The following is a 57,671-nucleotide window of genomic DNA, read 5'->3' as shown; positions in this document are numbered from 1 at the left end:
TTTTAGGATGTTCCGATTCTCGAGTGCCAGCGGAGATGGTTTTTGATCAAGGCTTAGGTGATTTATTCGTTATTCGTGTAGCAGGAAATATTGTTGCACCTTCTCAAGTAGGTAGCGTTGAATTTGCTGCTGAACGTTATGATTGTGCTGTTGTTGTGGTATTAGGTCATAGTCACTGTGGCGCAATTCAAGCAACGATCGATACTTTAAAGCATCCTGATCAAGCACCTTCTTCGAACTTAATGTCGATCGTAAACCGTGTACGCCCATCTGTTGAAATCTTAATGCAAACAGAATTGAAAGATGATTTGAAAAAGTTATCGGCACATGCTGTACGCTCTAATGTATTTGCTTCAGTAAATCAGTTGCGTCATGGTTCCGCTGTACTTGAAAGCTTAATCGAGAAAGGCAAAATGATCGTGGTTGGAGCTGAATACTCACTAGAGACAGGTGAAGTGACTTTTTTTGATTTCTAAATAAAGTTATAGATTGTTAAATTATAAAAGGTGCCTACAAGGCACCTTTTATATATGGATAAGCTAAATTTAACATGATCGGTTGCGCCTTAGCATTTGGATGAATTTGATCTTTTTGAATAAGATTTTTATTACCCGCTACACCCTCCAAAAAGAAAGGTAAAAGCTTAACTTTGTATTGCTGACTTACAACTTTATAATTTTTTTCAAACGCTGTGCTATACGCCGTTCCATAATTTGGTGGTATCTTCATACCAAACAGTAAAACTGTTGCCTTTTGTCTTTGACTGAGTTGTACCAACTGAGCAAGATTACGTTGGATCATTTGAGGGGGTTGTCCTCGAAGTCCATCATTACCACCTAGCTCAATCACCACAATTTCAGGCTTATAGGTTTGTAATAGCTTAGGCATTCTTGCAAGTGCACCGCTTGTTGTTTCACCGCTTACACTTGCATTGACCACTTTGTGTTTTTTCGGATACTGTTGGTCAAGCCGTTGTTGTAATAAGTTAACCCAGCCTTGTTTGACATCTATTCCATAGCCTGCACTCAGACTATCTCCCACAATCAATATGGTCTTAGCTGAAACGATTGTCGGGAATACACATATTGCAAGCGCTCCCAGTGTTTTAGAAACGAACAAGATAACTTTAGATATTTGCATAGCACTTAAAATTTGTTCTAAAGGATACGTGACATCATGCCACAACCGATTATTTCTGCTCGAAAAGTTACACAAACCATTCAAATTAATCAGCAAAATTTAACGATTTTAAAAGAAATTGATTTGGAAATTTATCAGGGTGAGCAGATTGCAATTACGGGACGTTCAGGTTCAGGAAAGTCAACATTGTTGGGGATTTTAGCGACTTTGGATCGTCCTAGTAGTGGTGAATTGACGGTTTGTGGTCAAGATGTACATCAGCTAACAGAGGAGCAGCGAGCACAAGTTCGTTTAGAAAATATTGGGTTTGTATTTCAGTCATTTCAACTTCTTCCACAGTTGAGTGCTTTAGAAAATGTCATGCTGCCGATGCGTTTACAGCCAGACTTCCAATTTAAAGATGCTGAGAAAAAAGCGTTGGCATGGTTAGAGCGTGTTGGTTTGATTCGACAGGCTCATCAAACACCCAAAGTTTTATCTGGTGGTGAGCAACAGCGTGTCGCTATTGCACGTGCCTTGATTGCTGAACCTAAATTAATTTTTGCAGATGAACCCACAGGTAATTTAGATGGGCAAACTGCAGAAGAGATTGAACAATTACTTTTTGATTTAAACAAAGAGTTGGGAACAACATTGGTTGTAGTCACGCATGATCAAAACTTAGCTGAACTTTGTCAACGTCATGTCAAACTCATCGATGGTCAGATTCAGGAGATTGTTCGATCAGGAGGGGCAATATGAGTTCTATTTTAAAGCCCTTACTGATACAAAGTTTTCGAACGGGTGGTTTGTATTTACTGATTATTGCACTTTCATTGGCGATCAGTGCGACAACGGCTTTGAAATTTAGCAACACTCAAGTACAAAATGCTGTGACCTTACAAGCAGCTGAAATGCTTGGAGCTGATCTGGTGTTGTCGGATAGTCATCCGATTCAATCCAGTTGGGTGGAGCAAGCGGATAAGTTGAACTTGAAGCATTCTCCAGTCACTGTATTTGGTTCTATGGCACATACCCAAGATCAATTTGTCATGGTTAATGTCAAAGCGGTCAATGATCAATTTCCTCTACGAGGCAAGTTAGAAATTGAACCCCAAGCCAAATCAATACAACCAAATCAAGTCTGGTTAAGCCCACGGGCAGTTGATTTACTCAAAGTTAAATTAGGTGAACAAGTTGCAATTGCAGATGGAACATTTACTTTCACAGGCGTGATCGAACATGATTCAAATCAAGAGTTAGGTTTCTCTGGATTTTCACCAACAGTTATTATTCATCAGGCGGATATTGCGAAGACAAATGCCATACAAGTAGGGAGTCGGATTGAATATCGTTTATTGATGGCGGGTCAGCTAGAACTAGTAAATGCATTCAAAACGATTTATAAGCAGCAAACGCATCAAGAGGATGAAACCTCTCCGAATGCAAATTCATCTGTAGAAAATTCGGAGCAAACTTCACTTCGATTGCGTGATGCTAGTCAGTCCAATACACGATTAATGAAACCAATCGAGAATTTGGATACATTCCTACAGCTCGCCAATTTACTTACTATTTTGCTTTGTGGGATTGCGATTGCTCTAACTAGTCAACGTTATGTACAACAAAACCAAGATCATATTGCTTTGATGCGGTGTTTGGGTTCAAGTAAGAAACAGATATTGATTGCTTATTTAGGCTTGTTAGCCTTGGTAAGTGCTATTTCCATCGTATTAGGAAGCCTGATTGGCATCGCATTAGGCTATGGATTATTGCAATTGATGTTGCAGCTCATTCCGCAACTACAAGTTAGTTTTGCTGTATTTGATATCCTGATGGCATTACCGATAGCTATTTTCACCAGTGTAATGGTTTTGATTGGTTTTATACTGCCGAGTATTTGGGAGTTATTAAATACGCCGCCAATACGGGTAATTCGTCAACAAGAACGTTCACGCAAATCCTATATAGCCATGTTTGCTATTGGCACGATCAGTTTAATGATTTTTAGTTTAGTTCTTAGTGATAATTTACAACTAAGCCTAATGGTTCTCGCTGCCATTCTTGTGCTATGTGGAATCTTATATGCTGGTATTTGGTTGCTTCTCAAATTGATCAAACAATTAAAGCACCCATTATCTGCCTATGTTCGGATACCGCATCAAACTGCATTGCAAATTACGGCACTTGCACTGGGATTAAGTTTAATTACGGTACTTAGTGTATTGAGAACAGACTTACTTGAGCGCTGGCAACAACAACTTCCTGAGGGAACACCTAATCAATTTGTGTATGGTCTGCCTCCATTTGACATGCCTTTGTTGAAACAATCGTTGGAACAGAATCATTGGAGTTCAACGCCGTTGTATCCAAATATTCGAGGTCGATTGATTTCAAAAAATGGTGAAGCTTTCTCTCCAGAATTGATCAAAGAAAATAACTCATTACGTCGTGAATTAAATCTTACGCAGTCCTCTGTGTACCCTAAAGATAATGTGATTATTCAAGGACGTTCAACATTTACTCAAACTGGGCAAGTTTCTGTTGAAGAAAAATTGGCGAGTGAACTTGGAATCAAAATTGGCGATCAACTGAGCTTTAGTCTGCCTGAAGGAAGCTTGAATGCAACCGTGATTAATTTACGCTCCGTAGAATGGGAAAGTTTTAGCCCCAATTTCTTTTTCATTTTTTCACCTAAAACGATGGATGAAAATGCTGGAAGTTATTTAGGTAGTTTTTATGTTCCGCCAACTGATCAGGCAAAAATGGTTGAGTTGATTCAGCAATTTTCAAATACTGTTTTTATTGATGTTGGACGTGTTCTAGATGAAGTGAAACGTTTGATGACTGTGTTGGTTCAGATCGTGACAGTACTTGCAATGTTGGTTGGTTTGTCAGGCATTTTAGTCTTGATTGCGTGCTTAAATGTATTGATGGATGAACGTCGTCGAGAAGTGGCACTGTTAAGATCATTTGGGATCGCTAAGAATCGATTAAAACGCATGTTGAGTTTAGAAATCGGTTTTATTGGATTAGTCTCAGGTGTTGTGGCATGTCTTTTTGCTGAGGTGATCAGTGCTATCGCTAGCTACAAAATGCAAATGTCTATTCAATGGCATCCAGAAATCTGGATTATTCTTCCTTTGACTATGATGGTGGTATGTACATTGATAGGTCGTTATCGCTTAAGCTATCTCTGTGATATACCACCTTTGCAAAGTTTAAGAGAAATTAATCAGTCTTAAAAACTGATCTGATTTTGGCGCAGAATCTCAGTCCATAAAGGAGTGAGTTTTGTGCTGAGTCGGGTGCAATACCAATAAAAGATGCTTAAAGTCGAGACTGCAACAAGCAGTGCTATAAATTGGAATACACCAGTTCGTTGTGTTTTTTGAGACAGATACCATAAGCCCGCTAACAAACCACCCATCAACATGCCACCGATATGTGCGGCATTGTTGATGCCAGATACGGTGAAACCAAACACAAGGTTGATTGCCATAATCATGAGTAATGATTTTTTATCTAGAATAAAACGTTGATTTGCGAGTTGGGGCAATAATGAGATTATGGTCAATGCTGCACCGAGTCCCATAACCGCACCTGATGCGCCTGCGCTAATACGCGGCAATAATGCAGCATCAAAGTTTTGTAGCAATTCATATGCATCTCGAATCGAGAGATAACTCGATAATACACTTCCCATTAAACCAGCAAGAAAATACATACCTATATAATAGGAACGACCAAATAGTTGTTCAGCTACACTGCCAAAAATATAAAGCGCCCACATATTTAGCATCAGATGGATGAGTCCAAAATGGAAAAACATGCTAGTGAATAGGCGCTCAGGCTGAGATAAGAATGTAAGTGGCGTAAAATCTGCACCCCAAGCAATTGCATCAAGAGGGGAAGGGTCGGTAATATTCACACCTGAAAGAATTTGCCAACCAAATAAACTGACATTGACGGCAATAAGTAATGCGGTAAACCACCATGTATGGATTCTCAACTTTTGATTGATTTGTGGTGGTGTCATGTCAGTCATATGTGTTTAAGCTAGTCATCAATATAAAAACAGCTTAGCATGAATTCGTTGTCCTAGGAGTGATGCACTTTAATGAAAGCCTTTTTAGCACGTGCAGTAATGTTGATTATTGGAGTGATACTCCTCATCCAACTTTGGATCTTTGCAAGTTTAGTTTGGTGGAGAACCAATCCAGTTGAAACCACAATGTTTATGCGGTTGGACTATTGGTCTGATATGAAGCCAATTCAGCAAGATTGGCGAGATTATGATGAGATTAGTGACAACTTTAAGCACGCGATTCTTGCAGCCGAAGATGCGAAGTTTGTCCATCATCATGGATTCGATTGGGCCGGTATCCAGCATGCTTTAGAACGTAATAATGAGAAGGGTGAAGTGGTTGCAGGTGGATCAACAATTTCGCAACAATTGGCAAAAAACCTATTTTTATACAACCAACGTTCGTTTATTCGCAAAGGACAGGAAGCAGTTGCAACTTGGATGATGGAGCGGATGTGGTCAAAGCGTCGAATTTTAGAGGTATATATGAACTCTGTAGAATTTGGTGAAAATATTTATGGGGTTGAAGCTGCAACACAATATTATTATGGGAAAAGTTCAAAAAGCTTAACACGTGAACAAGCCGCATTTTTAGCAGCGTTGTTACCAAATCCTAAGTATTATCAAGATCATCGTAATGACCGTAAGTTGCAATATCGCAAACGCGTCATATTGAGATATATGAACGGAACACAGCTTCCAGAATAATCCGATCGATTAAAAAAGCTCAATATTTTTGGGCTTTTTTACCAAATTGACATAAATTTGCAGCATACTTAAATTATCAGTAGATGAATGCATAAATAACAAGGTTCAGTATGAATACGGCAGTGACGACAACAACGCCAATAGAATATAGTTACAACGATCGTTATATTAATCGCGAATTATCCATCCTCGATTTCCATTTACGTGTCTTGGAACAGGCTGTCGACCCACTTCATCCGTTATTGGAACGTATGAATTTCTTACTGATCTTTTCCCGCAATTTAGATGAGTTTTTTGAAATTCGTGTTGCAGGCATGATGGAGCAGTTAACTCTGGGCAATGAAAGTCGCACACCAGATGGCTTAACTCCAAAGCAAGTTTTAGATCAAATCTCTGTGACTGCTCATGCTGCAATTGAACGACAATATCGAATTCTAAACGAGCAAATCTTGCCTAAGTTGCGTGAAGAAGACATTTGTTTCCTACGCCGTGGTGAGTTGACACCTGCACAGTCAGCATGGATTAAAAAGTATTTTCAAGAGCAAGTCGCTCCTGTGTTAACGCCAATTAGTCTTGATCCAGCGCATCCATTTCCTCGTTTAGTGAATAAAAGTCTAAACTTTATCGTGACCTTAGAAGGTAAAGATGCTTTTGGTCGTCAAATTGATCTAGCTGTAGTCCCTGCACCGCGCTCATTACCGCGTGTGGTTCGTTTACCTGATGAACTGACAGGTGGAAAAGAACATCATGTCATGCTATCTGCGATTATTCATGAGCATGTATCTGATTTATTCCCTGGTATGACAGCGACGGGTTGTTATCAGTTTCGTGTAACACGTAATGCCGATTTAGCTCTTAACGAAGATGTTGAAGACTTAGCGAAAGCCTTAAAAGGTGAGTTAAGTTCTCGTCGTTTTGGTCGTGCTGTACGTTTAGAAGTAACTCATAATTGTCCAAAACACATCTATGAATATTTGTTAGATGAATTTGATCTAAATGAAGAACAACTTTATCGTGTAGATGGGCCTGTAAATTTGGCGCGTTTGTTGTCTAATTTTAAACGTCCGCATTTACGATATGATTCCCACACACCAATTATTCCAAAAGCATTCAAGAAATCCGAAAGTGTGTTTTCTGCGATGCAAAAGCAAGATATTTTGCTGCATCATCCATTCGAATCTTTTGCACCTGTAATTCAATTATTACGTGAAGCAGCACGTGATCCACAAGTGCTTGCAATTAAGCAGACTTTATATCGAAGTGGTGCTGATTCTGAAATTGTTCAGGTACTTGCTGAAGCTGCGCGGAATGGTAAAGAAGTCACAGCAGTAATTGAATTGCGTGCTCGTTTTGATGAGGAGTCAAACATCGAGGTTGCAAACGTTTTGCAAGAAGCGGGTGCGGTCGTTGTATACGGCATCGTAGGCTACAAAACACATGCCAAAATGATCTTAGTTGTGCGTCGTGAGAATAATAAACTAGTCCGTTATGTTCATTTGGGTACAGGTAATTATCATGCAACCAATGCCCGTATCTATACGGACTATGGTTTGATGACGACAGACAAAGATTTATGTGAAGACGTACATCGCATATTCCAAGAGTTAACTGGCATGGGCAAAATGGCGAAGCCGAAGAAGCTTTTGCATGCGCCATTTACTTTACATGCTCAATTGATTAACTATATTGATGATGAAATTGCTAATGCAAAAGCAGGTAAGCCAGCTCAAATCATTGTCAAAGTAAATGCTTTAACTGAAGTTCAATTGATCAATAAATTGTATGAGGCATCTCAAGCGGGTGTTCAGATTGATTTAATTATTCGTTCAATTTGCTGTTTACGTCCAGGTTTACCGAACCTGTCAGAAAATATTCGTGTCCGTTCGATCGTTGGGCGTTTCTTAGAACATACCCGTGTTTATTACTTTAGCAATAATGGAAATCCACGTATTTATTGTTCGAGTGCAGACTGGATGGATCGTAATTTATTCAACCGTGTTGAAGCTTGTTTCCCAATTGAAGACCCTGCATTGAAAAAACGTATTTATCAACAAGGTCTGCTTAACTATCTGAAAGATAACCAGCAAGCATGGTTATTGCAAGGTGATGGTGTTTGGGAGCGCGCTAAACCTGCGGAAGGTGAGGAGCTACATAATGCTCAACACACCTTGTTAGACTTGATTAAATAAGCACTAAAAAACCGATCTTCAATAGATCGGTTTTTTAATTCTGCCTTGATCAGTGCTTAATATGATTTCATTTCTAAAACCAATTGGTTAATGAGATCAGCTGCTTCAAGTTCACGAATTTGTGCAACATTACTACCTGCCCAAAATGCATTGTAGCCAAATTCTTGTTGTTTGTTGGCAATAGCCATCAGTTGTTTGGTTAGATCATAAGTGTATGGGTAGGCTGGAACTTTTGGTCGCTGTGGTGAGTCAATTTCTGTATGCCATGTGCCCAATAAGCCACGTGCAGGGCGACCAGATAAACTCGCACTGATCTGGGTGATTTTTTGACTAAACAATGCTTTTCGATAAGCCGTATTTGCACTTGAACTTTTACATTGAACAAATGCTGTTCCAAGTTGAACAGCTACAGCTCCCGCTTTCATCATCTGTTTAGCTTGATCGCCATTCATAATACCACCAGCAGCAATCACAGGTATTTTGCAATTTTTTGAAATTAAGCTCACCAAATCAAAAGTTTTAATAGCTGCATCAAATTCTTGATTAAAAATACCGCGATGTCCTCCAGCTTCTATACCTTGAGCGATGATCAAATCTATACCAGCAGCTTCAATGGCTTGGGCTTCAATTAAATTTGTTGCAGAAACCATGGTGATAATTCCTGCTTGTTTTAGTGCAGAAATTTGATGAGCTTTGGGAATGCCGAAATGGAAACTGACAGCCTTGGGTTGGGTTTGTAAAACAATATCCAAATAATCATCGCTGTCTAAAAAGCTAGGATATATACAATTCAGTTGTTGGGGTGGTTGTGCATCAAATTTTTCAAAATGAGGGCGTAGGTAGTTGATCCATTGTTGTGCTACATCTTGATCAAGCTGTTCAGATTGATGACAAAAGAAGTTCACCTGAAAAGGTTTATCAGTTAATGATTGTGTTTTAATGATCTGTTCTTTAGCTGCTTCAGGTGTGTTTGCACCTAACCCAAGTGCACCAAGAGCGCCTTGGTTAGACACCTCCGCTGCAAGTTCAGGTGTGGAAACACCTGCCATTGGTGAAATAAAAATGGGATGTTTAATTTCTAATAATTCTAAAATAGTCATATTCTTTACCTACATCATTTTTATTCAACATAGCTTAAATGCTTAAAAAATGGCAAATAATAATGGCTATTTCTTTAAAGAATGATCAAAACTTATGTTATTTAAATAGATATAAAGATGCTTGGCTAACTGTGTAGCCAAACATCAAAACATTGGATTAAGAATAAGCCAGCATGAGCAAAGCCTTAAATATGCCTGCGATCAAAGCTAGACCTAAAAAGCCAACAAACCAAAGTCCAATAAACCATTTTACTTGTGATGATTTCATTTGATTTAACCTTAATGATAGCCTTGGTCACCAACACGAACTTTATCTCTAAAAATCCAGTAACCCCAAAAGGTGTATGCCAAAATGATCGGAATCATCACGACAGCACCAATTAATGCAAACATTTGACTATTTCGTGGCGCAGCAGCTTCCCAAATGGTAACTGATGGAGGAATGATGTTGGGCCATAAAGTAATCACAAAGCCTGAGTAGGCGAGGAACATCAGCACTAGTGTGTAGAGAAAAGGCTTATGTTCATTTCGGTTTAGGCAAGCCCGCCAAGTTAATACGGTAAAAATAATCACCAAGATTGGAACAGGGCTAAAATAAATAAGTTGTGGCACAGTAAACCATTTTGCTGCAATTGCTGGTTGGCTATAAGGTGTATATAAACTGACAGCAGCAAAAATAATGAATAAAGCAATAATTAATTTTGGCATCAGCTCATACATTTTCGCTTGTAGACCATCATCAGTTTTCAAAATTAACCAACCACAACCTAATGCAGCATACATCACCACCACACCTATGCCTGTAAACATAGAAAATGGGGTAAACCAGTCAAAACTACCACCAACGTAGATTCCATTTTCAGTTTTTAAGCCCTGAATATATGCACCTAAAATCATTCCTTGGAGAAAACTAGCAATCGTGGAGCCGCCGATGAATGCAAAGTCCCAGAGTGCTTTGGTCCGATTGGCTTTAAATCTAAACTCAAAAGCGACACCTCTAAAAATAAGGGCAATCACCATGAGCGTAATCGGCATATATAAGGCAGAAAGCACAGTGGCATAAACGATTGGGAAGGCAGCAAAAAGACCTGCTCCTCCTAATACCATCCATGTTTCATTGCCATCCCAAACAGGCGCAACCGTATTCATCATGACATCACGTTCTTGTTGATCCTGAATAAAGGGGAACAAAATACCGATCCCAAGATCAAAACCATCTAGAACAACATATATCAAAACACCTAATGCAATAATCATTGCCCAGATCAGTGAAATATCCATGTTTATTCTCCTTTCTCATGATCATTGGATTCAAGACGTTCATCTACAGCACTGAGTGGGCGCATTGGTGTTTTAAAATGACCAACACCACCTTGTTCCTCTATCGGTGTATGAATAAATTGTGGTCCTTTGTGCATGAGTTTGAAGATGTAATAGATGCCTGTACCAAATACAACAGTATAAACAATGACAAAAATAATCAGGGTAATACCGACTTGATCAGCTGATACGCTAGACAGCGCATCTTTAGTTCGTAACACACCATAAACAACCCATGGTTGGCGACCTAGCTCGGTCGTAAACCATCCTGCTAACAATGCGATATAGCCTGTAGGTCCCATGATTAATGCAAATTTATGGAACCACTTTTTCTCGAATAACTGTTGCTTCTTGCGAAGTAAAAGACCAATCAAAGCGAGTAGAACCATGAGTGTGCCGAGACCCACCATGATACGGAAACTCCAAAATACCAAAGTCGAATTTGGACGATCTTCTGGTGCAAACTCTTTAAGACCTTTAACTTGACCATCTAGACTGTGAGTTAAAATGAGGCTACCTAGATAAGGAATCCCAACTGCATATTTGGTCGTTTCAGCTTGCATATCAGGGATACCAAATAAATACAGAGGCATCGCTTTATCTACATTGGTTTCCCAATGTCCTTCCATTGCAGCTAATTTCGCTGGTTGATGCTTTAAAGTATTTAAACCGTGATGATCTCCAATCAAAACTTGTGCAGGTGCAGCAAATAGAATCATCCACATAGCCATAGAAAATGATTTTTTAACTAAAGCATCCCGACGACCACGTAATAGATGCCAAGCAGCAGTGGCCGCAACAACCAAAGCTGAAACTAAAAAGGCTGCAACAGCCATATGTGCAAATCGGTAAGGGAAGGAAGGATTGAATACGATGGCAAACCAATCAGTCGGCACAATAATGCCATTTTCTATTGCGAAACCTTGAGGTGTTTGCATCCAACTATTTGAAGATAAGATCCAAAACATTGAAATACATGTACCTACAGCAACCATAAATGTAGCAAAAAAGTGTGCCTTTTCACTGACACGCCCCCAGCCAAATAGCATGACGCCGAGAAAGCCTGCCTCTAGGAAAAAGGCAGAAAGCACCTCATAGGTTAACAGTGGGCCAGTTACACTGCCCGCAATCCGAGAAAATTCACTCCAGTTAGTGCCAAACTGATAGCTCATGACTACCCCAGAAACGACACCCATACCAAACGTGACAGCGAAAATTTTTAACCAATATTTATATAAATCTTGATAAATCGGATTGTGACTTCTAAGCCATTTCCACTCTAGTACAGCAAGAAAACAAGCGAGACCAATCGAGGTTGCAGGAAAAATAATATGAAAGGAAACCGTAAAAGCGAACTGGATTCGTGCCAGTTCTAATGCTGTTAAGCCTAAATCCATGATGAATCCTCCATTTCGCTGATCAAAATATTTTGATTAACAGAGTGAAAGAGTGCTTTTTTAAGGGTGTGTGTAACACGCTCTTGCTGAAGATCAGCAAAAGAAAAATGATTAAGCATAGATAAACTCACATTCTCAATAATTGATTAAATAAATGAATACATTGAGAACGTAGAGGGCGGGGCTCGACCTTGAGGGATGAGAAATAGACGTTGTAGTGAAAAGAAGAAACCAATAAATACTTGATACAAATGCAAGTATCGGACTTGTACACGCACGAATACTTCTTTAATCCCAAGTGTGGGGGGTGCAACTAAGTGTCCATAAAAGAAACAAAAAGGACATTGGTGATTAAGATCGTGATGGTGCTGATCAGAATGAGAATCTGCTTGAGGCTGATCTAGATGCAAACTGTGGTGATCAGTATGTAAAACTTGTTCCGAATGTAGATGTAATTTTTGTTTTATTTGGGTAGACAGAAGCAAAACAGTCTCACATGCAGGGGAAATTTGATATTCCTCTGGCAATAAAGGCTGTAAAAAAACAGCGATCTGTAATGCAATTGTTGCAAAAGCCAACAATATCCCAAGTCGATGTATCAAGACACTTCTCTACATTGGACATTTCAAACCAGAAAGTTAGCTTTTGGTTAATTCAGACCATCAAACTAGGCTTTCTGTTATATGTCATCATACACCTAATTTTGAAAAAAATCTTAATGATGCTTGGGATATATTATTAATTTGTAGTTTGATTGATTGGTCAAAATAAAATGGTTATCTTACAAGGGCTGCACATTAAATAATGAGCCTACCCAACTTGAAAATGCCATTGCGATCACGCCCCAAATCACTATTCTTAGGATTCCTTTAAGCATCGATGTGCGTGCAAAATAACTAGATAAAGCACCTAGAACTGCCAAAGACAGAACACCCGTAATTAAAACAGTTTTTGATACCCATTCATTTGAACTTAATAAAATAGCGAGCATGGGGAGTGCTGCACCACATGAAAATGATGCGGCGGAAGATAATGCTGCTTGAATGGGATTTGCTGCTGTATTTTCGTGAATTCCAATTTCATCGCGAGCATGTGCGCCAAGTGCATCATGTGCAGTTAATTGAGTTGCAACCTCATGTGCAAGTTCAGGATTTAAACCCCGTGAGATATAGATTTCAGTCAGTTCTTTTAATTCAGCATGAGGGTTTTTCTCAAGTTCTTTAGCTTCTCTTCGAAGATCAGATGTTTCTATATCTTCTTGTGACTTAACCGAAATATATTCTCCTGCAGCCATAGATGTAGCACCTGAGATTAATCCTGCGATACAGGTAATCAATAAAGTATGAGAACTAACACCGCTTGCAGCTACCCCCATAACTAAACTCGTGACGGAGATGATTCCATCATTCGCCCCAAGAACTGCGGCACGGAGCCACCCTGAACGTTGCATAACATGAAGTTCTGAATGATGTGAATGTGACATACGCTTACTCTTAATTAATCAATATTGTTCAAAATATTAAAGTCATTTATCTGTGATTATTGCTAAATTTTTCAATGATTCATCAACTTATCATACTTATAAAATAACTTATTTTAACGATACCGTGATGTTCTCTTGGTTATAATATGTGAATAATTTGACATTTTAATGCTTTGATTCTTCTTTGAAGTTTTCGTTGTGAACCATAATTATTTGAAAATAAACCTTCATACACACATTATTTAACTTTAGTGTAAGAAGGCTATTGTGCTGGTTTATGATAATGCTTGGAAAGCTTGAATTGCACGTTCTCTACTGGTTTTTAAGTCAACAATTGGATGGGGATAATCTAATTTCAATGCGGTATTTTGGGCATAAGGCTCATGAATCCGTTTAGCGTCTAGTTGAGTCAGTTCTGGGACCCAACGTCGAATATACACGCCATTTTCATCAAACTTTTGGGATTGGCTAATTGGATTAAAAATTCTGAAATAGGGAGCAGCATCAGTTCCTGTCGATGCACACCATTGCCAACCGCCATTATTTGCAGCTAGATCGCCATCAATCAGGTTTTGCATGAACCATTGTTCACCTTTACGCCAATCAATTAATAGATTTTTAGTTAGGAACATGGCACAAATCATGCGAACTCGGTTGTGCATCCAACCTGTAGAAAGAAGTTGACGCATACCCGCATCAACAATTGGAATACCTGTTTGTCCTCGTTTCCATTTTTCAAAACCTTCGCTATCATCACGCCATTGAACATTCTGTGTTGCAGCTTTAAAAGGCAAGTGCTTAGAAACTTGTGGAAAATCGAATAATATATGTTGATAAAATTCACGCCATAATAATTCATTTAACCACGTTTGTTGTCCTTCGGACTGGATAACAAAATCACCTTGTTGATGTCTAAATGCTGCTTGAATGCACTGACGAATTGAAATAATTCCAATATTTAAATAAGCAGAAAGTTGACTAGTTCCTTTAACCGAAGGGTAGTCCCGTAAAGCGTTATATTGAATAATTCGTTTTTCAACAAACTGATTCAGTAGGTTTCTCGCATGTTTTTCACCCACTCGCCATTCACTCGCATTTTTGTCTTTAATTTTGTCAGCATAGTGATTTTGGATGTTCTGTAAATCTGTTTGGTGTAGTTGACAAAAATCAAACTCTAAGGTTGCTTGGGTTTCTGGGATTGGATAACACTGAGGTAAACCGAGTTCTAAGCGCTGATAGCAACTTTTTTTGAAAGCACCAAAAACTTGATAGGGTAGATTCGATTGAGTTCGAATACTTGCAACTGGAAACAGCGTTCGATCTTGAAACAGTATCAGTTGTTTTTTTTGACGATTTAAACTTTGTTGTACTTCATTATCGCGTTTGAGTTCATTGAAGCCAAATTCAATATTGGCATATACATTTTCAAATGGTAATTTTTCTGCGAGATCAACAAAAAACTCCGCAATGTCATCCCAAAGAGGTACAGTAAATATGAGTAAAGGGATCTGTAGTTTGGAAAGTTCTGTTTTTAGCTCTAAAAGTTGGCGCAAATAAAAATCAATTTTAATATCCGCATCGTCATGACGTTGCCATTGTTCAGGTGACAGAATACAAATCGCTATACATGGACCATTCTGACGGGCATGCCATAAAGCAGCCTGATCACGGACGCGGAGTTCTTGGCGGAACCAGATTAATTGATAAGTATTTGACATAGCAATTCTATAAATTTCTTTAAAAATTATTATTTATATTTTATAAGTGCTTATGTGAAGAAAAAGCAAAGCCGAGGCTTTGCTTTTTGAGATGTTCTAATTCACAGAGGAATTAGTGGTGGTGACCACCTACACCGTGTACGTGACCGTGATCTAACTCTTCTTGAGTCGCATCACGAATTTCAACGATTTCAACTTCGAAAGTAAGATCTTGACCAGCTAATGGGAAGTTCGCATCAACGATAATGTTGTCACCTTCAACAGCTTTAACAGTTACGATTTGAACGCCATCATCAGTTTGAGCTTGGAACTGCATGCCCGCTTGGATGTTATCCACGCCTTGGAACATTTGAGCTGGAACTTCTTGAACTAGATCAGGGTTATATTCACCGTAGCCTTCAGCAGCAGGTACGTTTACAGTGAATTTTTCACCAACAGTTTTACCTGTAAGAGCATTTTCTAGACCAGGGATGATGTTGCCTGCGCCGTGCAAATATGCAAGTGGTTCACCTTGAGATTGATCAAGTGTTTCACCCTCAGCGTTTGTTAAAGTGTAGTGGAATGAAACCACGTGGTTATTTGCAATAGCAGTCATGTTGTTTGATCCATTCAATCAATTTAGATGTATATCATAAAGTGAAAAATAGATTTTGTTGACTATTTTCCACTTTTTGAAACTATTTCGTTATAAATGGGAACGAAATTTAAGATTTCAACTCAATAAAGCTTAATTTTTGGACGTACACGACGAGTTAGAAAATCTTTCATCGTCAGCATGCCTGCTTGTGTGTAGCCGTGAATGTTGGCTTGATGTAGTCGATAAAGGGAAACGTACATGGTTTTTGCAATAAACCCTTGTACGCTAACATCGCCGAGTAGTTCACCCACAGCCTGATTACGACTTAAGGAAACCAATGAACCTTTGTCATTAAAGCTGAACATCGGTTGTGGTGTGCTTGCAATACGCGCTGCCATAGCGTCAACTAAAAAAGTTGCTTGTTGACTAGCGACTTGAGCACGAGGTCCGAGTGGTGGTTGACGAGCATCTAGCTGACAGTTTGCACAATCACCAAAAGCGAATACATTTGGATCAGTCTGCGTTTGTAGTGTTGCATAAACCATCAAACGATTAATCTTGTCACGCTTAAAGTCATGAAGTGTTTCTAAGATTTTAGGTGCTTTAACCCCAGCAGCCCAAACGGTAATGTCTGAATGTAAAACTTCACCATTACTAAAATAAACGTTTGACTCATCTACTTTTTGAACTTTATGTTCAGTCAAAACATCAATACCCATTTTCTTGAGTTGCTTGGCGCTGTGTGCAGCCGTCTTCTCATTCAATGCGGGTAAGATGCGATCTGAGGCTTCGATTAAAGTGATCTTGACTTGTTTAGGGTCGATTTTTTTCAAGCCGTAACGATAAAAGTTTTTAGTTGTTTCAATCAATTCGGCAGCAAGTTCAACACCTGTAGCGCCAGCACCAACAATACCGATATTTAAAGCACGTTCAGTTGACTGATTTTGAGCTTCGATATAAAGGTGGAATAAATCTTGTTGGAATACATCTGCTTGTTGTCGGCTATCCAAGAAGTGACAATATTCACGTACACCTTCAGTTCCAAAGTCATTCGACACAGATCCCACGGCGAGAACTAAGGTGTCATAATTGAGATCTTGAATGACAGGGGTGTGTTCTTTAGAAAGTTGAGGAGGGGAAAGCGTGATTTGTTTTTGATCTTTATCAACTGCGACAAGGCTACCGAGTACAAACTCAAAGTGATGTTTTTCTGCATGTGCAAAATAATTGGTTTGTTCTTCGTGGGGGTTAAGCGAGCCAGCGGCAATTTCGTGTAGTAGAGGTTTCCAAATATGGGTGAGGTTTTGGTCAACTAGGGTAATTTTAGCTTTCTTTCGTCTGCCAAAACGTTCACCTAACTGTGTTGCAAGTTCTAAACCACCTGCGCCACCACCCACAATCACGATATGATGTAAGGTTTTGCTCATGATCAACCTAATTATTCTTGTGAAAGGATGGTCCGATTATGCCATCCTTTTCACTGGATTCTATGGTTAATCTTGAGAAAAATAGTCGAGTTTCTACCCTTGATTTAATGGGTAGAGTTTGGCACTCTGAGTGTCATTTGTTGAAAAAAATGAAAATAAATTAGAAAACCAGATCATAATTTTTTGAAAAATATTAGCTTCTTCAATTTGTACATCATTTTCAATCTGGAGACTTCGGATCAATTGATTATTCTGATAAACCGAAACTGTCGCTAAGTTCATGACTTGCATCAGCGGCGCTGTCAAATGCTGTTCATTCAATTCAATATTGATATGTGTATTGGTACTTTGGAGCGGTTCAACTGTAGTGACCAATTGATTTGCGTCAACTAGGTGGATGCGCTGAGTTAAAAGATTAAATGTATTCAGATCAATAGGCATCGGTCGGTCATAAAGAGAAGTTGTCACAATAGTAGGTTGTTGTGTTTCTACTCTGAACATTTTTAGCGTTGAACGAATTACAGGAAGTTCTGCAATTAATCGGTGCTTAGGGATTACAACTTCATCCCGTGTATAAGTAAATGCGAGATTCATTAATTTGTGTGCGACTTCAGCACGTTTTACAGCGCTAGGTGTCCCTAAAACTATGACGATTAAACGGCGTTTCTCGACATCAGGATTGAATGTTGGACGCTCTGCTGTTAGTGCCAAATTATAACCAGCAGCTTTGGTATAACCTGTTTTGAGACCATCTGCAGTCGGATCCATTTTGAGTGCGAGGTTGGTTGCATGATGGACTCTTTGGTTATAACTGAAGCTAGGCATTTTTGAATAATATAAATATTCAGGCGTATCTTGAACGATGGCTTTGGCTAATAAACCTAAATCTGCTGCTGTCGAATAGTGATCAGGCATTGTAATTCCAGCAGGATTACTAAAATGTGTATCTTTCATCCCAAGAGCTTGTGCTTCTTGATTCATACGAGCAACAAATTGAGGGACGCTACCTGAGATTTTCTCGGCTAGTGTAACAGCTGCATCATTTGCAGACATGACAATGAGTCCTGCCAGTAGTTGGTCAACTGAAATTTTTTCGCCCGTTTTTAAATACATTTGGGATTCATCCCACATGACCGTATTTACAACAGGTGTAGCCGTTAGGATATCTTCTTTACGTAATTTTCCTGCCTCAATTTCTTTTAATGCGATATAAGCAACCATCATCTTAGTGAGTGAAGCAGGGGCGCGTTGAACGTGGCTATTGTGCTCGGCAATAATTTGTCCAGACTGCGCATCGACAATAGACCATGCTTGTGCTTCGACCGTTTCAGGCGCTATTTTGAGTAAGTTTGCATGTGCAAGATTTACACACAATAGACTAAAGAACGTAAAGAGGGAGAGGATGAATTTCACGAGTACACCTTGAGCAGCCGATCCATGGGCATGGAATGCGAAAAAAGCATCCTATGACTTTTTTAGTGGAGAATCCAGCCACTTTTGCTGACAATTACGACATCTACGCATGACTTTGTAAAAAAATGCTAAGCTGTGTGAAACCGTTCTTATTTTTATGATCTTAAATTATGTTGCACTATCAAATTGAGTTCGACGATTATCGCCAACATCTGATTCACGTCACCCTTCGTTTTCTGGCTAACCCTAATCAAGAATTATGGTTACCGACTTGGATTCCTGGTAGTTATTTGATTCGTGAGTTTTCTAAGCATATCGAATCGGTAAAAGCTTCTGACGAAGCTGGGCGCTTATTAAAAATTAAAAAAACAGAGAAAAATCGCTGGCGTTTGTTTAATACCGATCATGAGCTTATTACTGTTGAATATGATGTCTACGCATATGATTTATCCGTACGTGGTGCTTATGTTGATCAAACACGACTATACGTAAACCCAGCGTGTGTTTGTCTAGGTCTCCAAGATCAGGAACATGCGCCATGTGAAGTAGAACTATTTCTACCAAGCGAATTAAAGCATTTCCAACTGGCAACAGGACTAGTTTCAAAGAGTCTTGTTAAGGGGCGTTTTACTTTAAAAGCAGAGAGTTACGATCAGCTAATCGATAGTCCATTTGAGTTAGCCGAGCAAAGCCGTTTTAGCTTTGATGCAAATGGTATCCCACATGAGTTTGTGATTTCAGGCAAACACGCGACTAATTTAAATCGTCTTCAGGCAGATATTGAAAAAATATGCCGTACTGAAATAGATATGTTTGGTTCAGCACCTTTTAAAAACTATACCTTTATGACGATGGCAACAGGCAATAGTTATGGTGGTTTAGAGCACTGTAATAGCACAAGCTTAATTACACCTCGTGATGATTTGCCTAAAGCAAATGAACCAGAAGAACCATCAAAAGACTATCAGCGCTTTTTGGGTTTGTGTAGCCATGAGTATTTCCATTCATGGTTAGTTAAATTTATTCGTCCAGAGAATTTCGCAAATTACGATCTACACAAAGAGTCATACACCAGTTTGTTGTGGATCTTTGAAGGATTTACTTCGTATTACGATGATTTAATTTTGTTGCGTAGTGGCGTCATTTCACAAAAGTCTTATCTTGATTTATTAAAAGCTCAAATTGACCGTTATCTACAGAATCCTGGACGTTTTATTCAATCTGTTTCTGAGTCAAGTTTTGATGCATGGATTAAATTCTATCGTCAGGATGAAAACTCAAATAATGCAGGAACGAGTTACTACAACAAAGGTAGTCTAGTCGCATTGTGTTTAGATTTGGGTTTACGTTTACGTGGTTCAAATCTTGATGCACTTATGCGTCGTTTGTATGAAAACACTCAAAATGGCATACAAGTTAATGATCGCACGATTTTTGAGTTATGTAATGAATTGACTGGCGATAATTGGATTGAACAGATTAATCATTTGATCAATACCACTGATGAATTACCACTAGATCAACTTTTACCTGAGTTTGGTTTGAGCTATACGCTTAAAAATGACAAAGCATTACCATTCGGCTTAAAAGCTACTGACAAAGCTGAAGGTGTTGTTATTCAAAATGTTCGTCGAGAAAGTTCTGCAGCAAAAGCAGGCTTATCTGCAAATGATGTGATCATTGCAATCGATGGCTTAAAAGCTTCCGAAAAACTACTATCTAAGTATGCTAAACAGCCAGGGACATATAATGCATACGCATTTCGTAGAGATGAGTTATTGCAATTTGAACTCATAGCAGGGGAAAACACCTTAGCGACTGTTGAACTCAATATTGAAGATCAAAACAAACTGGATGCATGGCTAAAACTTTAGTCTTATCCAAGCTTTCAAAGAAACACCGCTCAAGATGACAGTCTTGAGCGGTGTTTGTTTTTGTTTCTATTAAATTATTGAAATAAATAATAATTTGTAAATTCATTTCAAATTCTAAAATAACGAAGAGTATATGTTTTGTAGTATTTCTTAAAGAAATGTCGTTATCACAGGATATGACATTGACTGGCTTAGTGTGAATCCTGATAATCTCATGTTTTATTTAAGCTAACCGGTTCGCAGGGCTAAATGCCTAAGCTCACAACTACTATTTCGTAGCGAAATGTCGTTATCACAGGATATTGCGTTGACTGAGATGCGATCAAGACTGATACTCTCAGGCCTAAATCAAGCAAACCGGTTCGCAGAGGCTGGGCCAAAAGCTCGCTTCTAAAAACTCAATTTAACACAAGGGGCTATATATGGCTGGTGGAAAGTCAAAAATCATTTATACACTGACTGATGAGGCGCCGTTATTGGCGACCTACTCGCTACTGCCGATCATTGAGACCTTTACTAAGCCAGCTGGCATAGAAATTGTCAAGAGTGACATTTCTGTTGCAGCGCGTGTGCTTGCAGAATTTTCGGACTACTTAAGTGATGAGCAGAAGGTGGCTAACAACCTTGCAGAGCTTGGTCGCCTTACTCAAGATCCAGATACGAATATCATCAAACTGCCGAATATCAGTGCGTCTGTTGCTCAATTGACAGCATGTATCAAAGAGTTACAGTCCAAAGGATATGCAATTCCTGATTATCCAGAAAACCCTACTACGGATGAAGAGAAAGAAATCAAGACTCGTTACGGTAAATGTCTTGGTTCTGCTGTAAACCCTGTATTGCGTGAAGGTAACTCAGATCGTCGTGCGCCTGCTGCTGTTAAAAACTATGCGAAGAAGCATCCACATTCGATGACTGAATGGAAACAGTGGTCTCAAACCCACGTATCACACATGGAAGAAGGTGACTTCTATCATGGTGAAAAATCAATGACGCTTGATCGTGCACGTAACGTGAAGATGGAATTGATTACTAAGCGTGGTGAAACGATTGTTCTGAAACCGAAAGTAGCACTTCAAGATGGCGAAGTAATTGATTCAATGTTCATGAGCAAAAAAGCATTGTGTGACTTCTATGAGAAGCAACTCGATGATTGCCGTGAAGCAGGTATTTTATTCTCGTTACACGTAAAAGCCACAATGATGAAAGTTTCACACCCGATCGTTTTTGGTCACTGTGTGAAAATTTACTACAAAGAAGCATTTGAGAAACACGGTAAGTTATTTGATCAGTTAGGTATTAACGTCAATAACGGTATGGCTGGTCTTTATGAAAAGATCGCTACTTTACCAACCTCACTTCGTGAAGAAATCATTGAAGATTTACATGCTTGCCAAGAACATCGCCCTGCATTAGCAATGGTTGACTCAGCAAAAGGCATCGACAACTTCCATTCACCAAACGATGTAATTGTAGATGCTTCAATGCCTGCAATGATTCGTGGTGGCGGTAAAATGTGGGGTGCAGATGGTAAACCTTACGATTGTAAAGCGGTAATGCCAGAATCGACCTTCGCACGTATCTACCAAGAAATGATCAATTTCTGTAAGTGGAATGGTAATTTTGATCCGAAAACGATGGGTACTGTACCTAACGTTGGTTTGATGGCTCAAAAAGCAGAAGAATACGGTTCACACGATAAAACATTTGAAATTCCTGAAGCTGGTATTGCGAACATTACAGATTTAGACACAGGTGAAGTACTGATGTCTCAAAATGTAGAAGAAGGCGATATCTGGCGTATGTGTCAGGTGAAAGATGCACCGATTCGCGATTGGGTAAAACTTGCAGTAAGTCGTGCGCGTAACTCTGGTATGCCTGCAATTTTCTGGCTTGACCCATATCGTCCACACGAAAATGAGTTGATCAAGAAAGTTGAGAAGTACTTAAAAGAGCATGACACTGAAGGTTTAGACATTCAGATCATGTCACAAGTACGTGCAATGCGTTATACGCTTGAACGTGTAGCTCGTGGTTTAGATACTATTTCTGTAACTGGTAACATTTTACGTGACTATTTAACTGACTTGTTCCCAATCATGGAGTTGGGTACTTCAGCGAAAATGTTATCTATCGTTCCGTTAATGGCGGGCGGTGGCATGTATGAAACAGGTGCAGGTGGTTCAGCGCCGAAGCATGTTCAACAGTTAGTTGAAGAAAACCACTTACGTTGGGATTCGCTAGGTGAATTCCTTGCGCTTGCAGTATCTTTAGAAGAGCTAGGTCTTAAAGAAGATAATGCACGTGCTAAATTGCTAGCGAAAACACTTGATCAAGCTACGGGAAAACTGCTCGATAACGATAAGTCTCCATCACGTCGTACTGGTGAGCTAGATAACCGTGGTAGTCATTTCTATTTAGCAATGTATTGGGCTGAAGCACTTGCTGCTCAAGACGAAGATGCTGAGTTAAAAGCGAAGTTTGCTCCTCTTGCAAAAGCTTTAGTTGAAAATGAGCAAAAAATTCTTGCTGAATTGAGTGAAGTACAGGGTAAAGCAGCTGATATTGGTGGTTACTACGCTGTGGATCCAGTAAAAGTAAATGCAGTAATGCGTCCAAGTTCAACTTTTAATGCTACGCTTGAAACGATTTAAGTTTTAATGCAGAACTAACAAACCTGTTGGTAATGTAAAAATACCGATGCGAAAGCATCGGTTTTTTATTTGATAAATAAGATATTTTTAAATTTGACTGTTTATTAATAATCTATTTAAATTTAAATAAAACATAAATTTATAATTCATTTCTTTAAAATCTATGAATAAGAGAAGTTTAACTATTGGAATTCTTGTTACAGTAATTTGGATTGCAATTATTGTATTTATTTATCTTTTTACAGGCTTAGAACATCCGAAGTCTTTGAATGAGTTTGGAGATTTCTTAGCTGGTGTTTTTGCACCCGTTGCTTTCTTTTGGTTGATTTTAGGGTATATGCAGCAGGGCAAACAATTAGAACAAAATACCAAAGCTTTAGAGCAACAAGAAAGAGCGCTTCAACTTCAGATTGATGAGATGAGAGAAGGGATAAAACAGCAAGTTGAATTAGTGCAACTTCAAAGACAACAACTCGATGAACAGCATAAGATGCTCGAACCAAGATTTATTATTTCTCAATCTAAAGTAAATTCTCCCGTTTATGGCAGTAGCACAGATCCTAAGATAGATATTAACCATAATATAGTATTTCTTGTGATCAATTACACTCTAGAAAATTTGGGAGGAGATGCTTTTAATTTGAGAATAACACACCCGAAGAGTAAGGAGATTTTAAAAAAACTTAGTACCGTAAAAGCATCTACATCAGAGGAAATTAGATTTGAATTGGCACAATTTCAAATAGATCAATTAAATCAAAAAAAAGAATTGGAAGATTCATTAGATTTTTTTTATGAAAGTATAAATGGGCGTTCAGTAAAATATGAATTACTTATTCATGTATATCAAACCAACCATCCATTTTATGGTGTAAATCTCTTTTTGAAGAAAGCTGATTTATAGAAAATACAAACTATACAAATTTAAAAAGCCCACTTCCGTGGGCTTTAAAACATCTAAATTCTAACGACTATTTCTGCTACGTCCGCGTGGAGCTTTGGTATTTGGTCGTGTTGTGCCATTAGTCTTGCGACGTGGTTTCTCACTTTCATCCATTTGCCAAATACGCTTAGTACCAGACTTCTTCTTATTTGGGTCTTTTTTATCGCCTTCTTTCTTTTTCTGATGCATTGGTTTACCACCAGTGCCGCCTGGTTTTTTCACGTATGAGCGAGAACGATAAGGCTTATCTTCAGGAAGATCTTTAAAATCAGGATAAAGTAAAGGTTCGATCTCTTTTTGTTCACCAGGTTGTAAACCTAAACGTACAAGGTCGATGGCACCAATCTTGGTACGAATTAAACGTAATGTCGGAAAACCAACAGCAGCTGTCATACGACGAACTTGACGGTTACGACCTTCACAAATCTGAAGTTCAATCCAACTCGTTGGGATGTTGGCACGGAAGCGAACAGGTGGATCACGATCCCACAACCACTCAGGTTGATCAACCTTAATTGCTTTTGCAGGAAGTGTCATACCATCAGCAAGCTCAACACCTTTACGTAGCTGTTCTAGTGCTTCTTCTGTGACATCACCATCAACTTGAGCGAGATAAGTTTTAAATTTTTTATTGGTTGGATTAGTGATGTACTGGTTTAAACCGCCGTGATCAGTCAGGAACATGAGGCCTTCAGAATCGAGGTCAAGGCGACCCGCAAGACGTAAATCAGGATCGTGGATAAAATGTGACAGCGTTAAGTGCGCCTCATCCTCACGAAACTGTGACAACACGTCAAAAGGTTTATTAAATACAACTATTTTCATATGAATATACTACTTTGGCTTTAAGTGGCACCATGACATAAAGCTTTTTATTTAAGAGAGAAATGTTTGTATTTCTCCTATAAATCTCAAAAACCTTGCTTATGGATTAAACTGTTTCATGTAATAACAACGAAAGTATGCCATAGAAGGCATACATTTACTCGCAAGATACACATGAGGGAGAACCTGTAAAATGGGTTATCAGAAGATCGTGGTTCCTGCTGACGGTGACAAAATCACAGTAAACGCAGACCTGTCACTGAATGTTCCAAATCATCCAATCATTCCTTTTATAGAAGGTGATGGTATTGGTGTGGATATTACACCAGCTATGAAGGCAGTAGTAGATGCTGCTGTTCTAAAAGCGTATGGCGGTAAACGTTCAATTGAGTGGATGGAAGTATATTGCGGCGAAAAAGCAGATAAAATATATGGCACTTATATGCCAGAAGAGACTTTCGAAGCATTACGTGAATTTATTGTTTCAATCAAAGGTCCTTTAACCACTCCTGTTGGTGGTGGTATTCGCTCATTAAATGTTGCGCTCAGACAAGAACTTGATTTGTATGTCTGTGTTCGACCAGTGCGTTGGTTTGAAGGTGTACCATCACCTGTACAACATCCTGAGTTAACAGACATGGTTATTTTTCGTGAGAACTCTGAAGATATTTATGCAGGGATTGAATGGAAAGCAGATTCGGATGAAGCTAAAAAAGTTATCAAATTTCTAAAAGAAGAAATGGGCGTAACAAAAATCCGTTTTGATCAAGGTTGTGGTATTGGGATTAAACCTGTTTCAAAAGAGGGTACTCAACGTCTTGTCCGTAAAGCCATTCAGTTTGCAATTGATAATGATAAACCTTCAGTGACGCTTGTCCATAAAGGCAATATCATGAAGTACACCGAAGGTGCCTTCAAAGAGTGGGGCTATGAGCTAGCGATGGAGCGTTTTGGCGGAGAACTATTAGATGGTGGTCCTTGGGTTAAAATTAAAAATCCAAAAACAGGCAAAGACATCATTATTAAAGATGTGATTGCAGATGCATTTTTACAGCAAATTCTTATGCGTCCAGCGGATTATTCAGTTATTGCCACGCTTAATTTAAATGGTGACTATATTTCTGATGCGCTTGCAGCAGAAGTTGGTGGTATTGGTATTGCGCCAGGTGCAAATATTGGTGGTGCGATTGCGGTGTATGAAGCGACACATGGTACAGCACCAAAATATGCGGGACAAGATAAGGTAAATCCAGGTTCGATTATCCTTTCTGCTGAGATGATGCTGCGTGATATGGGATGGATTGAAGCTGCTGATCTGATTATTAAAGGTGTATCAGGTGCGATTGAAGCAAAAACAGTGACCTATGATTTCGAGCGTTTAATGCCTGGTGCAACCTTGGTACGTTGCTCTGAATTTGGTCAAGCAATTATTGAACATATGGGTGATTAATCTATTCATGATTTTAAAAGAGCGGTTAAACCGCTCTTTTTTTGTTCTATATATTTCATATTAATTCTGTGTTGACCTTTTTAGTTGTATCGTAAATTTTAAAAAAACTGTATCTAGTATTTTTAGATCATTTGTTCAAAATATGCTGAAAATTATGAAGAGTTTGCTGTTATGAAAATGTATCAAGTTGATGCTTTCACCAAAGAATTATTCAAGGGCAATCCTGCAGCGGTTATAGTTTTGGATAATTGGTTAGATGAGCATTTAATGCAAAATATCGCATTAGAAAATAATCTATCAGAAACAGCTTTTGTCCGAAAAATAGATGATGCTAATTACGAAATACGCTGGTTTTCACCGACAGATGAGGTTGCCTTTTGTGGACATGCAACTTTAGCTAGTGCTTATGTTTTATTTAAAGATTTTACAGAAGCGAAGACCATACAGTTTCATGTCCGTCAACTTGGAATTTTTGTAGTTACTCAAGATGCTGATGGGAAAATCAAAATGAATTTTCCGATTCGTAAAGCTGAACAGGTTTCTGATTATCCACAAGCTTTACGTGATGGCTTAACCAAGCCATTTAAGGCAGTTTATTTAAATGCTCAAGCCTATATTGTTGAATATGAGTCTGTCCAAGATGTATTGGATGAGCAACCGAACCTAGAGAAATTAAAACAATTAGGACAGGTACGTACAGCAATTACTGCATCTCAACCTGATATTGCAATAACTGCAAAGGGTGAGGATGGAAAGTTCGATTGCGTGTCACGTTATTTTGCTCCTGCGATTGGGATAGATGAAGATCCTGTAACAGGTTCGATTCATACGGCAATTGTTCCACTTTGGGCAGAAAAACTGAACAAACAACGATTAGTTGCATATCAAGCATCAGCACGTGGTGGCATTTTGGAATGCTTCATTGAGTCAGCAGAGCGTATTGAAATTTCGGGATATGCAAAGTTATATATGCAGGCTGAACTATCTATTTAGCTTGTAACAAAAAACGAATAAAAACAATGAAAAAAGCTGTTTAAGTGAACAGCTTTTTTCAAAATATAACTATTAAAAAACTATGCTGTTTACTAGTATGGACACTTGTATTTATTTAAATCATCAAAAATATTCGGATAATCTATGTTAATGCGGTTTAAGCAACTTACACTCTCTCTTTGTTTACTTGGGGTGAGCGCAGCTTCATGGTCTCAGGCTGTACTCGTAAAAACTGAAAAAAATATCGAAGAATATAAATTAGACAACGGCTTTAGAGTTATTCTCGCCCCAAATGAAAAAGAAAATAAAGTCTTTGTAAATACAGTTTATATGACAGGTTCTTTGAATGATCCAAAGGGCAAAGGTGGTTTGGCTCACCTGCTTGAACATTTGGCTTTTAAAGGAACACAAAATGTAAAAGGTGAGGAATTTCAACGTCGCCTTGATCAATATACCTTAATGACAAATGCAAGCACGGATTATTATTCAACTAAGTATTTGAATATTGTTCGTCCAGAGAAAAATGCGCTCAATGAGATTCTGTATTTAGAATCTGAACGCATGGATAAATTGGTGCTTCAGGAGAAATTTGTTCCATCAGAAATTGAAATTGTGAAACGTGAACGTGAAATCCGTATGGATCAGCCATTTGCGGTATTGATGGATCAAATGTGGAAAGCTGCCTACGGAAATCAATATTTAGGGCGTTTGCCGATTGGTGATCTACCTGAATTGAAATCGATCAAAATGAATGAGCTGAACCAGTTTTATAAAACTTGGTATGCACCTAATAATGCGGTCATGGTGATCTCTGGTAAATTCGATAAAACAGAAGTTTTACAGAAAATTGATCAGTATTTTAGCCCTATTCCAGCACGTAAAATTCCAAACCCAGTACAAGTCCCTGTTTTAGATTCAAGTAAAATTGAACAACGCCAGTTTACGGTACAAAAGGGAAGTGATCTTGCCAAGTTTAATATTTATATGAATGGCAAGAATGAAAAATTACAGCCAGCTTTAGCGCTCGCTCCAGCATTATTTACGATGCAACCGAGTGGAACTTTATATAAAAGTATGGTTGAAACAGGAATTAGTACAGCAGTCCAATCAACCACTTGGTTAGATCAAGACTTTAATGTCGTATTTATGGGGGCGATTTACGCACCTAATCATGATGCGAAAAAAGTGGGTGATGCTCTAGTTGATGGGGTTGAAAATAGTAAAACTTTTACTGATGCAGAATTACAACGTATAAAAAATATTACTCAAAATACAGCCGATACGATTGCAAATGATGCAGTCGCTTTAGGCTCACGTTTGAGTGATTATGCTGTGTCTTCACACGGTCAGTGGGATGAATACTTTAGAGACTTAGAGGCGATTCAGAACCTAAAACTTGAAGATGCTAATCAAACTTTAAAACAATTTTTAGTCGCTTCACATCGAATTTCTGGGGACATTTTGCCTACTCCAGAAGATCAGAAAAAAGCGATGACTTTAAAAGCTGAAGATAAACCAAAAACCTTAGATCAAAATACTGAGCAAGCTGAACCGCTGAAAGATCCAAGTGTTTATCAGCAAGAGGTCAAACAGTTCATCGAACAATCTGCCCAGCAGTTACAAAAGAATGAAAAGAAGATTCAACGAGGCGAATTAAAGAATGGCATTCGTTATGCTTTATTCCCAACCCCAACTCGTGATGATAAAACCTATGCCACGATTAGTTTAGATTTTGGTAATGAGAAATCTTTATTCGGTAAAGGTGTTATTTTAGATTTAACCAGTTATTTGATGCTACGTGGTTCAGAAAAACATACTTTACAAGAAATTACCGATAAGGCGATTGCTGCAAGTGGGGGAGCATCGGTGAGTTCGAATGGTAATGGAATGACCATTGTGGTTCAGGCTAAAAAAGACAAATTTGAAGACTTTTTAAGTTTTATCATTGATGTCATTAAACAACCTAAGTTTTCTCAGTCTGAATTCGATTTGGCTAAAAATCAGAGTTTATCTGCTTTAGATCGTCCTTATACAGAACCAGCGATCGTATCATCAATGACTTTAGCAAGGCTACTTGAAACCTATCAACCAGGTGACTTGCGTTATCATTTTGAACCTGAGTTGACTAAACAACAGCTTAAAGATGCCACTCAGTCACAGGTTAAGCAATTTTATGATCAATTCTTCATGACCAATCATGCGCAAATTGCAGTGACTGGTGATTTTGATGCTATAAAAATACAGAAAACTCTAGAAAATGCATTTGGAAAATGGAAGACGAAACAGCCATATCAAAAGATAGTCACTCCATTTGTAGCATTTAAAGCTCAAAAAGTTCATGCCTTATCTGAGCAACGTGAGTTTGGAAGTTATCAAAGTGTGCTCACAATTCCAGTAGGTGCTTATCATCCAGATGCTGCTGCATTGATGATTTTAAGTCACATTATGGGGAACTCTCAGCTTTCGTCTCGTTTAGCACAAGAGCTAAGAGAGAAAAATGCATTGGTTTATGGATTTGGTAGTAGTGTAGATTTAGATTCAGATACAGAAAGTGGTTCACTGAGTATTTCAGCAAATTATACAGCTGGCCGCTCAGATCAAGTCTCACAGTCTGTGCATAAAGTATTGAATGACTTACTTGATAAAGGTGTAACTCAGCAAGAAGTTGAAGCTGCAAAAGCTGACATTATGAAGAAACGTGTGACTTCATTAGAAGATGAACGTTCGATTCATGGCATGTTGACGGATCAACTTGAGCGCAATAAAACACTGCTGGATCGAGCAAAACGTGATCAGGAAATTGCTAAACTAACGAAATCTGACATTGATACTGTGATTAAGAAATATATTAAGCTTGATCAGTTTGTTGAGGTTATGGCAGATCAGTATGGAAAAGCGCAACAATAATTGGCATCAATAGTTTCGGACTAAGCTAATTTTTAGTCATCAATAAAATAATACTTAAGTGCTTTATTTTTTTTGCATGAAATGAGATTTTATGATTCATAAACCTCATTTCAAACTAAAGTGCGGGGAATAATATGCTTTTAGCTTTAATCGCTGTTCTTGCTGGAATTGTTTTATTGGTGTGGAGTGCTGACAAGTTTATTGATGGTGCTTCTGCAACTGCTCATCATCTAGGAATGCCTTCATTATTGGTTGGCATGATCGTTGTCGGATTTGGTACGTCTGCTCCTGAACTTGTTGTCTCGGTCATGGCTGCACTAGATGGTAATCCTGGTATTGCGTTAGGTAATGCTTATGGTTCAAACATTGTTAATATTGCATTAATACTAGGGCTGACGGCTATCATTCACCCCATCGTGGTGCATTCAACAATAGTTCGTAAGGAGCTACCTCTTTTATTAGCCGTGACAGTGGTAGCGATTATGCAAATCATGGATGGCGAACTGAGTCGGAATGATGCATTGTTACTGTTCTTGCTTTTATTTGTTTATATGGGATGGACAATTTGGCAAGGTATGCGCAGTAAAAGTGATGTTTTAAGCCATGAATTTGATTTTGAATTACAAACACATCAAATGCCTCTTAAAAAGGCTATTCCACTACTAATATTTGGGTTAATTGTATTAGTTATAAGCTCACGTCTATTGGTGTGGGGAGCTGTTGAGATTGCTCAATCCTTTGGTGTAAGTGAATTAATTATTGGTTTAACTGTTGTAGCTATTGGAACTTCATTACCAGAGTTAGCCTCATCCATCGCTGCTGCTAGAAAGGGTGAACTTGATATCGCGATAGGAAATGTAATTGGTTCAAATATGTTCAATACTTTGGCAGTGGTTGGACTTGCTGGAATGATTCATCCTACTACAGTACCCCATGAGGTTTTACAGCGTGATATGGTGGTAATGGGTATACTCACCTTGAGTCTACTTTTTTTCACTATCAGCTTGAAAGGGCATGGACGTATCGGGCGTTTAAAAGGTGGAACTTGGTTATTCAGTTTTATCGCTTATACAGCTTATCTAATTAATACAGCTTTTTAATTTATTGAATCAGAACAAGGCATTAAACTAATGAATGCCTTGTTCTGATGAAGATAAATATTTAATCTCTAAAGACTAATTTACTCGTCAATGATCATGTTTATGAGCATGAAAATCTTCATTTTTACGGAAGCGTAAATAGTTTTCAAACTGCTCGCAATATTCGTCAAAATTATCTTCGAGCATCATTTGAAATTGTTGAAGCAAATAAGTCATCACTTGCTCTTTAGCGTCGCGCATTTCATTGCCATCTTTAAAGTTATTTGCAGCAACCCATGTATTAAAACGAGCAGTCGCAAATAGCATAGCAGCGCTCACTTGTCCGCGTAATTCCTCTGGTTTTGCTGGTTGACCTTTCGGTGGGCGGCAATACTCATTGGCGAGTTTGATGAATTCATCTGCACGCTCAAAAAACACCGCATTTAACGCTTCTTCTTCCGTCACATCGGTGGCGTTGATTTTTTGAGACATGATCATTTTCCAACAAAAATAAGACGTCTTATTATAGTCAAAGCCTTGTCGAAACTAAACCTTTGCCTTAATCTAAAATAGCCTAAGCAAATCGAATTATCATCATGCAAGATGCTATCGCCATTCAAAGCTTAAAAACAGATATCGCTTTACTTCGTCAACATATTTATCCACCTCAATATTTGGAACATGTTGAAGGTTTACCGATTTATTATGGTCTAAAAGATCAGGTCGATGAGTATTATCGTCAATGGCAACCATTGATTGAAAGGGCGCAGGAACTTTGTCAGCCTTTTATGGAAGATGAGCCTGTGGATGCGATTCATTTACCCAGCCATCTGAATCTGCCATTGTTTTTCTTTCACGTCGATCGTATTCGAATCAATAAAACTCGCGCTAAAGAGTCTAAAACTTTTCGTGGTGTTGCGGCATTGATCGAAAAGTGTGGGCAATTTGACACAGATCAGATTTTTGCGATGCAAGAATGGTTAGGGAGTGATGACACTGCTGCTTTGGTGGCTCATCGTGAGTTTATAGATTTACGTACTTACGTGTTTCAGCATGGGCAAAGTGAATATACACGAACCCGTTTTTATATGAATGGTGTAATTTTAAGCGTCGAACCACATTTTAAATTGGTGGATGCACGGGATAAACTACGTAAGCAACGTAATGATAGTTATAGTGATCCGATTGCAGATAATGGCACGTGGAAGATTTATGGGAAGTATCGGTAAATGATTTAAGCTCAATATAAAGATATTATCTGCCTGATAAAGGATTAATTTTCATTTTTCGTTAAGGTGAGCAAGACCTTAAAAATTATGAATAACCGAATACCTTTTGTATAGGTAGTGCCTTATTTTTGGCTGGGCAAACGTAACAAAACCCTTCTGTTAAGTTGATGGCACATCCTTGATGCCACAGCTTAACGGCGGCATTCATGCCTCCAGCACGATAACAGAGTGAGGTGATTTTCCCTTGCAGAGCAATCACTCCTCATCCCAAAAAATGTCTTTGATCGATAAATCCTCTAGTTTCTTTGCAGCCTTCTTAGCAACATGTGGTTGTTGTGCTTTTACCCAACCTAAAGCAAATAAAAATTGTGGGTGCTCTGTAGCTTGTTCCTCGAAAATATGTTCAGCGACAAACAAATCATTATAAAAACCTAAATATTCCTGAATTGGCTGTAATTTATCTAGGAATTGTTGAACATCTTTCTCAGGATAAAGATCAGAAATAAAGTCGATGCAATAACGCAATTGTTTTACTCGTTTGCGGGTTCGATGCTGTTCTTCTACAGCAAGTGATGAAAAATGTTCTGCATCCTTGAGGATTTTTTGATAGAGCTTGGTTAAACTTTTTGCAGCTTGTTTAGTGACTTTAGGCTTTGATTCAGATTCACGATAGCTAAAGTTGAGTAGTGATAAAAATAGCTCAGTAGTTTGAGTCCGACTGAAAATCTTAGCAATATTAGTTGCGTCAGAGGCTGTAAGCTTAAATTCAAAATCACACACTTTCTGAATTAAAGGAATGACCGAATCTTGGATTGCATGATTGTCACGCGAATTACCCAAAGTTCTAAAAATTTCAGCTAACTGACTTTCCCAAGACTCATCAACTTGAGTTGACCAGTTTGAAAAATGTTTTAAGGCAGAACGCAAACGTCTTATTCCCACACGTGCTTGGTGAATATGATCCGCTTCTGCAACACCATCAGCAATCGCTGCTACATTAGGTAAAATATGATTTAACGTATTTTCGACAATTTGTTTGATTGCTTGATCAGCACTAATATCAGATTCTAATTTGAGCGTTTTTGCTTTAGTAGCAGGAGAGACACGTTTAGTTACGGCAAGCAAATTACCACGTTCAGCCTTACTGCGAACATCTAGCCATAATTGATATTTCTTCACCCATGTATGTGCGAATGTAATTAGGTCTTGGGGTGAGCCTTGTTTCAGTTCAAATTCAACTTCACATATTTGGGCTTGACCGTTAGGTGTACGAATTTCACCATCATCTAAACAAACTTCAATTAGCGAATTTTCAAATTCAAAAACATGAAATGTACGTTGCACATCTGTTTGGAACTGAAGTAGTAGTTCAGTAGGCGAGTCACCTAATACATCACGTAGTACACTTTGAACGGTTTGGTTATGTTTATAAAGTGTAAGGTCCAATTCAGGTTCTTGTTCACATTTACCTAAATAGATGTCTTCTTCAATACGTTGCAAATGATTTTTAGTCGCAGCTTTAAAGGTTTGTACCCAGTGATCACCTTCTTGACGCAGACGAATAGCCACATAATTTTTTGCTAATAGACGATCAGCAGTATCATAGTATTTTGCTTGCAAACGAATTTTCTGAGCTGATTGTTTATTTAAAAATTGCAGGACACTTTTTTTCTTAGATTCAGGTAGCTGAAATTTAAGCTCTATTTCCATGATGTTATAACTCCTGACCATTTTTGATAAATATTCTAAAATTAGTATAACGTGTTGATCTCAAAAATTATTGTAAAGATCTTTTAAGTCTCGTTGAGGATGGCTCACAATGACTTTATTTTGAACAAAAAATACTTTAAGTTGTGGGGAGTTTAAAGATTAGGATGATCCACATGAATGCACCAGCTAAGATCGACAAGCCAGTAGAATTCACATTGCCAATTAAAGACTATAATGAATTTTACCGCTTTTATTTAACTGAACATCGTAGTATTGCGAGCCGACGTTTGCATGTAGCTGGCAGTACACTGGGTTTGTATTTTTGGAGTAAAGCAATTCGCCAGCGTAAATCAAAGTATTTGGCTTATGGCTTATTGTCTGGTTATGCGTGTGCATGGGTTGGACACTTTTTCTTTGAACACAATAAACCAGCGAGTTTTAAACAACCGCTTTATAGTTTTATTTCAGATTGGCGTATGTTGTCTGATGTTGTGCGTGGTCGTCTAAGTTTAATTGACCGTCAGTTCGATAAAATTGAATCTTAAACAAGATATTAAAATTAGAAATGTCTAAAGCTGCGTCATAGCAGTTTTTTTGTTCTAAGGTTTATTTTTAGTAATGTAAATGTGCACACTCTCTTTAATTTTTAAATAAGAAAATATACCCTGAAACCAACGTTATTTTAGTGGAATTTTCATGCGCGGTTTATACCTCATCACCAATGATGATCCCATTCAACTTCTTTTAGAAAAGTTAGAGGCTGCACTAGCTACTGGTCATATAGCTATTTTGCAATATCGTCGAAAAAAAATAGAAAAAATAAATCAACCATCTGAAGTGGAGTTGATCAAAGTCCTGTGTGAAAAATATCAAGTCCCTTTTGTCATTAATGATGATTTGGCATTAGCAGAACAATTTGGTTTAGGTGTGCATCTAGGGCAGTCCGATGGTGAAATTACTGATGCGATTAAGCGTTTACCCCAAGGAGTAATTATCGGACGTACTTGCTTAAACTCTTTAGACTTGGCAGCAAAAGCAATTTCCGAAGGCGCGACTTATGTAGCATTTGGTGCTGTCTATGCGACATCAACTAAACCAGAAGCGGGCAATGTGGGAATCGAAGTCATCAAACAGGCTCAACAAAAATATGATGTGCCAATTTGTGCGATTGGCGGTTTAACTGTTGAAAATTCTCAAGTCGTGATAGAGGCTGGAGCAAGCCTTTGTGCAGTAATTAGTGATATATTAGGGCGATCAACAGCCGAAATTCCTGCTCGTGTCAGCGCATGGGCGAAATTATTTGCATAATTCTGTGTGTTCACAAGTTGGGACTTTAGTCACTCCCCATTATTTCGATTTAGGTTGAGCCTCATATGAGTTTATCTCCAAAGCAAGAACAGTTATTTAAACAGGCGAATAAACATATTCCAGGTGGCGTAAATTCACCTGTACGTGCATTTAACGGTGTAGGCGGTACGCCAGTTTTTATTGAGAAAGCGAAAGGTGCGTATCTGTGGGATGTTGATGGCAAACGATATATTGACTATGTAGGTTCATGGGGACCGATGATCTTAGGTCATGCACATCCTGATATTATTAAAGCGGTGCAAATCGCAGCTGAGGATGGCTTAAGTTTTGGTGCGCCAACCGTGCATGAAACTACTTTAGCAGACACAATTTGCGAAATTATGCCTTCAATCGAAATGGTTCGTATGACCAGTTCAGGAACTGAAGCGACAATGACCGCAATTCGTTTGGCACGTGGTTATACAGGACGTGACAAGATTGTGAAATTCGAGGGCTGTTATCATGGTCACTCTGATTCGTTATTAGTTAAAGCAGGTTCAGGTTTACTTACTTTGGGTGAGGGTGAGCCGACTTCTAAAGGTGTACCTGTTGATTTTGCAAAACATACTTTAACTTTGCCATATAACAACATTGAAGCATTGAAAGAGTGTTTTAGTAAGTTTAGTCATGAGATTGCAGGTGTAATCATTGAACCTGTAGCAGGCAACATGAATTTAGTAACGCCGATTGACGGGTTCTTGCAAGCAATTCGTGATGTTTGTGATGAATATAAATCAGTCTTCATTATTGATGAAGTAATGACAGGTTTTCGTGTTGCTCTTGGTGGTGCGCAATCAGTCTATAAGGTAAAACCAGATTTAACGACTTTAGGTAAAATCATTGGTGCAGGATTACCAGTGGGTGCTTTTGGTGGTAAACGTGAAATCATGGAGTGTATCGCACCGCTAGGCGGCGTGTATCAAGCAGGGACATTGTCAGGAAATCCTTTGGCAATGCGTGCGGGTATTGCGATGTTTAAGCATCTACGTGAACCTGAATTCTATGACAAATTAGCTGCGCAATTAGAAAAACTGCTTGCTGGTTTACAAGTTGCAGCAGATGAAGCTGGTATTCCATTCAAAACTCAGCAAGTAGGTGGAATGTTTGGTTTGTATTTCACAGATCAAGATGACATCACAAGTTTTGATTCCATGTTAGCCTGTGATGTGGGTGCGTTTAAGAAATTCTTCCATGGTATGCTTAAACGTGGTGTTTACCTTGCACCTTCAGCATTCGAAGCTGGTTTTATTTCTTCAGTACACTCTGATCAAGATATTGCAGAAACGATTCAAGCTGCAAAAGAAACATTTGCTGAAATGAAAGCTTCTGCTTAATTTCAGATATCAGGAAACACCATGACTATTGTTGTGGTGTTTTTTTAGATATGGAATAAAAAATTAGAATTAAATCGATTTTTTCATTGTATTTCTAGTCTAAGCTTTTTATGATTGCCCGCTTGTTTTCATCGAGTCGTTGGAAGGCTACCTTGAGTGATTTTCTAAGTGAACATTTGATTCATCGTGATGAAGATTTTATGGTCATCCATAAACCCGCAGGGCTACTCACCGTACCTGGAAAAACACCTGATTTGCAAGATTGTTTAATCAATCGCTTATTAAAACTAGAGCCAAAAACTTTACTGATTCACCGCTTAGATCGGGATACTTCAGGAATACTGGTTTTTGGTTTATCTAAATTTGGGCAGAGTCATATTTCTCGCCAATTCCAAGATCGTCAAACCTCAAAAATTTACCAAGCTTTGGTTGCAGGACATCTCGAAGGTGAAGGTATCGTCGATATACCAGTGATTTATGATCCAAGTCGTCCGCCATTGCATATCGTTGATGCATCGCATAACAAACCAGCATTAACAGAATGGCAAGTCATCGAACATTTAGAAATTAAAGGACATCCTGTAACCCGAGTTCAACTCGTTCCGATTACAGGTCGTTCGCATCAGCTTCGTGTGCATATGCAGTATTTAGGTCACCCGATCTTAGGTGATACTTTGTACGCTACGCCAGAACAACAACAGCTTTATGATCGTTTGTGTTTACATGCGACAGAACTAAGCTTCACTCATCCTAAAACAGCTCAGCAGTTGACATTCAATTGTCCTGTACAGTTTTAGCCCAAAACTTTTTTATGAAACATGATGTGATGCGCGCTATTTGAACGCGCTTTGTGTCAAAATACATATCGTTGAAAACTACATAAAATGCATTAATTCTTCGTTGAATTAAGCACTACAATATGTAGGCTAACTTGAGATAAAGGTGGAAAAATTGCAGCAGTTTGCTATTGGTCAACGTTGGTTATCAGATACAGAAACTGAACTAGGTTTAGGCGTTCTTATTGATGTGGATGAACGTTCTATCAGCATTTTATTCCCCAAAAGTGATGAAACACGTGTGTATGCACGTAACAATGCACCTTTATCTCGTATCATTTTCAATGTAAACGATGAAGTGCAAGATCAAGAAGGCACAAAATGGATTGTTGAAGCAATCGAAGATCGACATGGAGTGCTTCGATACGAAGTTGTTCGTACTTTAGAAAATGGCGAGCAAGAACGTAAGTCGTTGAATGAAACACGTATTGGTGCGCAAATTCAGCTTTCAAAACCTTTAGAGCGTTTGCTTGCTAGTCAAATTGATTACAAAGAATGGTATGACCTTCGGATCGAAGCGATGCTATTACAAGCGCAAATGCATACTAGTCCTTTACGTGGTTTCCTTGGCGCTCGTGTTGGATTGATTCCACATCAACTTTATATCGCTCACGAAGTCGGTAAGCGTTTTGCCCCACGTGTTTTGTTAGCAGATGAAGTGGGGCTAGGTAAAACCATTGAAGCTGGTTTAATCATCCATCAACAACTAAAAACGGGTCGCTCAGAACGTATTCTGATTTTGGTTCCTGATTCATTGCAGTATCAATGGATGATTGAAATGCGTCGTCGTTTCAATTTGCAATTTTCTCTTTTTGACTTAACACGTACTGCTTCGATCAAAGAACACGATCCTGACCTCAATCCATTTTTAACTGAGCAATGTATTATTGCCAGTGTTGATTTGATGGTTGACCATGAAGACTTGCGTGAGCAAGCCGTAGAAGCTGGCTTTGACTTACTCGTCGTAGATGAAGCACATCACTTAATGTGGAGTGAAGAAGACGGTGGTAATGATCGTTATGATTTAGTAGAAGAACTCGCTGAACAAACAGCAGGTGTGCTTTTGCTTACTGCTACACCAGAGCAACTAGGCGTAGAAAGTCACTTTGCGCGACTTCGTTTGCTGGATCCACAACGTTTTAGCAGTTTAGATCGCTTCCTCGACGAAGAAGAACAATATCAGCATACTGCGAAAATAGCAGAAGTATTGATGTCTGATGAGGCATTGACTGAAGAGCATTTGGTCGCACTAGACGGCTTATTGGGTCATCGTATTGATGATCAGCCAGAACAGCGTATGCGAGCGATCCATGAATTATTAGACCGTCATGGTACAGGTCGTATTTTATTCCGTAACACGCGTGAAGCGATTCAAGGTTTCCCAGGTCGTGACTGTCAACCTGCACCATTGCCTGCACCAGAAGACTGGTCTTTTGACGGCAAAATGCGAGAGCAAATGTGGCCTGAAGAGGGACAGCTCGATGGTTCTTGGATGGAAACTGATCCTCGTGTGCCGTGGTTGATGGAAGTACTGCGTAAAGATCTCAAGCACAAAAAAGTATTGTTGATCGCACGTAGTGGACCTGTAGTTGAAGCTTTAGAAAATGCCCTACGTTTACATGCAGGTATTCGTACAGCAATGTTCCATGAAGGCATGAGCTTATTAGAGCGTGACCAAGCCGCCGCATATTTTGCTGAAGATAGTTATGGTGCTCAGATTTTACTGTGCTCTGAAATTGGTTCAGAAGGGCGTAACTTCCAGTTTGCCAGTGATTTAATTTTATTTGATTTGCCTGCAAACCCTGATGTGCTCGAACAGCGTATTGGTCGACTAGATCGTATTGGTCAAGAAAACCGTATCCAAATTCATGTGCCATATTTGGTAGGCACCGCTCAAGAGCGTATGTTCCGTTGGTACAACGAAGCACTTAATATTTTCAGCAATATCTCTCCAACTGCGCAAACCTTGCAAGAGAACTTTATTGTTGAGTTAAAAGATTGTTTGCTTGCTGATCAAGGTCAGACTTTTGAAGATTTACTTGAAGAAGTGAATGTACAACGCCAAGCTTTGGAAGCTGAATTACAAGCTGGTCGTGACAGATTGCTAGAGTACAATTCATGTCGTCCAGTGGTTGCACAAGGTATTGTACAAGCACTCGAAGATTATGATGACAATACGACTTTGCCGATGTTTGTTAAACGCTTTATGTCATCTACCAATATCGATTTTGATGAGCAAAGCAACGGTACAGTAATCATTAAGCCTACTGATCAAATGCAAGTTCAAGGTTTGACCTTAGACGAAGAAGGTATGACAGCGACTTTCTACCGTGATCAGGCTCAGATTCGTGAAGATGCGCAGTATTTGACACTTGAGCATCCATTTATTGAAAGTGTGATGGAAATGATCCGCACACAATCATTTGGTAGTACCAATGTTGCGTTGTTGAAATCAAATGCATTAAAACAAGGTTCAGTTCTGTTGGAAGTTTGGTTTAAGGTGGATGTGGTTGCACCAAAAGCCCTGAACTTACCATCAAGCCTTCCAAAGCAGTTGATTCGTGTTTTATTGAGCGAAAATGGTCAAGATTTATCTGCCAAGATTGATCCAAGTATTTTACGTCCATACTTGCACCATTTAGATGGTAATAGCTGCCGTCAGGTGGTGAAAGCGCGCCGTGATGTGATTGAGACACGTTATGCTCAAGCTTTGGATATTGCTAAAACATCGTTACCTGAATTGATGCAGCAAGCGAAAGAGCACTACAGTAGTAAATGGCAATATGAAATTGACCGTTTAACTTATCTGAAGCAATTCAATCCAAGTATTCGCCAAGATGAAATTGAGCGCTTACAAAAATTCCAAAAAGAAGGGTTAGGACTACTTGATGGACTTTCTGTTACCCCAGAAGCGATTCAGGTACTGGTTGTGGTTAAACCATAATTAGCGCTGAAAAAAAAGAGGACTGAATTGTCCTCTTTTTTTCGTCTTGAATAAACTAAACTTAGTTTTGGTCAATATTGGCTTCTAAGAACCATAAATACTGATCTAAGTCTTCTAAAGCTGCATGAATAATATCTTCAGAAATTGGGTCTTTAATATCTTCGATCGTATCACGTAGATGATTTGCGACTACACCATAACGATCTGCCAATTCTTTCAAGTGGTCTTGTACAGCATGAATCGCGACAGGATACGGTTTAAGATGTGAACTTTCAGCGACTGTTTGGGTTGTACCCAATGCTGTTCCACCAATTTGCACAGCACGCTCAGCGACATTGTCTAGATGGGTAATGATTGAGGTGCGGAACATATCTAACATTTCATGGACTGCAATAAAATTACTACCACGCATATTCCAATGTGCTTGTTTAGTAAGTAGTGATAAATCAATCAGATTCGCAAGAATTTGATTTAGAATTTTGACCGTTGCTTCTTTAATCGAATCATCTAAATTATTACGTGTATATACTTTTAGAGCTGCTGAAGAATTCATAGTTACCTCATTCAATTATTGTATGTGAAATTTGATGAATTAAACGAATGATCTATTTCAAGTTTCAGCTTAACCCGCGCTATGCAGAAGGAGTGTTTTAATTCTTAACCCTTTTGTAAATTATGGTGAGTTTAAATATTTTTTCTATTGTAATTACATGGTGTTAGAGTAAGGTTGAACTAAGCATGATTTAAATAATCAACCAAAAAGTAAATTAGGACTTTGCCTGAAACTTCTGTTTATGAAATGAGTATAAAAACAATGGAAAATGAAAAAGATAAACCCACAATCGTCATTAATGATCATCCTGAACAGGCTCATATAGAACGTTTAAAGGAAAAGCTTAGATATAAACAAGCCTTAAGAGAAAATTCTAGGAAAATTGATCATAAGCATGTACGACTAAATATTCAGGCAGATGCTTTGCCAACCAAAACGTATTTTATTATGAATGCTTTAGCTGCAGTGATTGCTGGTTATGGATTGCTGGCAGACTCAGCCGCAGTTGTAATAGGAGCAATGCTGGTTGCAATGATGTTGGGGCCCATTTCAGGTATTGCACTAGCATTTATTGATAATCGGTGGATTCTATTACAAACCGCTCTGAAAACCCTAGCACTGGGCGTGGTGATGATTTTTAGTATTGGTGTCGTATTGGGTTTGATTAACTTCAATATGCCTTTAACTAGTGAAATTTTATCTCGAACTCAGCCGACAGTAATTGACTTGATGATTGCCTTAGCAGGCGGTGCAGCAGGGGCGTTTGCTTCAATTTCACCAAGATTGTCTGTAGCGGTGGTTGGTGTTGCTGTGGCTACTGCATTGGTTCCACCATTAGTGGCAAGTGGCATATTGTTAGCCCATGCGGAATTACGTCATTCAGCAAATGCATTTTTATTGGCTTTAACCAATATGGTTGCTATTCAGATTAGTTCTTCACTCGTGTTGTGGATTGCAGGTTTCAGACGTGGTTCAAATGAACAAGTACAAAGTAATGTTTTGGAATTTATCAAAAGAAATGCAATCAGCTTAATTTTCCTTTTGATACTCGCAATTTATTTATCTGCTAATTTCATACATATGTTGCAAAAACAAATGTATGAAACTAAATCTAAAACTGCGATTGAGCAATTACTAAATCAAAAAAATAATATTATCGACACTATTCAGTTCGAGCAGCAAAAGCAATACACCTTAATCCGAGTTGTGGTGCGAGGGGATACGGTACCTACGCTCAGTCAAATCGAGCAACTGAATCAGATGATGCCAGCAGATGATCGAAGTAATCCGACTGTCGTGCAGGTTCGATTTATTCCTGTAGAAATTATTGAAGAGCAAATTCGCTTTAATACTGAGATTTCACCCGATGAGGCGAAGCGGCTTGTCGTGCAGTGATGAACAAGTATTATCGAATACTTGATTCATCTAAATGACGTGCACCTTCCAAGATCATACGAATCATAATCATGGTTTGTTCAGCAACTTCGGTGCGCTGTTCAGCAGGTATCTCAATAACTTTTGCACCCATATTAAATACGAGTTGTGTAATCGCTTTCGCGGCAATATCAGCATGACTAATTTTGCCATTATTCATTTGTTCTAAGCGGATTAGATCTTCTTGGAGTTCTTGTTGGAAAAAATTGAGTTGGCGATCAACAGCAGCTTTGTACGATGTTGAACCTGTATAGCCTTCACGCAACAACAAACTTAAGTTGCCTTCATCTGCATCCAATTGCTGGATAAAGACTTCAACAGAACTGCGAATAATACTTTGTTGTTTAGAGGCTTGCAGTCGAGCTTCACGAATGATACGGCGCAATACCAAACCAGAGCGGTCTATCAATGCAATCGCAAGTTCATCAATGTCTTTGAAATGACGATAAAAGCTATTTGGTGCAATCCCTGCTTCACGGGCTATCTCACGCAGACTAAGAGAGGCGATACTTTTTTGAGGACCGATCAAATTTAAGGTGGCTTGGAACAATTCCTCACGCGTAATCGTTGCTTTTCTACCAACCGAACGTACTTGAGATTTCATTTGGATGACATCTTGTTCATTTACTGTGTCATTGCCAAGCGGTAAAAAAGAAGAATGAACCATTGTTTTCAAAATATAAGTGAGCTAGTCAGGATTATAGCTGTTGTACAAAGACTTGTGAAATGTAAATTTTTATACGAGTGTATATACAAATATATATACATATGCATAATAATTAAAAAACGATCAGAGTTCCCGATCATGCAAGCACTCCAAAAGAGAACTTCATTATTTAATTCATTGGTTCAAAGTGTAATAGCACATCACGATGCTGATTTTTGGTTGCAAAAAGTTAACCCTTTATGGTCAATCAATCAGTCCCTAGCACGTGTCGTAAAAAAACAAGTTGTAGCAAAAGATACAGTTAGCCTTATTTTAGAATGTAATCGTCATGTAGCACGTGGACTCGCAGGGCAACACCATCCTGTAACGGTTGAAATTGCAGGTCGTCATTACGAACGGACATATAGTCTGATGCAGTTAGATGCTGATCATCTGTGCTTAACAGTCAAAAAAGTTGATCAAGGTTTGGTCAGTTCATGGTTGGTCGAAAAAAGCCAAGTTGGAGATATCCTTCGTTTGGGACAACCATATGGTGATATGCAACAGAGTATTCAGACACCAAAGTTACTTTTACTCGCTGCGGGCAGTGGTATTACACCGATGTTGAGCTTGATCGAAAGTTTGAGTCAGACCAAGCAATTGAACAAAACACCTGTACAACTTATGTACTGGGTCAAAACTCATCAGGACGCTGCATACACAGATTATTTAAAAGAGATCGCAGAAAACTTTCCAAATTTCAGTTATCAAATATTCTATACCCAAGAACAAGATCAACGCCTAAACCAAAATCATGTAGAAACTTTGGGGGCGTTAAATGAAATTACCGTTTACGCATGTGGTCCCTCAGGATTTGCTTCAACAGCAGAATCTTTATTTGTTGAGGCTGCCGTCGTACAGACTGAGGCTTTTAGCTTAAGTCAATTTAGTGCTGAGCAAACAGATATTGGCTTCATTAATGTCACGTTGACTAAGTCCAATAAAACAGTCGCCATTCCTAAAGGTCAGTCCATTTTATCGAGCTTAGAACAGCAAGGCATCAAGCCAAATCATGGTTGTCGTATGGGAATTTGCAACAAATGTGCCTGTACTAAAGCCCAAGGTGCGACAAAGAACTTGCTGAATGGTGCTGCAAATCAAGAACCGACTCAGTTATTAAAAATTTGTGTGAATTCAGCTCAATCAGATCTTGTAATTGATCTATAAGAGAGATAAAGATTATGAACATGCCTGTTAAAGTTCAATATTTTAAAAATCCAAAAAACCGAGATTTAACTGCTGCTGAGTTAGATGCTTTTGCCCGTGAATTAGATCAAATCAAACAAGAAGTACTAAATGATTTAGGCGAGAAAGACGCGAAGTATATTCGTCGAGTTTATGCGTCTATTCGATATAGTAGTTTCTTAGGTCGTGCATTACTCTTTGCAGGATGGTTTCCACCAGCTTGGTTATTAGGTACTGGCTTATTGGGCTATGCCAAAATCATGGAAAATATGGAATTGGGTCATAATGTGATGCATGGGCAATATGACTGGATGAATGATCCAAAATTTAATGGTCAAACCTACGAGTGGGATACAGTCGGGACATCGGATAACTGGCGTCAAACTCATAATTATAAGCATCATACTTATACCAATGTTAAGGGAATGGATGATGATGTGGGTTATGGGGTATTTCGTTTATTTCCAGAACAACGTTGGACTAAATTTACTTTAATTCAACCAATTTATATCGTGCCATTTAGCCTATTGTTCCAATGGGGTGTTGCAATTCAAAATCTTGAATTAGGTAAAGTTGTCTACAAGCGTAAGACTATGGACGAGTTTAAGCAGGAATGGAAACCTGTGCAAAAGAAAATCGCGAAGCAACTGTTTAAAGATTATGTGTTTTTTCCATTGATTGCTGGTCCATCGGCGATTCCTGTGTTCACGGGTAATCTTGTTGCCAATGGTCTTCGTAATATCTGGACATTTAGTATTATTTTCTGCGGACATTTTACTAAAGATGCTGAAGTTTTCCCTAAAGCAGTTCTACAAAATGAAAGCCGTGGTCATTGGTATATGCGACAAATTCGCGGTTCTTCGAATTTAACAGGATCGGAGGCTTTTCATATTTTGACGGGTCATTTGAGTCATCAAATTGAGCACCACTTATTTCCTGATATTCCAGCACGCCGTTACCGTGAAATCGCACCTAAAGTTGAAGCGGTATGTAAAAAATATGGTTTGAATTACAACAACGCAAGCTTTGTAAAGCAATTTGGCGAAGTTGTGGGACGTATCTTCAAATATGCATTACCTTTTAAAAAGTAATCCCTGATTCAAAAAAAGCCCCGATATGTTTTTATATCGGGGCTTTTTTATTTCTTTTTAGAAATCCACATTGTAATTTTTGCGTGGAAAACTTTTTCATTTGCTTTGTCGAAAACATCGACATTGACAAGATATTCACCTGCTTTATCCCAATCATAATTTTGTTCAACAGGTGAGGCAATTGCGATCAAATCAGTTTCTGCTTTTTTCAAATATTCAACAGTCATTCCTTTAGGAATCCAACGATGTGTTGCAGGAACGGTAACTTCTGTCATTGTTCCTCCAGCAAGTTCAGCCATATTACACATCGCGATCGCGTGTACAGTCCCTATATGGTTGAGCACTGAACGTTTTTTCTTAATCGAAATTTTGCACGAATTCGGCTTTAGTTCTTCAAATAGCGGAGAAATACTACTGAAATATGGTGCTTTTAGGCAAAGCATGCGTGTAAATGTCCATTTGCCTGCGGGTAAAGCAGAAGCTTTGTTCCACAATTCTAGAGTTGAAGCCATGTTAAATTACCTTGATAAAAACAGAATTTAATTCTTTTACAGAATATAATTCTGTTTACAAGTTGTGGTCAAGTCATTCACAATAGTTCCGACAATCGGTGAACTCAAATTGAATATGCAAACGGCTCAACAATTATTAGAAAGGTTGTATCCTCAACGAAGATCTTTGTTAAAGCGTCAAATATTATTTGATGCGTTATCGTGTTTTTTAGAGTTTGGATTAGATGCCACTAGCATTGAGATGATTAGAGAACGTTCAGAAAGCAGTGTAGGAGGGATCTATCATCATTTCAAAAATAAAGAGGGTGTAATTGCCGCTTTAGTGTTTGCAGCTTTAGATGATCAATCAAGATTAAGAGATCAATACTTAGAGCAGACGCAATCTTTAAAAGAACTGATCTATAGCTTGATTTATAGTTATGTTGATTGGGTTGCTGATCAGCCAGAGTTCGCTAAATTTTTATTACTTGCACATTACAGTGTAATGAAAGGTGAACACCGTTCGGTTCTAATTGAAAAGAATAAGCTCAGAAATAAAACGCTACGCAACTACATTTCACAGTATTCTGAAGCATCTTTATTGAAATCAGCTCCAGCAGAGTTAATGATGTCTTTAGTGATTGGTGCAACAGAAAACTATTGCCGTGCTTGGTTGTTTGAAAAGGTTGATACGAATCCGAAAATTTATCGAGAATTGTTGGCTAAAGCTGCATGGGATTCTTTACAAAATTTAGCTGAGATAGAGTGAAGAAAAGGCATATTACATGCCTTTTCTTGTATTTATGCCCATTCAAATTATTTGAATTGAATCGAACCATTAGCATTTACGATAATTTTTGACTCACCCGCAGCCATATCTTGAGCAGGAGCAGCTTCTGCCATTGCAAATTTTGCAACGCCACCACGCATCATGGGTTGAGGGAAGTAATTGCTGGTATTTAAATTTAAACTGACAAGATTATATTGTGCTTTGTTCCACGCTTGCGTGATTGATTGAGCACGCTGTTGGAAGTTTTTAGAAGCCTCAATCATTAACTCATTTTCAACTTTCTTTCGTTGCTCATCAGATACGGTAAAGTTAATAGATTGAGTTTGAAAATTTTGTTGTAGTTCACTGATTAGCTGACTTGCCGCCTTGAAGTCCTTACTTTCTAACTGGATTTCTGCACGAGCACGCCATTCTTTTAATTTATTGTTGTCATTGTCATAAACAGGATAAGTGCTTTGAGCACCTGTTTCAACTTTGACTTGTGGATATTTCCGAGAAAGAGCTTGAGCTTGATTCATCAGTTGATTGATTTGATTTGAGAGTTCTGCAGGTTGCTTATGACTCTTTTCGATGTACAGAACTGCCTGCATTTGATCATTGGCAACTTGGCGTGATGCATCAGCTTGGATATTGACGATATTATAGTTTAATTGGTTGGAATCTTGGGCAAATGCGCTTGAACTGAGAGCTGCACCTAACATCATCGAAGCGAGTGCTAAAGTACGCATAAATTTTTCCTTAAAGTGACGATTAACAAATTATTTTTACAACTTTCATATTAAAAAGAACTGATGTTGAACTTCTGCAGATTTTGTGGTGTCTTTGTAATAAATTTGAGATGTTTTGCAATAAGAAAATAAAATAAAAATATTTAAATAATAAATAGTTATGATGATGGTTTTGACCATTTATCTAAAAATTTATATGTAGATAAAAAAAGCATACTTTCTTTCGCTTGTCACATAGTATGATGATAATTCATCATAGTTAATTGAAAGAAACATTTTTTCAATAATATTAGATGAATGTCAGGCATAAAAAGAGTTTATTTTATTTCAAAATTAGGTATCATCTCGCACCTAGTTGAAAGATATAAAACATTTTGTCTGCACTAGATTCTAAAAAGCACCGAGTCAAACGACCGCAAGTCACCAGACTTATTTCTTTTACCCATATCAGAGATGGTAATTCGATATGAGCGTTACTTCCGTAAACCCTGCCGCTAATGCATCCAACGAATATTATTTGACTCGCCAAAGTCAGATGGAATCAAATGTTCGTAGTTATCCACGTAAATTACCGTTAGCGATAGCGAAAGCACAGGGCTGCTGGGTTACAGATGTTGAGGGTACTCAATACCTCGACTGTTTAGCTGGGGCAGGAACATTGGCTTTAGGTCATAATCATCCTGCGGTGATTCAAAGTATTCAAGATACATTGGCAAGTGGTTTGCCTTTGCATACTTTAGACTTAACGACTCCTTTAAAAGATGCTTTTACTGAAGCACTTTTGGCTTACTTGCCAGGCGGTAAAGAAGAATATTGCTTACAGTTCTGTGGACCATCTGGTGCAGATGCTACAGAAGCGGCGATTAAACTTGCTAAAACATATACTGGTCGTAGTTCTGTGATCAGTTTTTCAGGTGGATACCACGGTATGACTCATGGTTCACTGTCGATGACAGGTAACTTGAGTGCTAAAAATGCCGTGAATGGTCTTATGCCTGGCGTTCAGTTTATGCCATATCCACATGAATATCGTTGCCCACTTGGTTTAGGTGGTGAAGCGGGTGTTGATGCTTTGACTTACTTCTTTGAAAATTTCATCGAAGATGTTGAAAGTGGTGTAACGAAACCTGCTGCTGTGATTCTTGAAGCAATTCAAGGTGAAGGCGGTGTCGTAACTGCACCTGTTAAGTGGTTACAAAAAATTCGTGAAGTGACTGAAAAGCACAACATCGTTTTAATTTTGGACGAAGTTCAAGCTGGTTTTGCACGTTCAGGTAAAATGTTTGCCTTTGAACATGCAGGTATCGAGCCTGATGTTGTGGTGATGTCAAAAGCTGTAGGCGGTGGTTTACCATTAGCCGTGCTTGGTATTAAGCGTAAGTTTGATGCTTGGCAGCCAGCAGGTCACACGGGTACTTTCCGTGGCAACCAGTTGGCAATGGGTACAGGTTTAATGGTTCTAAAAACTATTTCTGAACAAAACCTAGCTCAAAATGCGCAAGAGCGTGGTGATTTCTTACAAGCTGAATTCAAAAAGTTAGCTCAAGAATTCCCATGTATCGGTAATGTCCGTGGTCGTGGTTTGATGATCGGCGTTGAAATCGTTGATGAGCGTAAACCAGCTGACCATATGGGTTCACTTCCTGCTGATGCACAATTAGCTGCGGCAATTCAAACCGCTTGTTTCAACAATAAACTTTTACTTGAGAAAGGTGGTCGTAACGGTACTGTAATTCGTTTACTTTGCCCACTTATCATCAATCAAGACGAATGTGTTGAAGTAGTTGCACGCTTCAAAAAAGCGATTGCAGAAGCTTTAAAAGCAGTACGAGGCTAATCCATGGTTGATTTTGCAGAACATCGTAAAGCGTTACTCTGCAATGATGCACAATCCATTGCTGACTATCAGTCAGCAATGGGCGAAGCGGTTAAAGCCGTTTCAGCATGGTTGCAAAATGATAAAATGTACACAGGTGGAAGTATTAAAGATTTGCGTGCAGCAATTTCTTTTAATCCATCAAAAGAAGGTTTAGGTGTACAACAATCATTACAACGTATGGTTGAGCTTTTCCTCAACAAAAGTTTAAAAGTACATCATCCACACTCACTTGCACATTTGCATTGCCCAACGATGGTGATGAGCCAAATTGCGGAAGTGTTAATCAATGCAACGAACCAATCTATGGATTCATGGGATCAAAGCCCAGCGGGTTCATTGATGGAAGTTCAGCTTATTGATTGGTTACGCCAAAAAGTGGGCTATGGCGCAGGTCAAGCAGGTGTATTCACTTCAGGTGGAACACAGTCTAACTTGATGGGTGTATTGCTTGCACGTGACTGGTGTATCTCAAAAAACTGGAAAGATGAAAATGGTAATCCATGGTCTGTTCAGCGTGATGGTATTCCTGCAGAAGCAATGAAAAACGTCAAAGTCATTTGTTCTGAAAATGCACACTTCTCTGTGCAAAAGAACATGGCAATGATGGGGATGGGCTTCCAGTCGGTCGTGACTGTTCCTGTCAATGAAAATGCGCAAATGGATGTCGATGCACTCGAAAAAACCATGGCACATCTTCAGTCTGAAGGCAAAATCGTTGCTTGTGTTGTTGCTACAGCGGGGACGACAGATGCTGGTGCAATCGATCCACTCAAGAAAATCCGTGAAATTACCAATAAATTTGGTTCTTGGATGCATATTGATGCTGCTTGGGGTGGTGCGCTGATTCTTTCTAATGATCATCGTGCAATGCTTGATGGAATTGAATTGTCAGACTCAATCACACTTGATTTCCATAAGCATTATTTCCAAAGCATTAGTTGTGGCGCTTTCTTGTTGAAAGACGAGGCTAACTATCGCTTTATGCATTATGAAGCTGAGTATTTAAACTCTGCTTATGATGAAGAGCATGGTGTACCTAACCTTGTGTCTAAATCATTGCAAACGACTCGTCGTTTTGATGCATTAAAATTGTGGATGACAGTTGAAGCATTAGGTGAAGAGCTTTATGGTTCAATGATCGACCACGGTGTGAAATTAACACGTGAAGTTGCAGACTACATCAAAGCAACCGCAGGTCTAGAATTGTTGGTTGAACCACAATTTGCTTCTGTTCTGTTCCGTGTTGTTCCAGAAGGTTATCCAACTGAGTTTATTGATAGTTTGAACCAAAACGTTGCAGATGAATTATTTGCACGTGGTGAGGCGAATATTGGTGTGACTAAAGTTGGTCAGGTTCAATCATTGAAAATGACAACTTTAAGTCCAGTTGCAACACTTGAAAACGTTCAAAATCTTCTTGCGCTTGTGCTTGCAGAAGCTGATCGTATTAAAGATGCAATCGTTGCTGGTACTTATGTTCCTGCGATCGATTAATTGCAATTTAATTTGATATGCCAATAAAAAAGAGGTCTTTGAAAGACCTCTTTTTTATTTAAAAATTTATATAAAGTAATATTAAGCTGCAAAAATTGGACTGAATCCCATTTTTCGCAATAGTTTTCGATACATGCTTGAACTGCGATCGGCTGGAAAATGAGCTTCCATAGAGAGATCTAATGGAAGATATTCAGGTTTTTGCGTCTCGACAATTAGTCTGTCTTCTTCAAATATCGCTAAGTTAAATTTACAAGCATCTTCAACAGGGAGATCTTTATCATAATTCCGACAGATTGGAGCAAATAAGCGCGTTTGACGAGCAGATACAGGACTCGCTGCATTCATAATTACTTGCTTACTATTGTGAGGAAAATGGATTGTTAGAGTTGCAGTGAAAGGAAGACTGATTTCGAAATGTCTTAGCCATTGAAAACCTTCTTTGCCACGTTGGTCAATCCCAATTGGATAACGACCAACACTGCTGAGATAGTCTGCATCAAAACCATAATTGGTCTCGGTTGTTATGTAATCAGGAACTTCAACATTGTCAGGATCACCAAAAGTATCAGGATGTACCCAAGCAAAATGAGCCACATCAATGAAGCCTTCTAGCTGACGACCAGCAAAACAATTTAAATCTACAAATGGACAAACCAGTTGTTGAAAATTTGAATCATCCCAATAGGGCATATGTGGAATATTGGGTTTTTCATTTAATGGAGCGGTTAAGCAACACCAGATCAACCCATATTTTTCAGCAGCAGCATATGTTTTTAAATGGAAGCGATCAGATATTTTATGCTGTGGGTACGTAGGAATTCGATTGCATTTTCCATCTTCGCCAAAACGTAAACCATGATAGCGACAAACTACTCCAAGACCATCATTACGCCCTAGACTTAGAGGAACACCACGGTGAGGACAAGCATCCTTTGCAACAATAACTTGATCGGCTATTTTATAAATTACTAATGGCATATCCAATAGCATTGTAGCAGTTGGCTGTTCTGTAATATCACGTGCTAAGGCAATCGGATACCAGTGTTGGGAAAGCAAGTGCCAGTCATGCTCAGGAAAGGTCATATGGATCGGTAAATCTGGGTTAAATGTCGCAATGGCTTTGGTATTCATGATCTCAGTTTTCTATTCATTTAAAATGAATATAGATCAATACACCGTTCTAAGAAATTTCAATAAACTGAATAGATTGTTGATTTTTTTAGAACACAGTCTTTATTTAAATGTACTATTTTTTGATCATTCGATGAGTTTAAAGAAATCTAAAAACATACTTTTAAATTCAAAAATGTTGGAATTGTTTGGTTTTTAGACCATATTTGAATTAATAAAATTGTCATACTATTTTAGAGTGGGAAAAATGCTTTAAATCTTAGTCGCAATATTTTTTCAATTAATGGATGCATATTTCCTTTAAAAATCGAGCAGAGGGTGTAATAATTCAATGAAATATTGCAGCTCTGCTGAAAATAGCAATTTTTTAACAATAAAATTATTCGTTTATATAATTGATATTGATAAATATTTAATTAATTATCACACATCACATCAATTATCATCAAAGCGTCACAAAGTTGTAACCTATTTGTCATATTATCTGATCAAAATGCAGTTAACCAAAGTACAACACTTGAAGTTAAAAGAGTTGTAAATCAAATTGTATAAATGAGAGAAGACAGAATGCGCTTAAATCCACGTTATATCGCACTTGCATTAGCTGTATCTGGGGCAACTGTAGCAGGAACTGCTAACGCAGCTCGTGATACGATTCAAATTGCTGGTTCATCAACTGTATTACCTTATGCAAGTATTGTTGCAGAAGAATTTGGTAATACTTTCCCACAATTCAAAGCACCAGTTGTTGGTTCAGGCGGTTCTTCAGGTGGTTTGAAACAATTCTGTCAAGGTGTTGGCGACAACACAATTGATATCGCGAACTCTTCACGTGCTATCAAAGATACTGAAATCGCTGCATGTAAAAAAGCTGGCGTAAACCAAATCCAAGAAATCAAAATTGGTTATGACGGTATCGTATTTGCATCAAATGTAAAAAAAGCTGCGTATAAATTAAAACCTTATCACGTATTCACAGCATTATCTGCTCAATTACCTTCAAATGGTAAATTAGTTCCAAACCCATATACAACTTGGAACCAAATTGATAAATCTTTACCAAATGAGCCGATTACTTTAGTTATTCCTGCATCTAACCACGGTACTCGTGAAGTATTCCAAGAGAAAATGGTTGAAGCAGGTTGTGAAGCTTATGATTACTTCAAAAACTTAGACAAAGAAGCTCAGAAAAAAGCGTGCTCTACATTCCGTAAAGATGGTCGCGTAATCGAAATCGCTGGTGACTATACAGAAACTCTTGCTCGCTTAAAGACTTCACCAAGCGCTGTAGGTGTATTTGGTCTTGGCTTCTATGACTTGAACCGTGACAAGTTACGTGTTGCAACTGTAAACAACGTTGTTCCTTCTGAGAAGACAATTTTAAGTGGTCAGTACCCAGTTTCTCGCCCATTGTTCTTCTATGTGAAAGGCGAACACTTGAAGTCAATCAAAGGTTTACCACAATACGTAGAATACTTCTTAAACAAGAAAGTATCTGGTAAAGGCTCTAAGTTAGAAAAAGCTGGTTTGATCGCATTGAATGACAAAGAACGTGCAAAAATCCTTGCTGATTTTAAAGCTGGTAAAACAGTTAAATAAGTTTACTTAATAACGGAGGCTGGTGAGACTTAGGTTCATCGGCCTTTTTGTCTAGCTAAGTTTTTTCAAATGATGAAAATTGAGAAAACAGTGGAGATTACATGAATCTGCTACTTATCGGTGTGTTATTAGCCCTTGTGGCAATCGCATATCAAATCGGGCTGAGCAAAAGCCGTAACCTAGCAGGTAAGGGGAATAACTCAGTAGCACTACATTCTCGTCCTGTGTATTACGGGGCTTTGGTTGCCTTGTGGTGTGGTATTCCTGCTTTTTTAATTTTGATAATTTGGAACTTGGTTGAACCGAGTGTTTTACAACATATTATTTTTAATAATATCCCAGCATCCGTCAGTGCAACTTTAGATGAAGCAGGGCGTGATGTATTAATTGATCGTGTTCAAGCCATTGCTTCAGGTTTTGGTGTCACGGATCAAGCTGCGGCTTATGAAGTTGCTGCTGCACAACAATTAGCAAAATTTCAAACGATTGGGACTTTTGCTAAGTTAGCTGTTGTTATCAGTGTTGCGTTAGCTGGTTTAGTTTGGGCAAAGCGTAAAGTTAGTGAGCAATATCGTGCACGAAATCAGGTTGAAAAAACAATTAACGTTGCCTTGATTCTATGTTCTGGTGTTGCGATTTTAACAACTATTGGTATCGTTCTTTCGATGCTGACAGAAGCATTACATTTCTTTAAATTTGTCAGTCCTACTGATTTCTTCTTCGGTACAGAATGGAACCCAGGTTTCAGCACAACAGGAAATGCTGAAGGCAGTTATGGAATTTTGCCATTACTTTGGGGGACATTAATGGTCAGTGGTATCGCATTACTTGTTGCGGTTCCGATTGGCTTAATGATTGCAATTTACTTGGCAGAATATGCATCTCCAAAGCTACGTGCTTGGGCAAAACCAATTATTGAAGTATTAGCAGGTATTCCTACTATTGTTTACGGTGTATTTGCACTTATGGTCATCGGACCATTCTTCAAAATGGTAGGTGAAAGTGTTGGTATTAATATCAATGCGACAAGTGCTTTGACTGCTGGCTTTGTTATGGGAATTATGATTATCCCATTCGTATCATCATTATCAGATGACATCATTACTCAAGTTCCACGTTCACTCCGTGATGGTTCTTTAGGTTTGGGTGCTACAAAATCTGAAACGATTAGACAAGTTGTTTTACCTGCTGCACTTCCTGGTATTACAGGCGCATTTTTACTTGCTGTTTCTCGTGCTGTTGGTGAGACCATGATTGTGGTACTCGCAGCAGGGAATAGCCCATTACTGCATGCAAACCCATTAGAAGCTGTTTCAACAGTGACTGTAACAATTGTAAAACAGTTAACTGGTGATACAGATTTCGCAAGTCCACAAGCTTTGGTTGCATTTGCCCTAGGTTTAACGTTGTTTGTGATTACTTTGGGTCTAAACATTATTGCACTGTATATCGTGCGCAAATATCGTGAGCAATACGAATGAGTTCATCAAAGACATCTCCTTTGGATCCAAATGCGTTTGATCCTCAAGTGGCTGCTGAACAACGTGAACAGCGCAAAAAAGTTATCCAAAGCTCGTTGGCAAAACGTCATCGCAAAGAAAAAATGTTCCGTCTGGGTGGTTTCTCTGCAGTCGTGATTGGTTTGGCATTTGTGGCTTTACTATTCGGAAGTATTTTAGCGAGAGGCTTACCAGCTTTCTGGCAGAGTAGTATGACTGTTCCTGTTTATTTTGATCCTACGATCATTAATGCAGGACCGAAACCAAAACCAACTGCGGGTGAGTCGCCAGCTCATTTTGAAGAGCGCTTTGTTGCTTGGCAAACTGAAATGGGTATGGTGGATTGGGATGCATTGATCGTAAATGGTATTGTTGCTAAAGACCCAGCACTTGAGTCGCAACGTGATTATTTGACTGGTATGTATACTAGCTCTGAAGCATACCGTTTACGTGATATGGTTCTTGCAAATCCAGCATTAATTGGCACTAAGCAAGAACTTAAATTCTTGGCAGATGCCAATGTCGATGTATGGTTATCTGGAAATATTGATCGTTCATTGCCTGATGATCAGCAACAACTTGATCCAGAAGTACGTCAACTCGCTGATCAGTTAGAAGCAAAAGGGATCATTGAAAGTACGTTTAATACCAACTTATTTGTTAGCCCTGACTCTCGTAGTTCTCCTGCAATCAGTGGTTTGGCTGGTGCATTCATGGGTTCATTGTTCATGATGCTCATCGTGATCGTGATCTCTATTCCAATTGGGGTTGCAAGTGCCATTTACTTGGAAGAATTTGCGCCGAAAAATATGATGACAGACATCATCGAAGTAAATATTAATAACTTGGCTGCTGTTCCTTCGATTGTGTTTGGTTTGTTAGGTGCTGCTATCTTTATCGGATGGATGCAACTGCCACTTTCAGCTCCGTTAGTGGGTGGTTTGGTTTTAAGTCTAATGACATTACCAACTGTAATCATTACCACACGTGCATCATTGAAGGCAGTACCACCATCTATCCGTCAAGCTGCATTAGGTTTAGGTGCATCGAAAGTACAAACAGTCTTCCATCATGTATTGCCACTCGCGCTTCCTGGCATTATGACAGGTTCGATTATTGGTGTAGCACACGCATTGGGTGAAACAGCGCCATTACTCCTGATTGGTATGAGTGCCTTCGTTGCAAGTGTTCCGACATCACCACTTGATCAAGCAACAGCATTGCCTGTACAAGTATATTTGTGGCAAGGTAATGAACTACGTAACTTCTTTGAAGGACGTACAGCAGCAGCGATTATTGTGCTTCTAGCATTGATGATTGGTTTAAACAGCCTTGCTATTTGGCTACGTAAGAAATTTGAAGTGCGTTGGTAATTGAGGAGAGTACAATGAATACGATTGAAATTATGAACGCATTAGAAAAGGATAAGTCAGTGAATCCACAGCAAACAGAATCGAATTCATCTGAAGCACAAGTTCAGCAATCTAATACTGCTTTTGTTTCTCAGTTTGAAACGGCTTCATCAAATAAAAAGCCTAAAAGCAATGAAGTAAAAATCATGACCAAAGATGTTCATGTTTACTATGGTGAAACTGAAGCGATTAAAGGTATTGATCTTGATATCTATCAAAATGAAGTGATTGCTTTTATTGGTCCATCAGGGTGTGGTAAATCGACTTTCTTGCGTACTTTGAATCGCATGAATGATACGATTGATACTTGTCGCGTAACAGGTAAAGTCACTCTAGATAATCAAGATATTTATGATCCAAATCTTGATGTGGTTCTACTACGTGCGCAAGTTGGTATGGTATTCCAAAAACCGAATCCATTTCCTAAATCAATTTTCGATAACGTAGCTTATGGTCCTAAGCTACATGGCTTAGCTCGTGATAAATACGATTTGGAAGAAATCGTTGAAAACAGTTTACGTAAAGCTGGTCTGTGGGAAGAAGTGAAAGATCGTTTGAGTCAGCCAGGAACAGGTTTGTCAGGTGGTCAGCAACAACGCTTATGTATTGCACGTACAATCGCAGTAAGCCCTGAAGTGATCTTAATGGATGAGCCGTGTTCAGCACTTGATCCAATTGCAACTGCGAAGATTGAAGAATTAATTTCTGAACTTTCTGAGCAATATACGATTGCCATTGTAACGCACTCAATGCAACAAGCAGCTCGTGTATCTGATCGTACTGCTTACTTCCATTTAGGTGATTTGATCGAAGTGAACTCAACTGAGAAAATATTTACTCAGCCAGATCATCAATTAACTGAAGCATATATTACAGGTCGTTTCGGTTGATATTTTTACAGTGAAAAGAAGAGCCTTCGGGCACTGCTGTCCCACAAATATCACAAGAAGAACCTCAATTGAGGTTCTTCTTGTTTTCGCCATTTTTTATCAGGCACAAAGAGTGACCTTAAA

At 38.7% G+C, this 57,671-nt stretch carries 47 protein-coding genes (1 of these 47 running past the window's edge); 28 read left to right on the top strand and 19 right to left on the bottom strand.

Features of this window, described 5'->3' with window-relative positions; translation table 11 throughout:
* A protein-coding gene (locus tag MKL32_RS02720; RefSeq protein WP_004912657.1) for a carbonic anhydrase crosses the window boundary here: on the top strand, nt 1-476 show its 3' portion. 139 nt of this gene lie to the left of the window's left edge; only the last 476 of its 615 coding nucleotides appear in the window; its start codon lies off the left edge, out of view; it ends in the stop codon at nt 474-476.
* A 34-nt stretch (nt 477-510) separates the two neighbouring features.
* Here the strand turns inward: MKL32_RS02720 and MKL32_RS02715 are convergent, their stop codons facing one another.
* Nucleotides 511-1,134: an arylesterase gene (locus MKL32_RS02715; RefSeq protein ID WP_171065609.1), complete on the bottom strand. Its 624-nt coding sequence runs from the start codon at nt 1,132-1,134 to the stop codon at nt 511-513.
* 42 nt (nt 1,135-1,176) lie between these two features.
* On the opposite strand from MKL32_RS02715, the gene MKL32_RS02710 reads away from it, so the two are divergent.
* A complete protein-coding gene (locus MKL32_RS02710; RefSeq protein WP_039047392.1) occupies nt 1,177-1,881 on the top strand; it encodes an ABC transporter ATP-binding protein in 705 nt (234 codons plus the stop codon).
* Nucleotides 1,878-4,364, top strand: coding sequence for an ABC transporter permease (locus MKL32_RS02705; protein WP_270900136.1), 2,487 nt, complete (start codon nt 1,878-1,880; stop codon nt 4,362-4,364). The genes MKL32_RS02710 and MKL32_RS02705 overlap by 4 nt, the downstream gene beginning before the upstream one ends.
* On the opposite strand, the gene MKL32_RS02700 is transcribed toward MKL32_RS02705, so the two are convergent.
* Complete coding sequence (locus MKL32_RS02700; RefSeq protein ID WP_005402245.1) at nt 4,361-5,167, bottom strand: rhomboid family intramembrane serine protease; 807 nt, start codon at nt 5,165-5,167, stop codon at nt 4,361-4,363. The two genes, MKL32_RS02705 and MKL32_RS02700, sit on opposite strands and share 4 nt — an antisense overlap.
* Nucleotides 5,168-5,239: 72 nt before the next feature.
* On the opposite strand from MKL32_RS02700, the gene mtgA reads away from it, so the two are divergent.
* Nucleotides 5,240-5,914 carry a monofunctional biosynthetic peptidoglycan transglycosylase gene (gene mtgA / locus MKL32_RS02695; RefSeq protein ID WP_004912643.1) on the top strand — a complete coding sequence of 225 codons (675 nt, stop codon included), beginning with the start codon at nt 5,240-5,242 and terminating at the stop codon, nt 5,912-5,914.
* Nucleotides 5,915-6,024: 110 nt separating this feature from the next.
* Nucleotides 6,025-8,103 carry a polyphosphate kinase 1 gene (gene ppk1, locus MKL32_RS02690; RefSeq protein ID WP_004912640.1) on the top strand — a complete coding sequence of 693 codons (2,079 nt, stop codon included), beginning with the start codon at nt 6,025-6,027 and terminating at the stop codon, nt 8,101-8,103.
* 56 nt (nt 8,104-8,159) lie between these two features.
* Here the strand turns inward: ppk1 and MKL32_RS02685 are convergent, their stop codons facing one another.
* The 9 genes from MKL32_RS02685 to MKL32_RS02645 form a co-directional block, all read right to left on the bottom strand.
* Nucleotides 8,160-9,203: an NAD(P)H-dependent flavin oxidoreductase gene (locus MKL32_RS02685; RefSeq protein WP_005402246.1), complete on the bottom strand. Its 1,044-nt coding sequence runs from the start codon at nt 9,201-9,203 to the stop codon at nt 8,160-8,162.
* Between the two features lie 279 nt (nt 9,204-9,482).
* Nucleotides 9,483-10,484: a cytochrome d ubiquinol oxidase subunit II gene (gene cydB / locus MKL32_RS02680; protein ID WP_005402247.1), complete on the bottom strand. Its 1,002-nt coding sequence runs from the start codon at nt 10,482-10,484 to the stop codon at nt 9,483-9,485.
* A 2-nt stretch (nt 10,485-10,486) separates the two neighbouring features.
* Nucleotides 10,487-11,920, bottom strand: a complete 1,434-nt coding sequence (locus MKL32_RS02675) for a cytochrome ubiquinol oxidase subunit I (protein ID WP_005402248.1) — start codon at nt 11,918-11,920, stop codon at nt 10,487-10,489.
* Between the two features lie 146 nt (nt 11,921-12,066).
* Complete coding sequence (locus tag MKL32_RS02670; RefSeq protein WP_004956199.1) at nt 12,067-12,498, bottom strand: DUF2946 domain-containing protein; 432 nt, start codon at nt 12,496-12,498, stop codon at nt 12,067-12,069.
* 203 nt (nt 12,499-12,701) lie between these two features.
* A complete protein-coding gene (locus MKL32_RS02665) occupies nt 12,702-13,403 on the bottom strand; it encodes a VIT1/CCC1 transporter family protein (protein WP_151769390.1) in 702 nt (233 codons plus the stop codon).
* 275 nt (nt 13,404-13,678) lie between these two features.
* A complete protein-coding gene (locus MKL32_RS02660) occupies nt 13,679-15,121 on the bottom strand; it encodes a cryptochrome/photolyase family protein (protein WP_270900135.1) in 1,443 nt (480 codons plus the stop codon).
* A gap of 112 nt (nt 15,122-15,233) precedes the next feature.
* Nucleotides 15,234-15,716 carry an FKBP-type peptidyl-prolyl cis-trans isomerase gene (locus MKL32_RS02655; RefSeq protein WP_005402252.1) on the bottom strand — a complete coding sequence of 161 codons (483 nt, stop codon included), beginning with the start codon at nt 15,714-15,716 and terminating at the stop codon, nt 15,234-15,236.
* Between the two features lie 122 nt (nt 15,717-15,838).
* Complete coding sequence (locus MKL32_RS02650) at nt 15,839-17,125, bottom strand: NAD(P)/FAD-dependent oxidoreductase (protein ID WP_004912601.1); 1,287 nt, start codon at nt 17,123-17,125, stop codon at nt 15,839-15,841.
* 93 nt (nt 17,126-17,218) lie between these two features.
* On the bottom strand, nt 17,219-18,538 hold the full coding sequence (locus tag MKL32_RS02645) for a D-alanyl-D-alanine carboxypeptidase PBP6B (protein ID WP_005402254.1): 1,320 nt from the start codon (nt 18,536-18,538) through the stop codon (nt 17,219-17,221).
* 170 nt (nt 18,539-18,708) lie between these two features.
* On the opposite strand from MKL32_RS02645, the gene MKL32_RS02640 reads away from it, so the two are divergent.
* The 3 genes from MKL32_RS02640 (at nt 18,709) to MKL32_RS02630 (ending at nt 23,970) form a co-directional block, all read left to right on the top strand.
* Nucleotides 18,709-20,412, top strand: coding sequence for a M61 family metallopeptidase (locus MKL32_RS02640; RefSeq protein ID WP_270900134.1), 1,704 nt, complete (start codon nt 18,709-18,711; stop codon nt 20,410-20,412).
* Nucleotides 20,413-20,834: 422 nt separating this feature from the next.
* The gene (locus tag MKL32_RS02635; protein ID WP_004963301.1) at nt 20,835-23,066 is read left to right on the top strand and encodes an NADP-dependent isocitrate dehydrogenase; all 2,232 of its coding nucleotides are present in this window, start codon (nt 20,835-20,837) and stop codon (nt 23,064-23,066) included.
* Nucleotides 23,067-23,229: 163 nt separating this feature from the next.
* Nucleotides 23,230-23,970, top strand: coding sequence for a hypothetical protein (locus MKL32_RS02630; RefSeq protein WP_004963298.1), 741 nt, complete (start codon nt 23,230-23,232; stop codon nt 23,968-23,970).
* Nucleotides 23,971-24,030: 60 nt separating this feature from the next.
* Here the strand turns inward: MKL32_RS02630 and MKL32_RS02625 are convergent, their stop codons facing one another.
* Entirely contained in the window at nt 24,031-24,834 is an 804-nt protein-coding gene (locus MKL32_RS02625) for an rRNA large subunit pseudouridine synthase E (protein WP_004912587.1), read from the bottom strand.
* Between the two features lie 193 nt (nt 24,835-25,027).
* Here MKL32_RS02625 and icd point away from each other — a divergent pair, with 193 nt between their 5' ends.
* The 4 genes from icd to MKL32_RS02605 all read left to right on the top strand — a co-directional run bounded on the left by icd (nt 25,028) and on the right by MKL32_RS02605 (nt 31,284).
* Nucleotides 25,028-26,284 (top strand): NADP-dependent isocitrate dehydrogenase, encoded by a 1,257-nt coding sequence (gene icd, locus MKL32_RS02620; RefSeq protein WP_005402259.1) that lies wholly within the window; start codon nt 25,028-25,030, stop codon nt 26,282-26,284.
* A gap of 171 nt (nt 26,285-26,455) precedes the next feature.
* Nucleotides 26,456-27,277, top strand: coding sequence for a PhzF family phenazine biosynthesis protein (locus MKL32_RS02615; RefSeq protein WP_112986971.1), 822 nt, complete (start codon nt 26,456-26,458; stop codon nt 27,275-27,277).
* A 144-nt stretch (nt 27,278-27,421) separates the two neighbouring features.
* Nucleotides 27,422-30,184, top strand: coding sequence for a M16 family metallopeptidase (locus tag MKL32_RS02610; protein WP_125272606.1), 2,763 nt, complete (start codon nt 27,422-27,424; stop codon nt 30,182-30,184).
* 134 nt (nt 30,185-30,318) lie between these two features.
* Nucleotides 30,319-31,284, top strand: a complete 966-nt coding sequence (locus MKL32_RS02605; RefSeq protein ID WP_112986973.1) for a calcium/sodium antiporter — start codon at nt 30,319-30,321, stop codon at nt 31,282-31,284.
* A gap of 87 nt (nt 31,285-31,371) precedes the next feature.
* Here the strand turns inward: MKL32_RS02605 and MKL32_RS02600 are convergent, their stop codons facing one another.
* A complete protein-coding gene (locus tag MKL32_RS02600) occupies nt 31,372-31,755 on the bottom strand; it encodes a DUF3144 domain-containing protein (protein WP_004912579.1) in 384 nt (127 codons plus the stop codon).
* Between the two features lie 104 nt (nt 31,756-31,859).
* Here MKL32_RS02600 and MKL32_RS02595 point away from each other — a divergent pair, with 104 nt between their 5' ends.
* Nucleotides 31,860-32,492 carry a hypothetical protein gene (locus MKL32_RS02595; RefSeq protein ID WP_125272605.1) on the top strand — a complete coding sequence of 211 codons (633 nt, stop codon included), beginning with the start codon at nt 31,860-31,862 and terminating at the stop codon, nt 32,490-32,492.
* Between the two features lie 255 nt (nt 32,493-32,747).
* Here MKL32_RS02595 and MKL32_RS02590 read toward each other — a convergent pair whose 3' ends face one another.
* A complete protein-coding gene (locus MKL32_RS02590) occupies nt 32,748-34,202 on the bottom strand; it encodes a CYTH and CHAD domain-containing protein (RefSeq protein WP_270900133.1) in 1,455 nt (484 codons plus the stop codon).
* A gap of 173 nt (nt 34,203-34,375) precedes the next feature.
* Between MKL32_RS02590 and MKL32_RS02585 the strand changes: the two genes are divergently transcribed.
* The 5 genes from MKL32_RS02585 (at nt 34,376) to rapA (ending at nt 40,663) form a co-directional block, all read left to right on the top strand.
* The gene (locus tag MKL32_RS02585) at nt 34,376-34,747 is read left to right on the top strand and encodes a DUF962 domain-containing protein (RefSeq protein WP_125272603.1); all 372 of its coding nucleotides are present in this window, start codon (nt 34,376-34,378) and stop codon (nt 34,745-34,747) included.
* Between the two features lie 151 nt (nt 34,748-34,898).
* On the top strand, nt 34,899-35,510 hold the full coding sequence (gene thiE, locus MKL32_RS02580) for a thiamine phosphate synthase (protein WP_004956252.1): 612 nt from the start codon (nt 34,899-34,901) through the stop codon (nt 35,508-35,510).
* A gap of 65 nt (nt 35,511-35,575) precedes the next feature.
* Nucleotides 35,576-36,883, top strand: a complete 1,308-nt coding sequence (gene hemL / locus MKL32_RS02575; protein WP_125272602.1) for a glutamate-1-semialdehyde 2,1-aminomutase — start codon at nt 35,576-35,578, stop codon at nt 36,881-36,883.
* 152 nt (nt 36,884-37,035) lie between these two features.
* On the top strand, nt 37,036-37,680 hold the full coding sequence (locus MKL32_RS02570; RefSeq protein WP_171455476.1) for an RluA family pseudouridine synthase: 645 nt from the start codon (nt 37,036-37,038) through the stop codon (nt 37,678-37,680).
* Nucleotides 37,681-37,825: 145 nt separating this feature from the next.
* A complete protein-coding gene (gene rapA, locus MKL32_RS02565) occupies nt 37,826-40,663 on the top strand; it encodes an RNA polymerase-associated protein RapA (RefSeq protein ID WP_125272600.1) in 2,838 nt (945 codons plus the stop codon).
* Nucleotides 40,664-40,724: 61 nt separating this feature from the next.
* On the opposite strand, the gene dps is transcribed toward rapA, so the two are convergent.
* Nucleotides 40,725-41,216, bottom strand: a complete 492-nt coding sequence (gene dps / locus MKL32_RS02560) for a DNA starvation/stationary phase protection protein Dps (RefSeq protein ID WP_004912565.1) — start codon at nt 41,214-41,216, stop codon at nt 40,725-40,727.
* A 261-nt stretch (nt 41,217-41,477) separates the two neighbouring features.
* On the opposite strand from dps, the gene MKL32_RS02555 reads away from it, so the two are divergent.
* Nucleotides 41,478-42,611 carry a TIGR00341 family protein gene (locus tag MKL32_RS02555; protein ID WP_270900132.1) on the top strand — a complete coding sequence of 378 codons (1,134 nt, stop codon included), beginning with the start codon at nt 41,478-41,480 and terminating at the stop codon, nt 42,609-42,611.
* A gap of 10 nt (nt 42,612-42,621) precedes the next feature.
* Here MKL32_RS02555 and fabR read toward each other — a convergent pair whose 3' ends face one another.
* The gene (fabR, locus tag MKL32_RS02550) at nt 42,622-43,317 is read right to left on the bottom strand and encodes an HTH-type transcriptional repressor FabR (RefSeq protein ID WP_004912559.1); all 696 of its coding nucleotides are present in this window, start codon (nt 43,315-43,317) and stop codon (nt 42,622-42,624) included.
* A gap of 138 nt (nt 43,318-43,455) precedes the next feature.
* Here fabR and MKL32_RS02545 point away from each other — a divergent pair, with 138 nt between their 5' ends.
* Both MKL32_RS02545 and MKL32_RS02540 read left to right on the top strand, forming a co-directional pair.
* Nucleotides 43,456-44,523 (top strand): ferredoxin reductase, encoded by a 1,068-nt coding sequence (locus tag MKL32_RS02545; RefSeq protein WP_112986982.1) that lies wholly within the window; start codon nt 43,456-43,458, stop codon nt 44,521-44,523.
* 14 nt (nt 44,524-44,537) lie between these two features.
* The gene (locus tag MKL32_RS02540) at nt 44,538-45,632 is read left to right on the top strand and encodes a fatty acid desaturase family protein (protein ID WP_004956266.1); all 1,095 of its coding nucleotides are present in this window, start codon (nt 44,538-44,540) and stop codon (nt 45,630-45,632) included.
* A gap of 47 nt (nt 45,633-45,679) precedes the next feature.
* On the opposite strand, the gene MKL32_RS02535 is transcribed toward MKL32_RS02540, so the two are convergent.
* Nucleotides 45,680-46,144 (bottom strand): hotdog fold domain-containing protein, encoded by a 465-nt coding sequence (locus MKL32_RS02535; RefSeq protein WP_004912553.1) that lies wholly within the window; start codon nt 46,142-46,144, stop codon nt 45,680-45,682.
* Between the two features lie 115 nt (nt 46,145-46,259).
* Here MKL32_RS02535 and MKL32_RS02530 point away from each other — a divergent pair, with 115 nt between their 5' ends.
* Nucleotides 46,260-46,892: a TetR/AcrR family transcriptional regulator gene (locus tag MKL32_RS02530; protein ID WP_125299669.1), complete on the top strand. Its 633-nt coding sequence runs from the start codon at nt 46,260-46,262 to the stop codon at nt 46,890-46,892.
* Between the two features lie 47 nt (nt 46,893-46,939).
* Here the strand turns inward: MKL32_RS02530 and MKL32_RS02525 are convergent, their stop codons facing one another.
* Nucleotides 46,940-47,641, bottom strand: a complete 702-nt coding sequence (locus MKL32_RS02525; RefSeq protein ID WP_004956273.1) for an SIMPL domain-containing protein — start codon at nt 47,639-47,641, stop codon at nt 46,940-46,942.
* Between the two features lie 466 nt (nt 47,642-48,107).
* Between MKL32_RS02525 and MKL32_RS02520 the strand changes: the two genes are divergently transcribed.
* Both MKL32_RS02520 and MKL32_RS02515 read left to right on the top strand, forming a co-directional pair.
* Entirely contained in the window at nt 48,108-49,478 is a 1,371-nt protein-coding gene (locus tag MKL32_RS02520) for a diaminobutyrate--2-oxoglutarate transaminase (protein WP_004755817.1), read from the top strand.
* Nucleotides 49,479-49,481: 3 nt separating this feature from the next.
* Nucleotides 49,482-51,014, top strand: coding sequence for a pyridoxal phosphate-dependent decarboxylase family protein (locus MKL32_RS02515; protein WP_005402276.1), 1,533 nt, complete (start codon nt 49,482-49,484; stop codon nt 51,012-51,014).
* Nucleotides 51,015-51,095: 81 nt separating this feature from the next.
* Here the strand turns inward: MKL32_RS02515 and MKL32_RS02510 are convergent, their stop codons facing one another.
* Nucleotides 51,096-52,148, bottom strand: coding sequence for an aromatic ring-hydroxylating oxygenase subunit alpha (locus MKL32_RS02510; RefSeq protein ID WP_270900131.1), 1,053 nt, complete (start codon nt 52,146-52,148; stop codon nt 51,096-51,098).
* Nucleotides 52,149-52,715: 567 nt separating this feature from the next.
* Between MKL32_RS02510 and MKL32_RS02505 the strand changes: the two genes are divergently transcribed.
* The 4 genes from MKL32_RS02505 to pstB all read left to right on the top strand — a co-directional run bounded on the left by MKL32_RS02505 (nt 52,716) and on the right by pstB (nt 57,548).
* The gene (locus MKL32_RS02505) at nt 52,716-53,747 is read left to right on the top strand and encodes a substrate-binding domain-containing protein (RefSeq protein WP_004912535.1); all 1,032 of its coding nucleotides are present in this window, start codon (nt 52,716-52,718) and stop codon (nt 53,745-53,747) included.
* Nucleotides 53,748-53,848: 101 nt separating this feature from the next.
* On the top strand, nt 53,849-55,228 hold the full coding sequence (pstC, locus tag MKL32_RS02500) for a phosphate ABC transporter permease subunit PstC (protein WP_004912533.1): 1,380 nt from the start codon (nt 53,849-53,851) through the stop codon (nt 55,226-55,228).
* A complete protein-coding gene (gene pstA, locus MKL32_RS02495; protein ID WP_005402278.1) occupies nt 55,225-56,619 on the top strand; it encodes a phosphate ABC transporter permease PstA in 1,395 nt (464 codons plus the stop codon). Before pstC ends, pstA begins: the two co-directional genes overlap by 4 nt.
* Nucleotides 56,620-56,633: 14 nt before the next feature.
* Entirely contained in the window at nt 56,634-57,548 is a 915-nt protein-coding gene (pstB, locus tag MKL32_RS02490; protein ID WP_004912527.1) for a phosphate ABC transporter ATP-binding protein PstB, read from the top strand.
* The last annotated feature ends 123 nt before the right edge of the window (nt 57,549-57,671 follow it).

This window comes from Acinetobacter sp. AOR34_HL, assembly GCF_027854795.1.
Classification (GTDB): domain Bacteria; phylum Pseudomonadota; class Gammaproteobacteria; order Pseudomonadales; family Moraxellaceae; genus Acinetobacter; species Acinetobacter junii.
Note: the sequence above shows the minus strand (reverse complement) of the source record. Positions and strands in the feature narration are given on the sequence as shown.

Coding starts and splice junctions, on each gene's coding strand:
- MKL32_RS02700 (WP_005402245.1), bottom strand. CDS start 5,167: ATGACTGACATGACACCACCACAAATCAATCAAAAGTTGAGAATCCAT.
- MKL32_RS02675 (WP_005402248.1), bottom strand. CDS start 11,920: ATGGATTTAGGCTTAACAGCATTAGAACTGGCACGAATCCAGTTCGCT.
- MKL32_RS02530 (WP_125299669.1), top strand. CDS start 46,260: ATGCAAACGGCTCAACAATTATTAGAAAGGTTGTATCCTCAACGAAGA.
- MKL32_RS02625 (WP_004912587.1), bottom strand. CDS start 24,834: ATGAAAATAGTTGTATTTAATAAACCTTTTGACGTGTTGTCACAGTTT.
- ppk1 (WP_004912640.1), top strand. CDS start 6,025: ATGAATACGGCAGTGACGACAACAACGCCAATAGAATATAGTTACAAC.
- pstA (WP_005402278.1), top strand. CDS start 55,225: ATGAGTTCATCAAAGACATCTCCTTTGGATCCAAATGCGTTTGATCCT.
- MKL32_RS02545 (WP_112986982.1), top strand. CDS start 43,456: ATGCAAGCACTCCAAAAGAGAACTTCATTATTTAATTCATTGGTTCAA.
- MKL32_RS02555 (WP_270900132.1), top strand. CDS start 41,478: ATGGAAAATGAAAAAGATAAACCCACAATCGTCATTAATGATCATCCT.
- cydB (WP_005402247.1), bottom strand. CDS start 10,484: ATGGATATTTCACTGATCTGGGCAATGATTATTGCATTAGGTGTTTTG.
- MKL32_RS02585 (WP_125272603.1), top strand. CDS start 34,376: ATGAATGCACCAGCTAAGATCGACAAGCCAGTAGAATTCACATTGCCA.
- MKL32_RS02705 (WP_270900136.1), top strand. CDS start 1,878: ATGAGTTCTATTTTAAAGCCCTTACTGATACAAAGTTTTCGAACGGGT.
- mtgA (WP_004912643.1), top strand. CDS start 5,240: ATGAAAGCCTTTTTAGCACGTGCAGTAATGTTGATTATTGGAGTGATA.
- MKL32_RS02655 (WP_005402252.1), bottom strand. CDS start 15,716: ATGACTGCTATTGCAAATAACCACGTGGTTTCATTCCACTACACTTTA.
- MKL32_RS02615 (WP_112986971.1), top strand. CDS start 26,456: ATGAAAATGTATCAAGTTGATGCTTTCACCAAAGAATTATTCAAGGGC.
- MKL32_RS02610 (WP_125272606.1), top strand. CDS start 27,422: ATGTTAATGCGGTTTAAGCAACTTACACTCTCTCTTTGTTTACTTGGG.
- MKL32_RS02595 (WP_125272605.1), top strand. CDS start 31,860: ATGCAAGATGCTATCGCCATTCAAAGCTTAAAAACAGATATCGCTTTA.
- fabR (WP_004912559.1), bottom strand. CDS start 43,317: ATGGTTCATTCTTCTTTTTTACCGCTTGGCAATGACACAGTAAATGAA.
- MKL32_RS02590 (WP_270900133.1), bottom strand. CDS start 34,202: ATGGAAATAGAGCTTAAATTTCAGCTACCTGAATCTAAGAAAAAAAGT.
- dps (WP_004912565.1), bottom strand. CDS start 41,216: ATGAATTCTTCAGCAGCTCTAAAAGTATATACACGTAATAATTTAGAT.
- MKL32_RS02600 (WP_004912579.1), bottom strand. CDS start 31,755: ATGTCTCAAAAAATCAACGCCACCGATGTGACGGAAGAAGAAGCGTTA.
- MKL32_RS02510 (WP_270900131.1), bottom strand. CDS start 52,148: ATGAATACCAAAGCCATTGCGACATTTAACCCAGATTTACCGATCCAT.
- MKL32_RS02630 (WP_004963298.1), top strand. CDS start 23,230: ATGAATAAGAGAAGTTTAACTATTGGAATTCTTGTTACAGTAATTTGG.
- MKL32_RS02685 (WP_005402246.1), bottom strand. CDS start 9,203: ATGACTATTTTAGAATTATTAGAAATTAAACATCCCATTTTTATTTCA.
- MKL32_RS02540 (WP_004956266.1), top strand. CDS start 44,538: ATGAACATGCCTGTTAAAGTTCAATATTTTAAAAATCCAAAAAACCGA.
- hemL (WP_125272602.1), top strand. CDS start 35,576: ATGAGTTTATCTCCAAAGCAAGAACAGTTATTTAAACAGGCGAATAAA.
- MKL32_RS02605 (WP_112986973.1), top strand. CDS start 30,319: ATGCTTTTAGCTTTAATCGCTGTTCTTGCTGGAATTGTTTTATTGGTG.
- MKL32_RS02515 (WP_005402276.1), top strand. CDS start 49,482: ATGGTTGATTTTGCAGAACATCGTAAAGCGTTACTCTGCAATGATGCA.
- pstB (WP_004912527.1), top strand. CDS start 56,634: ATGAATACGATTGAAATTATGAACGCATTAGAAAAGGATAAGTCAGTG.
- MKL32_RS02635 (WP_004963301.1), top strand. CDS start 20,835: ATGGCTGGTGGAAAGTCAAAAATCATTTATACACTGACTGATGAGGCG.
- MKL32_RS02650 (WP_004912601.1), bottom strand. CDS start 17,125: ATGAGCAAAACCTTACATCATATCGTGATTGTGGGTGGTGGCGCAGGT.
- icd (WP_005402259.1), top strand. CDS start 25,028: ATGGGTTATCAGAAGATCGTGGTTCCTGCTGACGGTGACAAAATCACA.
- pstC (WP_004912533.1), top strand. CDS start 53,849: ATGAATCTGCTACTTATCGGTGTGTTATTAGCCCTTGTGGCAATCGCA.
- MKL32_RS02665 (WP_151769390.1), bottom strand. CDS start 13,403: ATGTCACATTCACATCATTCAGAACTTCATGTTATGCAACGTTCAGGG.
- MKL32_RS02640 (WP_270900134.1), top strand. CDS start 18,709: ATGTTGCACTATCAAATTGAGTTCGACGATTATCGCCAACATCTGATT.
- MKL32_RS02505 (WP_004912535.1), top strand. CDS start 52,716: ATGCGCTTAAATCCACGTTATATCGCACTTGCATTAGCTGTATCTGGG.
- MKL32_RS02660 (WP_270900135.1), bottom strand. CDS start 15,121: ATGTCAAATACTTATCAATTAATCTGGTTCCGCCAAGAACTCCGCGTC.
- MKL32_RS02525 (WP_004956273.1), bottom strand. CDS start 47,641: ATGCGTACTTTAGCACTCGCTTCGATGATGTTAGGTGCAGCTCTCAGT.
- MKL32_RS02710 (WP_039047392.1), top strand. CDS start 1,177: ATGCCACAACCGATTATTTCTGCTCGAAAAGTTACACAAACCATTCAA.
- MKL32_RS02520 (WP_004755817.1), top strand. CDS start 48,108: ATGAGCGTTACTTCCGTAAACCCTGCCGCTAATGCATCCAACGAATAT.
- thiE (WP_004956252.1), top strand. CDS start 34,899: ATGCGCGGTTTATACCTCATCACCAATGATGATCCCATTCAACTTCTT.
- MKL32_RS02535 (WP_004912553.1), bottom strand. CDS start 46,144: ATGGCTTCAACTCTAGAATTGTGGAACAAAGCTTCTGCTTTACCCGCA.